This is a genomic window from Lentzea albidocapillata subsp. violacea (genome assembly GCF_900100275.1).
In the GTDB taxonomy this organism is placed as follows: domain Bacteria; phylum Actinomycetota; class Actinomycetes; order Mycobacteriales; family Pseudonocardiaceae; genus Lentzea; species Lentzea violacea.
On sequence record NZ_FNET01000012.1, the window covers coordinates 167,005 to 224,444 of the forward strand.

General features: G+C 69.1%; 53 protein-coding genes and 1 pseudogene (2 of these 54 only partly in view). 15 read left to right on the forward strand and 39 right to left on the reverse strand.

Annotated elements, in window-relative coordinates:
* Positions 1 to 237, reverse strand: partial view of a hypothetical protein gene (locus BLR21_RS25885; protein ID WP_090009149.1) — the 5' end (the start) only. Its footprint begins 264 nt before the window's first position; the window shows 237 of its 501 coding nt (coding positions 1–237); the start codon lies at positions 235 to 237; the stop codon falls past the left edge of the window.
* On the reverse strand, positions 234 to 686 hold the full coding sequence (locus BLR21_RS25890) for an anthrone oxygenase family protein (protein ID WP_256334933.1): 453 nt from the start codon (positions 684 to 686) through the stop codon (positions 234 to 236). Before BLR21_RS25890 ends, BLR21_RS25885 begins: the two co-directional genes overlap by 4 nt.
* A gap of 173 nt (positions 687 to 859) precedes the next feature.
* Between BLR21_RS25890 and BLR21_RS25895 the strand changes: the two genes are divergently transcribed.
* Entirely contained in the window at positions 860 to 2,404 is a 1,545-nt protein-coding gene (locus BLR21_RS25895) for an FAD-dependent monooxygenase (protein WP_090009153.1), read from the forward strand.
* Positions 2,405 to 2,459: 55 nt separating this feature from the next.
* Here BLR21_RS25895 and BLR21_RS25900 read toward each other — a convergent pair whose 3' ends face one another.
* The 3 genes from BLR21_RS25900 to BLR21_RS25910 all read right to left on the reverse strand — a co-directional run bounded on the left by BLR21_RS25900 (position 2,460) and on the right by BLR21_RS25910 (position 6,000).
* Positions 2,460 to 4,031, reverse strand: a complete 1,572-nt coding sequence (locus tag BLR21_RS25900) for an FAD-dependent monooxygenase (RefSeq protein ID WP_090009155.1) — start codon at positions 4,029 to 4,031, stop codon at positions 2,460 to 2,462.
* Positions 4,031 to 5,059 (reverse strand): methyltransferase, encoded by a 1,029-nt coding sequence (locus BLR21_RS25905; RefSeq protein ID WP_090009158.1) that lies wholly within the window; start codon positions 5,057 to 5,059, stop codon positions 4,031 to 4,033. The genes BLR21_RS25900 and BLR21_RS25905 overlap by 1 nt, the downstream gene beginning before the upstream one ends.
* A gap of 80 nt (positions 5,060 to 5,139) precedes the next feature.
* Positions 5,140 to 6,000: a DUF8083 family protein gene (locus tag BLR21_RS25910; RefSeq protein ID WP_090009160.1), complete on the reverse strand. Its 861-nt coding sequence runs from the start codon at positions 5,998 to 6,000 to the stop codon at positions 5,140 to 5,142.
* Positions 6,001 to 6,173: 173 nt separating this feature from the next.
* Between BLR21_RS25910 and BLR21_RS25915 the strand changes: the two genes are divergently transcribed.
* Complete coding sequence (locus BLR21_RS25915; protein WP_090009162.1) at positions 6,174 to 6,362, forward strand: DUF3073 domain-containing protein; 189 nt, start codon at positions 6,174 to 6,176, stop codon at positions 6,360 to 6,362.
* 73 nt (positions 6,363 to 6,435) lie between these two features.
* On the opposite strand, the gene BLR21_RS25920 is transcribed toward BLR21_RS25915, so the two are convergent.
* The 11 genes from BLR21_RS25920 to BLR21_RS25970 form a co-directional block, all read right to left on the reverse strand.
* Positions 6,436 to 7,431, reverse strand: a complete 996-nt coding sequence (locus tag BLR21_RS25920) for an NADH:flavin oxidoreductase/NADH oxidase (protein WP_090009164.1) — start codon at positions 7,429 to 7,431, stop codon at positions 6,436 to 6,438.
* A gap of 82 nt (positions 7,432 to 7,513) precedes the next feature.
* Positions 7,514 to 8,308 carry a pentapeptide repeat-containing protein gene (locus BLR21_RS25925; RefSeq protein WP_090009166.1) on the reverse strand — a complete coding sequence of 265 codons (795 nt, stop codon included), beginning with the start codon at positions 8,306 to 8,308 and terminating at the stop codon, positions 7,514 to 7,516.
* Between the two features lie 51 nt (positions 8,309 to 8,359).
* Positions 8,360 to 10,213 carry a 3D-(3,5/4)-trihydroxycyclohexane-1,2-dione acylhydrolase (decyclizing) gene (gene iolD, locus BLR21_RS25930; protein WP_090009168.1) on the reverse strand — a complete coding sequence of 618 codons (1,854 nt, stop codon included), beginning with the start codon at positions 10,211 to 10,213 and terminating at the stop codon, positions 8,360 to 8,362.
* Complete coding sequence (gene iolB / locus BLR21_RS25935; RefSeq protein WP_090009170.1) at positions 10,210 to 11,097, reverse strand: 5-deoxy-glucuronate isomerase; 888 nt, start codon at positions 11,095 to 11,097, stop codon at positions 10,210 to 10,212. Before iolB ends, iolD begins: the two co-directional genes overlap by 4 nt.
* Positions 11,094 to 11,999, reverse strand: coding sequence for a Cgl0159 family (beta/alpha)8-fold protein (locus tag BLR21_RS25940; protein ID WP_090009172.1), 906 nt, complete (start codon positions 11,997 to 11,999; stop codon positions 11,094 to 11,096). Before BLR21_RS25940 ends, iolB begins: the two co-directional genes overlap by 4 nt.
* Positions 11,996 to 12,928, reverse strand: a complete 933-nt coding sequence (iolC, locus tag BLR21_RS25945; protein ID WP_090009175.1) for a 5-dehydro-2-deoxygluconokinase — start codon at positions 12,926 to 12,928, stop codon at positions 11,996 to 11,998. Before iolC ends, BLR21_RS25940 begins: the two co-directional genes overlap by 4 nt.
* Positions 12,925 to 13,695 carry an ATP-binding cassette domain-containing protein gene (locus BLR21_RS25950; protein WP_090009177.1) on the reverse strand — a complete coding sequence of 257 codons (771 nt, stop codon included), beginning with the start codon at positions 13,693 to 13,695 and terminating at the stop codon, positions 12,925 to 12,927. Before BLR21_RS25950 ends, iolC begins: the two co-directional genes overlap by 4 nt.
* A complete protein-coding gene (locus BLR21_RS25955; RefSeq protein ID WP_090009179.1) occupies positions 13,692 to 14,741 on the reverse strand; it encodes an ABC transporter permease in 1,050 nt (349 codons plus the stop codon). Before BLR21_RS25955 ends, BLR21_RS25950 begins: the two co-directional genes overlap by 4 nt.
* A gap of 15 nt (positions 14,742 to 14,756) precedes the next feature.
* Positions 14,757 to 15,740 carry a sugar ABC transporter substrate-binding protein gene (locus tag BLR21_RS25960; RefSeq protein WP_090009181.1) on the reverse strand — a complete coding sequence of 328 codons (984 nt, stop codon included), beginning with the start codon at positions 15,738 to 15,740 and terminating at the stop codon, positions 14,757 to 14,759.
* 14 nt (positions 15,741 to 15,754) lie between these two features.
* Positions 15,755 to 16,615 (reverse strand): TIM barrel protein, encoded by an 861-nt coding sequence (locus BLR21_RS25965; RefSeq protein ID WP_090009183.1) that lies wholly within the window; start codon positions 16,613 to 16,615, stop codon positions 15,755 to 15,757.
* A gap of 2 nt (positions 16,616 to 16,617) precedes the next feature.
* Complete coding sequence (locus BLR21_RS25970) at positions 16,618 to 17,613, reverse strand: Gfo/Idh/MocA family protein (RefSeq protein ID WP_090009186.1); 996 nt, start codon at positions 17,611 to 17,613, stop codon at positions 16,618 to 16,620.
* A gap of 110 nt (positions 17,614 to 17,723) precedes the next feature.
* On the opposite strand from BLR21_RS25970, the gene BLR21_RS25975 reads away from it, so the two are divergent.
* The 3 genes from BLR21_RS25975 to BLR21_RS25985 all read left to right on the forward strand — a co-directional run bounded on the left by BLR21_RS25975 (position 17,724) and on the right by BLR21_RS25985 (position 20,824).
* Positions 17,724 to 18,725, forward strand: coding sequence for a LacI family DNA-binding transcriptional regulator (locus BLR21_RS25975; protein ID WP_090009188.1), 1,002 nt, complete (start codon positions 17,724 to 17,726; stop codon positions 18,723 to 18,725).
* Positions 18,722 to 20,215, forward strand: a complete 1,494-nt coding sequence (locus BLR21_RS25980; RefSeq protein WP_090009190.1) for a CoA-acylating methylmalonate-semialdehyde dehydrogenase — start codon at positions 18,722 to 18,724, stop codon at positions 20,213 to 20,215. Before BLR21_RS25975 ends, BLR21_RS25980 begins: the two co-directional genes overlap by 4 nt.
* 66 nt (positions 20,216 to 20,281) lie before the next feature.
* Positions 20,282 to 20,824: a hypothetical protein gene (locus BLR21_RS25985; protein ID WP_090009192.1), complete on the forward strand. Its 543-nt coding sequence runs from the start codon at positions 20,282 to 20,284 to the stop codon at positions 20,822 to 20,824.
* Between the two features lie 42 nt (positions 20,825 to 20,866).
* On the opposite strand, the gene BLR21_RS25990 is transcribed toward BLR21_RS25985, so the two are convergent.
* The 5 genes from BLR21_RS25990 to BLR21_RS26010 all read right to left on the reverse strand — a co-directional run bounded on the left by BLR21_RS25990 (position 20,867) and on the right by BLR21_RS26010 (position 28,013).
* Positions 20,867 to 23,923 carry an RNA polymerase sigma factor gene (locus tag BLR21_RS25990; protein WP_176929787.1) on the reverse strand — a complete coding sequence of 1,019 codons (3,057 nt, stop codon included), beginning with the start codon at positions 23,921 to 23,923 and terminating at the stop codon, positions 20,867 to 20,869.
* A gap of 74 nt (positions 23,924 to 23,997) precedes the next feature.
* Positions 23,998 to 24,930, reverse strand: a complete 933-nt coding sequence (locus BLR21_RS25995; protein WP_090009198.1) for a hypothetical protein — start codon at positions 24,928 to 24,930, stop codon at positions 23,998 to 24,000.
* Between the two features lie 87 nt (positions 24,931 to 25,017).
* Complete coding sequence (locus tag BLR21_RS26000; protein WP_090009201.1) at positions 25,018 to 26,529, reverse strand: tripartite tricarboxylate transporter permease; 1,512 nt, start codon at positions 26,527 to 26,529, stop codon at positions 25,018 to 25,020.
* Positions 26,530 to 27,048, reverse strand: a complete 519-nt coding sequence (locus tag BLR21_RS26005; protein WP_090009204.1) for a tripartite tricarboxylate transporter TctB family protein — start codon at positions 27,046 to 27,048, stop codon at positions 26,530 to 26,532. It lies immediately after the preceding gene.
* Positions 27,045 to 28,013 (reverse strand): Bug family tripartite tricarboxylate transporter substrate binding protein, encoded by a 969-nt coding sequence (locus tag BLR21_RS26010; RefSeq protein ID WP_256334945.1) that lies wholly within the window; start codon positions 28,011 to 28,013, stop codon positions 27,045 to 27,047. Before BLR21_RS26010 ends, BLR21_RS26005 begins: the two co-directional genes overlap by 4 nt.
* Before the next feature lie 130 nt (positions 28,014 to 28,143).
* Between BLR21_RS26010 and BLR21_RS26015 the strand changes: the two genes are divergently transcribed.
* Positions 28,144 to 29,682 (forward strand): ATP-binding protein, encoded by a 1,539-nt coding sequence (locus tag BLR21_RS26015; protein WP_090009210.1) that lies wholly within the window; start codon positions 28,144 to 28,146, stop codon positions 29,680 to 29,682.
* Positions 29,679 to 30,350 (forward strand): response regulator, encoded by a 672-nt coding sequence (locus BLR21_RS26020; protein WP_090009411.1) that lies wholly within the window; start codon positions 29,679 to 29,681, stop codon positions 30,348 to 30,350. Before BLR21_RS26015 ends, BLR21_RS26020 begins: the two co-directional genes overlap by 4 nt.
* Here the strand turns inward: BLR21_RS26020 and arfB are convergent.
* The 8 genes from arfB to BLR21_RS26060 form a co-directional block, all read right to left on the reverse strand.
* Positions 30,333 to 30,761: an alternative ribosome rescue aminoacyl-tRNA hydrolase ArfB gene (arfB, locus tag BLR21_RS26025; RefSeq protein ID WP_090009213.1), complete on the reverse strand. Its 429-nt coding sequence runs from the start codon at positions 30,759 to 30,761 to the stop codon at positions 30,333 to 30,335. The two genes, BLR21_RS26020 and arfB, sit on opposite strands and share 18 nt — an antisense overlap.
* Positions 30,762 to 30,770: 9 nt before the next feature.
* Positions 30,771 to 31,904, reverse strand: coding sequence for a SigE family RNA polymerase sigma factor (locus BLR21_RS26030; RefSeq protein WP_090009216.1), 1,134 nt, complete (start codon positions 31,902 to 31,904; stop codon positions 30,771 to 30,773).
* A gap of 54 nt (positions 31,905 to 31,958) precedes the next feature.
* The gene (gene purM, locus BLR21_RS26035) at positions 31,959 to 33,020 is read right to left on the reverse strand and encodes a phosphoribosylformylglycinamidine cyclo-ligase (RefSeq protein WP_090009220.1); all 1,062 of its coding nucleotides are present in this window, start codon (positions 33,018 to 33,020) and stop codon (positions 31,959 to 31,961) included.
* A 47-nt stretch (positions 33,021 to 33,067) separates the two neighbouring features.
* Entirely contained in the window at positions 33,068 to 34,573 is a 1,506-nt protein-coding gene (gene purF, locus BLR21_RS26040; protein ID WP_090009223.1) for an amidophosphoribosyltransferase, read from the reverse strand.
* Positions 34,574 to 34,671: 98 nt separating this feature from the next.
* On the reverse strand, positions 34,672 to 35,034 hold the full coding sequence (locus BLR21_RS26045) for a hypothetical protein (RefSeq protein ID WP_090009226.1): 363 nt from the start codon (positions 35,032 to 35,034) through the stop codon (positions 34,672 to 34,674).
* A complete protein-coding gene (locus tag BLR21_RS26050) occupies positions 35,034 to 35,336 on the reverse strand; it encodes a hypothetical protein (RefSeq protein ID WP_090009229.1) in 303 nt (100 codons plus the stop codon). The genes BLR21_RS26045 and BLR21_RS26050 overlap by 1 nt, the downstream gene beginning before the upstream one ends.
* Entirely contained in the window at positions 35,336 to 35,653 is a 318-nt protein-coding gene (locus tag BLR21_RS26055; RefSeq protein WP_143027876.1) for a hypothetical protein, read from the reverse strand. The genes BLR21_RS26050 and BLR21_RS26055 overlap by 1 nt, the downstream gene beginning before the upstream one ends.
* Positions 35,653 to 36,399 carry a maleylpyruvate isomerase N-terminal domain-containing protein gene (locus BLR21_RS26060; protein WP_256334934.1) on the reverse strand — a complete coding sequence of 249 codons (747 nt, stop codon included), beginning with the start codon at positions 36,397 to 36,399 and terminating at the stop codon, positions 35,653 to 35,655. The genes BLR21_RS26055 and BLR21_RS26060 overlap by 1 nt, the downstream gene beginning before the upstream one ends.
* A 94-nt stretch (positions 36,400 to 36,493) precedes the next feature.
* Here BLR21_RS26060 and BLR21_RS26065 point away from each other — a divergent pair, with 94 nt between their 5' ends.
* Both BLR21_RS26065 and BLR21_RS26070 read left to right on the forward strand, forming a co-directional pair.
* Entirely contained in the window at positions 36,494 to 36,817 is a 324-nt protein-coding gene (locus tag BLR21_RS26065) for a type VII secretion target (protein ID WP_090009417.1), read from the forward strand.
* Complete coding sequence (locus tag BLR21_RS26070) at positions 36,814 to 38,784, forward strand: alpha/beta hydrolase (protein WP_090009234.1); 1,971 nt, start codon at positions 36,814 to 36,816, stop codon at positions 38,782 to 38,784. The genes BLR21_RS26065 and BLR21_RS26070 overlap by 4 nt, the downstream gene beginning before the upstream one ends.
* Here the strand turns inward: BLR21_RS26070 and BLR21_RS26075 are convergent.
* A complete protein-coding gene (locus tag BLR21_RS26075; RefSeq protein ID WP_090009420.1) occupies positions 38,781 to 39,158 on the reverse strand; it encodes a sterol carrier family protein in 378 nt (125 codons plus the stop codon). The genes BLR21_RS26070 and BLR21_RS26075 overlap by 4 nt on opposite strands.
* 60 nt (positions 39,159 to 39,218) lie before the next feature.
* Here BLR21_RS26075 and BLR21_RS26080 point away from each other — a divergent pair, with 60 nt between their 5' ends.
* Together BLR21_RS26080 and BLR21_RS26085 are read left to right on the forward strand one after the other, a co-directional pair.
* Complete coding sequence (locus tag BLR21_RS26080; protein ID WP_090009237.1) at positions 39,219 to 40,715, forward strand: type VII secretion protein EccC; 1,497 nt, start codon at positions 39,219 to 39,221, stop codon at positions 40,713 to 40,715.
* Positions 40,712 to 42,412, forward strand: coding sequence for an FtsK/SpoIIIE domain-containing protein (locus BLR21_RS26085; protein ID WP_090009240.1), 1,701 nt, complete (start codon positions 40,712 to 40,714; stop codon positions 42,410 to 42,412). Before BLR21_RS26080 ends, BLR21_RS26085 begins: the two co-directional genes overlap by 4 nt.
* 320 nt (positions 42,413 to 42,732) lie before the next feature.
* On the opposite strand, the gene BLR21_RS26090 is transcribed toward BLR21_RS26085, so the two are convergent.
* The 5 genes from BLR21_RS26090 to BLR21_RS26110 all read right to left on the reverse strand — a co-directional run bounded on the left by BLR21_RS26090 (position 42,733) and on the right by BLR21_RS26110 (position 47,614).
* On the reverse strand, positions 42,733 to 44,391 hold the full coding sequence (locus tag BLR21_RS26090) for a glycosyl hydrolase family 28-related protein (RefSeq protein WP_090009243.1): 1,659 nt from the start codon (positions 44,389 to 44,391) through the stop codon (positions 42,733 to 42,735).
* 56 nt (positions 44,392 to 44,447) lie between these two features.
* Entirely contained in the window at positions 44,448 to 45,254 is an 807-nt protein-coding gene (locus BLR21_RS26095; RefSeq protein ID WP_090009246.1) for an ESX secretion-associated protein EspG, read from the reverse strand.
* On the reverse strand, positions 45,251 to 46,510 hold the full coding sequence (locus BLR21_RS26100; protein WP_143027877.1) for a PPE domain-containing protein: 1,260 nt from the start codon (positions 46,508 to 46,510) through the stop codon (positions 45,251 to 45,253). Before BLR21_RS26100 ends, BLR21_RS26095 begins: the two co-directional genes overlap by 4 nt.
* Before the next feature lie 15 nt (positions 46,511 to 46,525).
* Positions 46,526 to 46,894, reverse strand: a complete 369-nt coding sequence (locus BLR21_RS26105) for a hypothetical protein (RefSeq protein ID WP_090009252.1) — start codon at positions 46,892 to 46,894, stop codon at positions 46,526 to 46,528.
* A gap of 123 nt (positions 46,895 to 47,017) precedes the next feature.
* Positions 47,018 to 47,614 (reverse strand): DUF3558 domain-containing protein, encoded by a 597-nt coding sequence (locus BLR21_RS26110; RefSeq protein ID WP_090009255.1) that lies wholly within the window; start codon positions 47,612 to 47,614, stop codon positions 47,018 to 47,020.
* A gap of 151 nt (positions 47,615 to 47,765) precedes the next feature.
* Between BLR21_RS26110 and BLR21_RS26115 the strand changes: the two genes are divergently transcribed.
* Positions 47,766 to 50,405, forward strand: coding sequence for a glycoside hydrolase family 2 protein (locus BLR21_RS26115; protein WP_090009259.1), 2,640 nt, complete (start codon positions 47,766 to 47,768; stop codon positions 50,403 to 50,405).
* Between the two features lie 56 nt (positions 50,406 to 50,461).
* On the opposite strand, the gene BLR21_RS26120 is transcribed toward BLR21_RS26115, so the two are convergent.
* Positions 50,462 to 52,627 carry a putative bifunctional diguanylate cyclase/phosphodiesterase gene (locus BLR21_RS26120; protein WP_176929788.1) on the reverse strand — a complete coding sequence of 722 codons (2,166 nt, stop codon included), beginning with the start codon at positions 52,625 to 52,627 and terminating at the stop codon, positions 50,462 to 50,464.
* Positions 52,628 to 52,687: 60 nt separating this feature from the next.
* On the reverse strand, positions 52,688 to 53,500 hold the full coding sequence (locus BLR21_RS26125; RefSeq protein WP_090009262.1) for an SAM-dependent methyltransferase: 813 nt from the start codon (positions 53,498 to 53,500) through the stop codon (positions 52,688 to 52,690).
* A 71-nt stretch (positions 53,501 to 53,571) separates the two neighbouring features.
* Between BLR21_RS26125 and BLR21_RS26130 the strand changes: the two genes are divergently transcribed.
* The gene (locus BLR21_RS26130) at positions 53,572 to 54,438 is read left to right on the forward strand and encodes a pentapeptide repeat-containing protein (protein WP_090009266.1); all 867 of its coding nucleotides are present in this window, start codon (positions 53,572 to 53,574) and stop codon (positions 54,436 to 54,438) included.
* Between the two features lie 94 nt (positions 54,439 to 54,532).
* Here the strand turns inward: BLR21_RS26130 and BLR21_RS41820 are convergent, their stop codons facing one another.
* A complete protein-coding gene (locus BLR21_RS41820; RefSeq protein ID WP_143027878.1) occupies positions 54,533 to 55,306 on the reverse strand; it encodes a hypothetical protein in 774 nt (257 codons plus the stop codon).
* A gap of 559 nt (positions 55,307 to 55,865) precedes the next feature.
* On the opposite strand from BLR21_RS41820, the pseudogene BLR21_RS44435 reads away from it, so the two are divergent.
* Positions 55,866 to 55,991 (forward strand): annotated as a pseudogene (locus BLR21_RS44435) (pentapeptide repeat-containing protein); the annotation flags it as partial.
* Positions 55,992 to 56,108: 117 nt separating this feature from the next.
* Here BLR21_RS44435 and BLR21_RS44440 read toward each other — a convergent pair.
* Positions 56,109 to 57,008, reverse strand: coding sequence for a LysR family transcriptional regulator (locus tag BLR21_RS44440; protein ID WP_090009269.1), 900 nt, complete (start codon positions 57,006 to 57,008; stop codon positions 56,109 to 56,111).
* 78 nt (positions 57,009 to 57,086) lie between these two features.
* Here BLR21_RS44440 and BLR21_RS26140 point away from each other — a divergent pair, with 78 nt between their 5' ends.
* On the forward strand, positions 57,087 to 57,440 hold the start of the coding sequence (locus BLR21_RS26140; protein ID WP_090009425.1) for an aldo/keto reductase. Its footprint extends 486 nt past the window's final position; the window shows 354 of its 840 coding nt (coding positions 1–354); the start codon lies at positions 57,087 to 57,089; the stop codon falls past the right edge of the window.

Here is a 57,440-nt window from a genome sequence, read left to right on the forward strand (position 1 = left end):
CAGTGCACCCGTGAAGTTGTGCCGCCACCGGGCGCTGGTCGCGACCACGAGCCGATCACCGATCTCGTGCACGCCCGCAGGCACGACGTAGTGACGGCCGCTGCGCCGGCCGGTGAAGTGCAGCAACGCGAGATGCGTCCGGGCCAGGACCGGATCGCCGACCGCGAGCATCATCCGCATCCGGTCGTTGACCGCGCGCTGGTCCGGTGCGGGTGGCCGCTTCCCGATCACGGTCATGGCGTCACCACACCGGTCGCCGTCACGGCCAAGGCGCACAACGCGAACCCGGTGCGCAGGCGGTGCCAGTGCCGCCACGCTCCGCGCGGATCGTCCCAGTCGTCCGGGACGTCACCGGCCGGCAACGCCTTGACCCTGCGGTTGATCGGCACGTTGCCCGTCTGCGAGACGACAGCGACCCCGAGCATCAGCACGGCGCCCGCGATGAACCACGCACGCCGCCAGGTCGTGCCGGAATCCAATACCAGCAACAACTCCGCGACCGCGGAGCCCACCACGACGAACGGCATGACCCGGTCGTAGTGGCGCCCCAGCAACTTGTGCGTCTGGACGTAGACCTCCGGCGTCATGCGCAGCAACGCCGGCACGACGCTGATGGCGACCGCGAACATGACACCAGCGACAACTCCCGTTCCCACCAGGGCGAAAACGCTCAGCGCTTCCCTCACCACGTCCCCTTCTCACCGGGATTGCTCGATGACTCGAAGCTCCCAGCGACACCTGGTGTCCTCCTGAAACGAAGCTGAACTCGGGCTGTCGCCTGCCCGTGCCTTCACCGGTTTTCGAGGTCGGTGGGCAAATCTGCGGGAACAGACTCGGCGAGCACGAGCGGAGAGCACAGGTGTCTGACGAAGAGTTCCCGGTTCTCATCACCGGCGGGTGCATGGCTGGACTGTCGATGGCGTTGTTCCTGGCACAGCAGGGAGTTCGCTCGCTGCTGGTGGAACGGCACCCGTCGATCTCGCCTCACCCGAGGGCGCAGGCGGCCAGTCCCAGGACGATGGAGCTGCTCCGCCCGCTCGGGTTGGAGGATGAGGTGCGCGCCGCGGAGACGCCGAACGCGCGCTACGGCAACATCCTGCAGGTCTCGTCGCTCGCGGGTGACGAGCTCGGCGACTTCGACGGCCCGTTCCGGCACGAGACCAACGGCGCCAGCGCGACCGGGTGGACGCTCATCGGCCAGGACAGGCTCGAACCGATCCTGGCCGCGCGGGCCGCCGAGCTGGGCGCCGACCTCCGGTTCGGCACCGAGCTCGTGCGCCACCGGCAGGACGACGACGGCGTGACCGCGGTCATCAGGGACGCTTCCGGCGAACGCACGGTCAGGGCCGGCTACCTGATTGCGGCGGACGGCAACCGCAGCTCGATTCGGGACGGTCTCGGCATCACGACCAGCGGCAGGGGTGTCCTCGGCCGCCAGATGATCATCCTGTTCCAGGCGGCGCTGCAGGACCACGTGCGAGGCAGGGAGTTCTTCCTCTGCTTCGTCAGCAACCCGCAGGTGCACGGCGTGCTCGGCCAGCTCGACGCCGACGCCGCGGGGCGATGGGTGCTGGCGCCCAGCCTGCAGCCGGGGCAGACCCACGAGGATTTCACCGACGCGGACTGCGTGGAGCTGGTGCGCGCGGCGGCAGGGGATCCCGGACTGGAGGTGGAGATCGAGAACGTCGACAGCTGGGAGATCGCGGAACGCGTCGCGGACGGCTTCCGCTCCGGCAGGGTGTTCCTGGTCGGGGACTCCGCTCACCTGATGCCTCCCACCGGCGGCTTCGGCGGGAACCTGGGCGTCCAGGACGCGCACAACCTCGCCTGGAAACTCGCGCTCGTACTGCGCGGGGCAGCCGCCGCCGCCCTGCTGGACAGCTATGAGGCGGAGCGGCTGCCGATCGCGATCGCCGTCGCCGAGCAGGCCGTCATCCGGTACCTCCAGCGCAGCGGTCTCGACCAGGAGATCGCCGCGCGGCACCGTCCAGAATCGACAGTCCTCTTCGGACACGTCTACGGCGCGGAGCCCGGCGCCGGCCTGGACGACCTGATCGAGGACCCGCTCCTGCAACGCGGCCTGCCCGGCACCCGCGCACCACACCTGGAGTCCTGCGGGGTGCACGACCTGATGCGGGGGAACTTCGTGCTCCTGACCGCGAACGGCGAGCGGTGGCGGTCCGCGGTGTCCACCGCCACCGCGGCTACCGGGATCGCGATCGACGCGCACTCGGTGGAGACCGACGAGTTCACCACCCGGTACGAGATCGGCGAGACGGGCGCGGTGCTGGTGCGGCCGGACGGGTTCGTCGCCTGGCGGTGGACCGAGCGGCCGGACGAGGCCGCGGCCGAGCTGACCGGAAGGCTCAGGCACGCCTGCGGGTTCGCCACCGCTCGCGTCTGATCTGGACATCGAAAATGCCGCCCCAGCGTCCGGGGCGGCATTTTCGGTGTCCAGATCAGTCTCGCGCGAGCACCTGCCGCAGAGCCGAACCCACCGCCGCCGCGGAGAACACTCCCCTCCAGGCGACGAACCCGTCCGGCCGCACCAGCACCGCGTCACCCGCCCGCACCTGGTACTTTCCGGCGAACTCGCCGTGCGGATCCTCCAGGTCCGCCCCCACCCTCAGCGCGTCCAGCTCGACCCCGACCCGCGCCGCCTCGTCCCGTGCGCCCGCGACGTCGGTCTCGTAGCCGAACAGCACGAACCGCCGGCCGAACAGGTCCACCGTGGACGTTTCACCGGCGGCCGAACGCACCACGGCGTGCGGTGCCCGCGCGCCCGGCTGTGCCGACGGTCGCAACGGATCCTCGAGCACCGCCGCGTCGAAGCCGTCGCCCGGCACGAAAGCACCCGCCGGATACCGGTACCCGTAGGTCATCACTGCCTCGGAGACGAGCGCGCCCTCGACGTCCGCGAGCTCCTTGCCCTCGCGCACGGCGAACCGCAGCATCGCCTGGCGAACCGTCTCCTCCGCGACCGGCGCCCGCTCGTCGTGGTAGCTGCGCAGCAGATCAGGGCCCGCGGCGCCGCTGAGCACATGCGCGAGCTTCCAGGCCAGGTTGAACGCGTCCTGGATGCCGGTGCTCGCACCGAACGCGCCGGTCGGCGGCATCACGTGCGCCGCGTCGCCCGCGACGAAGACCCTGCCCAGGCTGAACCGGTCCGCGACCCTGGCCGCGATGTCCCACGGGGCCAGGTCGTTGGACTCGATCTCCACCTGCAGGTCCTCGTCGCCCACCGCGGCGCGGACCAGTTCGGTGCAGCGCTGCTCGTCGAAGTCCTCCGCGGACTGGCCCCGCTCGGGAAAGAACGAGATGTTGAGGACCCAGCGCTTCTCGTTGTCGATGGGGATGAGCGTTCCGCGCATCCGCTCGTTGTTGACGTAGGCGGCGATGACCTTCCGGCCGCGCAGCGCGTCCCGCAGGTCCGCGGTGAAGAAGACGCTGACGAGGCTGGTCATCGTGCCCGTGCCGTGGTGGGGGATGCCGAGCATGCCGCGGACCGGGCTGCGGCTGCCGTCCGCCGCGATCACGTACCGCGCACGCACCCGCCGGACGGCACCGGTGGCGAGGTCGGTCACCGTGGCGACGACGCCGTCCCCGGCCTCCTCGACCGCGTCCACCCGGTGGTGGAAGCGGACGTCGGCGCCCGCCTCGACGGCCCGCCGCCGGAGCACCGGCTCCAGCTGGTTCTGGTCGATCAGCGTCCACTGGGTGGGGCTGATCTTCCTGATGTCCTCCGGTGACGCGCTCGGCATCCGCACCCGTTCCTCGCCCGCGAGGGTGTGGACGTGCACGAGGTCGGTGTTGCCGGAGATCGGCGACCGCGCGGCCCGCACGCGATCCTCGATGCCGGCCGCGCGGAACAGTTCCATCGTGCGCGGGTTGATGGCCCGCGCCTTCGGATGCGCCGACGTGTCCTGATGGCGTTCGACGAGCAGGACCGGGACGTCGTACCAGGCGAGGAACATCGCGGCGGCGAGGCCGGTCGGTCCGCCGCCGATGACGAGCACCTCCACGTCGTCCATCACCTGGCTCCGATCACGAGCGTGTGGGTGTCGAGCATCGGTTCCTCGGTGGTCGAGGTGAAGCCCGCCGCACGCAGCCACGAGCGGCAGTCACCGACGCGGTACTCCGAACCGTGCGCGCTGACGAGCTTCATGTGCAGGCTGCTCATCAGGCGCTCCGGATCGCTGCGATCGTCGTCGATCATCCGGTCGTAGATCAGGACACGTCCTCCCGGACGCACCGCGTCGAACACCCGCGTCAGCAGCGCCACTCGTTGCCCGTCGTCGAAGCCGTGCAGGATGTGGCCGAGCACGACCACGTCCGCGACGGGCAGCGGGTCGGTGAGGAAGTCGCCGCCGGCGAAGCCGATCCGGCCGGTCAGGCCGAGCCTGCCGATGTGCTCGTCGAACAGTTCGCTGGTCCGCGGCAGGTCGAAGCACGTCGCATCGAGGTGCGGATGGGCACGGACGAGCACCGCGGCGAGGTTGCCCCGGGCACCACCCAGGTCGACGAAGGACGAGTACCCGCTCCAGTCGATCCGTCCGGCGAGCTCGGCGCCCATCCGGTCGGAGTAGGCGTCGAGACCGGAGAGGAACCGCTTCATCCGCTCCGGGTCGGAGTGCTCCTCGCCCACGAAGCCGCCCTTGTCAGGGTCCAGCCGCTGCGGGTCACCGGTGCGCAGGGCGTCGGTCAGCCTGCTCCAGGTCTGGTAGAAGGTCTGGTCGGTGAGCTCGACGAAGCCGCCGAGGTATCCGTCCCTGTCCCTGACCAGGTATGCGTCCGCCAATGGGCCGTTGCGGTAGCGGTCACCGTCGCGGTGCAGCAGTCCGAGGCCTGCGAGGGCGTCGAGGAAGTCCTCCGCGAGTCGCTCGTGCACGCCGACACCGGCCGCGATGGCCCCTGAGTCGGCGGCGCCGTCCGCGAGGAAGGTGAACACGCCGAGTTGCACGGCGCTCTGGAGCACCCGCGCGGAGCAGTCGGCGATCGTCATCTTGATCAGCGGCCCCGGACTGATGCCCGGCACGGCCACGTCGTTCGTCGTTGTCACGTTTCTTCCGCCCTCCGTTCATCTCAACGGGGACGCTAGATGTCACGCCTGGTAGTGGCCTCGAAACGGTCTGAAACCGGTCAGCCGTGGCGTTCCCTGCGGGCCAGCTCGCCCCAGAACTCACGCAGCGTCTCGTAACGCAGCGCGACCTCCTCGGCGTCGTCCGCTTCGAGGGCGTCGACGATGGCGTTCACGTCGGCCGCCGAGGTGTCCTCCAGCAGGTCCTTGTCGCCCAGCAGCTGCACCAGGCCGCCGTAGTCGAGCTCGACGGCCGAGTGCGGGTGGAAGTGCTCCAGCCAGCGGCCCGTGTCGGCGAGGACCTTGGCCGGCCCGTCGTCGCCCAGCGAACGCTTCACGACCTTGAGCGCCCGCGCGATCCGCCGCCTGGCGTCGGCCATGGCCACCCGCCACGACACCTGGCGCTCCGGGTCGTCCTGGGCGCTGGCCAGCACCACGCGGCGCTGGGCGGGGTCGACGAGGACGAACCACGGCAGCGGGATCGTCCAGGTCGTGGAGATCACGTGGACCGCGCCCGCGGAGAGTTCGGCCATCACGGCGGACGCGCGCGCTCGGACCGTTTCCGACGAGAGGCTGAGGGCCTCGTCCTGCAGGATCGCCGGCGCGGAGGCCAGGAAGCCCACCAGAGCGGCGGCGGAACGGGCCCGGAGGTCGAGCGGACAGACGAGTGGGCCGGGACCGACACGGGCGGCTTCGGAGGTCGGAACCTCGGCCGGACTGATCGTCATCACGTCGGACGACTCGCCCGGGAGGAGCTTTTGTCCCAACTGTGATCGCAACCACAGCTCTCGTTCCCGGTCTCCTACCTCCGACCGGGGGACAGGGCCCGCTTCCAGGGCTTTTTCGACCTTGGAAGCTAGCGTTGCGTCCAACACCGATAACGGTTCGTACACCCGTAGGTAGGCGACGAACGGTCTTGGCACGTGTGCATCCTTCCACGCGAGGGGGGCCGCGAGATTTGGCGGTACGTGTCACGCCTACCGCGTCGCGAGGAACCCCATCGGCACGGTACGGTAGTTACCAGGAATCAGTTGTCGAGACGAGTGGGGCCGCCGTTCCCCCGGCCGCCCCCGTCCCTGTGCGAGGGGGTCGAGCCATGGGGCGCGGCCGAGCTAAGGCCAAGCAGACGAAGGTCGCCAGGGAGCTCAAATACAGCTCTCATGAGACCGACTTCGCTGCGTTGCAGCGCGAGCTGTCAACTGACGAAGGGTCGCCGAACGGGAGTGGTGGTGGCGATGAGCCACACGACGACCCGTACGACGACTACGACGATTACCGTCGCTGAATTCAGCCTTCGGAGTTCAAGGGTTGGGCGGCCGGTCACCCCGGCGCCCAGCCCTTGAACTCTGAGGGCTCTTTCAGAACGCCCTGGCGTACTGCTTCGGCGCGTGGATCTCCACACCCAGCTGCTGTGCCGCGTGCAGCGGCCAGTACGGGTCGCGGAGCAGTTCGCGCGCGAGCAGGACCAGGTCGGCGGAACCGTCCGTCAGAATCTGTTCGGCCTGAGTCGCCTCGGTGATCAGGCCGACCGCACCCGTGGGCACGTCTGCCTTGCGTCGCACAGCTTCGGCGAGCGGCACCTGGTAGCCGGGCCCGATCGGGATGTCCGCCTGCGCGGTGTTGCCACCGCTGGACACGTCGATCAGGTCCGCACCCGCGGCCTTGAGCGCCTGTGCCAGCACAACGCTGTCGTCGGCAGTCCAGCCGTTGTCGACCCAGTCGGTGCCGCTGATCCTCACGATCACGGGCACCTCCGGGCCGACCGCTGCCCTCACGGCGGCGGTGACCTCGACGGGCAGGGCGATGCGTTCCTCGATGCTGCCCTCGTTCGTGAGCGGCGAGTAGAACTCGTGCAGCAGGTAGCCGTGGGCCGCGTGGACCTCCAGGACCTCGAAGCCGGCCTCGATCGCCCGCAGCGCGCCGTCGACGAACGCCTTGACGATCTGCGTGGTGTTCGTCAGCTTCTCCGGCTGGTTGCCGCCGGGGAAGGGCTCGGTCGTGGGCGCCACCGGCACCCAGTCACCGATCGCCTTGCGCCCGGCGTGCGCGAGCTGGATCGCGGGCACCGAGCCGTGCTCCTTGATGAACCTCGTGATCGGCTTCCAGGCCTCGACCTGCTCGTCGTTCCAGATGCCGGTGTCCTGCGGCGAGATCCGGCCGCGCGGCTCGACCGCCGTCGCCTCGGCCATGACGAGGCCGGCGCCGCCGACAGCGCGGGAGCCGAGGTGGACGAGGTGCCATTCGGTCGGCACGCCGTCTTCCTTCGTCACCGAGTACTGGCACATCGGGCTGACCGCGATGCGGTTGGGCAGCGTGACCGAGCGCAGGGTCAGCGGGGAGAACAACAGGCTCACGAAAAGCTCCCTCGAACGTTCGTTGGGCTACGAATCGTTCAAGGAGCCGGGGTCGGTGTGTTGTTCCCGGATGTGAGGCATCTCAGTCACTGAACAGCGACGCAGAGACACGGGCTGGTGTGAAGTCCGGAGGCCACAGCGTCCCGCGGTTGACGCGAGCCCCGGTCAGGACGGCCTTGTCCAGGTTGACGGCGCGCATGTCGGCGCCACGCAGGTCCGCGTCCGTGAGGTCGGCGGCGCGGAGGTCGGCACCTTCGAGGCAGGCGACCCGCAGGGAGGCGTTGCGCAGGGAGGCTCCCCGCAGGTCCGCGGCGCGGAGGTCCGTGCCATCGAGGACGCAGTCGTCGAGGCAGGTGCCGAGCAGCCGCGCGCCGGCGAGGTTGGCCCGGCGGATCACCGCTCCCGCGAGCTCCTGCTTTCCCAGGTCCGCGCCGCGCAGATCGACGTGGGACAGGTCGATCGCCGCACCAGGTCGCCGGATGAGGATCGCCAGGGCTGTCTCGACGTCCGGCCCCGGGCTCCTGACGACCGGGCCCGGCGCGTCCGTCCAGGGAGATCGTTCGCGCAGGAAGTCCCCGATGGTGTCGTCGACGAGCTGCCGGCTCCTCGCCGAGTCCTTCACGATCTGTGCCAGCGCGTGCAGCCCGCCGAGCCTTACCTCGGCCTGGTCACTGCCGAGGTGTTCCACGGCACGGCGGTACCGGTCGATGACCTGGCCGTCCCTGACCTGGTACCAGCCCAGCGCACCACCAGCGAGGACCAGCACCCCGCCCACCAGCAGCAGCGACGTCGATCGTGGAGCGGTCTGCGGCACCAGCAGGGCGACACCGAGCACTACCAGGGCGACCGCGCCGAGCCTGAACATCCGCTTGCTCACGGAGAGTCATCCTCGTGATGGCGGCCGTCCGGCGGTATCCGCTGTTGGAGTTCAGCTCAGGTAACGCACCTGCCTGGCCTTGCCTTCCAGCACTTCCTCGCGGGCCTGGGCGATCTGGGACCGGTGTGAGACCTCCGGCACACCGACCTCCCACCAGGCCCCGGCCTCGGTCCACGACGACGGGTGCGTGCGGATCACGACGACGGCAGGGCGTTTCTCGGCGACCGCGACCTCCCGAGCCTTGCAGTAGGCGCCTTCGAGGCCGGCCAATGAGTCGACGGGGAAGACCGCGCAGCCCATCGCCGAGGCGTGGGCGGCGAAGTCGGTGCGCGGGGGTTCGGGGTGGCCGGTCGTGCAGTCGGCGTAGAGGTTGTTGAAGCCCGCGCCGCCCTGGCCCGTCTGCAGGCGGTGGATCACGGCGTAGCCGTCGTTGTCGCAGACGACGGCCACGAAGCCGTGGCCCGCGAAGGCCGCCGAGAAGAGTTCGGAGTTCAGCATCAGGTACGAGCCGTCGCCGAGCAGCGTGGTGACGACGCCCTGGGTGTGCGCGATCGCGGCTCCCCAGGCGCCGGCCAGTTCGTAGCCCATGCAGGAGAAGCCGTACTCGACGTCCATTGTGGACTCGCCGGTGGCTCGCCAGCCGCCGATCAGCTCGCCGGGGAGGCCGCCGGACGCCGTCATGACGTAGTCGGTGGGTTCGCTGACGTCGTTCACGACGCCGACCACCTGGGCGTACGTCGGGAGATCAGTGGACGGCGTGCGCAGCGAGGTGATGTGGGCGTCCCACTTCGCGCGTTCGGTCTGGGCACGCCCGGCCCAGTCCGCCGGGGCCTGCCAGGAGGCCAGGACGTCGGTGAGTTCGCGCAGACCCTCGTCGGCGTCGGCGACCAGGGCGAACGAGCCGTGCTTCACGGCGTCGAAGCGAGCCGCGTTCAGGGAGAGCAGGCGCGCGTCCGGGGAGAAGACGGTCCAGGACGCGGTGGTGAAGTCCTGCAGGCGGGTGCCCACGGCGATGACCAGGTCCGCCTCGCCGGCCAGGACGTTCGCCGACGTCGAGCCGGTGACGCCCAGCGGGCCGGCGTGCAGCGGGTGGTCGTGCGGGATCAGCGTCCGGCCCGCCGTGGTCTCGACGACCGGGATGTTGTGCTGTTCGGCGAAGCGCAGGGCCCGGCCTGCCGCGCCCGAGTAACGGACGCCGCCGCCCAGGACGAGCAGCGGACGGGAAGCGTTGCGGATCGCCGCCGCGGCTTCGGCCAGGGCGAGCAGGTCGGGACGCTGGCGCAGCGGGCGGTGGATCACGGGGGCGAACAGCGCGTCGGGGAAGTCGTAGGACTCCGCCTGGACGTCCTGCGGCAGCGCCAGTGTCACCGGGCCGCAGTCGGCGGGGTCGGTCAGGACGCGCGCCACCTGCGGCAGCGTCGAGAGCAGCTGTTCGGGGCGGGTGATGCGGTCGAAGTAGCGGCTGACCGCGCGGAACGCGTCGTTGACCGTCGCGGTCGGGTCGTGGAAGTGCTCGACCTGCTGGAGAACGGGGTCCGGTGCGCGGCCGGTGAAGGTGTCTCCCGGCAGGAGCAGCAGGGGCAGGCGGTTGGCGTGGGCGACGCCGGCCGCGGTGACCATGTTCAGGGCGCCGGGGCCGATCGACGACGTGGCGACGCCGACCTGGCGGCGGTGGGTGGCCTTGCCGATGCCGACGGCGGCCAGCGCCATGCCCTGCTCGTTGTGGCCGCGCCACACCGGGATCCGGTCGCGGACCTCCTCCAGGGCGTTGCCGAGACCGAGCACGTTGCCGTGGCCGAAGATCGCGAACACGCCGGGGAACAGCGGCGCGACGGTGCCGTCGAAGAGTTCGGTGCGCTGGGCCAGCATCCAGCGGACCAGCGCCTGCGCGGTCGTGAGCTTCACTTGACCCGTCCCTCAGCAGTCGTTACCGGGCAACGGGGATCGAGCTCCTGCGTCGCCCAGCTGTCGCGGATCCAGGTGTGGGCCGGGTCGTCGCAGAACGCCATCGAGCGCTCGGAACCCGGACCCGCCAGGACGTTCAGGTAGTACATGGGATATCCCGGCGCCGCGACGCACGGGCCGTGGTAGCCGCGCGGGATCAGGAAGACGTCGCCGTCCCGCACGGTCACGTCCTCGTCGATCGTGCCGTCGTCGGTGTACGTGCGGTGGAAACCGAAACCGGTGCGGGACGGGGTGACCTGGTCCCGGTCGGCGATGCGGAAGTAGTAGATCTCCTCGTTGTTCACCTCGCACGGCTCGGACTCGTCGTGCTTGTGCGGCGGGTACGAGGACCAGTTGCCATCCGGGGTGATCAGCTCGCAGGCGTTGAGCTTGTCTGCGTGGTCCCACACGCCCGGGACGCCGAAGTTCGTGACCTGGCGGGTCGCGTTGCCGGAGCCGCGCACCTCGACGGGCACGCCGTCGGCCGGGCCGTACTTCGGCGCCAGCTTCTTCTCGCAACGCGCCATCGGCAGAGCGACCTCACAGCCCTCTGCTGAGACGAGACGGACCGTCTCGTCTCGCGGGACGTAGGCGAAGTCCGTGACGCGGGTGAAGACGGAGTCGCGGCCCTGCAGTTCGAACCTGGAGTCGCCCACCTCGACCGACAGGGATCCGGCCAGTGGCAACACGAACGCCTCGAACTCGCCGGTCTCGACGGTCCGCGACCCGCCGGCCTCGATCCGCAGCACGCGCAGGCCGGTGTAGGCCCAGCCCGCGTCCTCCGGGGTCAGCGCGATCACGTCGGAGCCGGTCGAGAGAGTCCCGTGTGGACGGTGCCAGGTCATTCCGTGGCCCCCTTCGCGGTACGGAGGATTTCGGCGGCAGCGGCGACGGCGGCGGCGACATCACCGTCCGGCGGGTAGAGCAACGCCCGGCCGACGACCAGGCCGCGCACGGTCGGGTGGCCCAGCGATCGGCCCCACGACGCGAGGTCGTCCTGGGGGTTCGCGGACGGCACACCGCCGAGCACCAGGGCGGGCAACGCGGTGGTGTCCAGCACGATCTCCGGTTCCTCCGGCGCGGGCAGCTTCAGCCAGGTGTACGCGGAGGTCGACCCCAGGCCGGCAGCCACGGCCGAGGCGCGGGAGAGAGCCGCGGAATCCTTCTGCAGCACCAGTTTGTCGTTGTGATCACGCTTGTACGGCAACGGTTCGACCATCGCCATCAGGCCGTGCTCGGCGAGTTCCGTGACGGCTCGCGCGCAGCCTTCCAGCGTCGGGATCGTGCCGGGGTCCGAGTCGACCAGGCGCAGCAGCATCTTGCCGCCGTCGAGCCCGAACGTCGCGATGGACGAGGCGTCGTAGGCGGTGAACCTGTCGTCGATCTCCCAGTCCGCACCGGCCAGGCCGCCGCGGTTCATCGAGCCGATGACCACGCGCTCGTTCAGGCCGTCCAGCAGAAGGAGGTCCTCGATCACGTCCGGCGTGCCGAGCACACCGTCGACGTCGGGATTCGCCAGTGCCGTCAGCAACCGGGCCAGCAGCGAGCGCCGGTCCGCCATCGCCATCGGGTCGCCGCCGACGCCGAGCGCACCACGCGCCGGGTGGTCCGCCGCGACGAGGAACAACGTGGACTTGCCGTTCAGCAACGAGTTCCGCCGCTTGCGCGACTGGTAGGCCCGTCGGATCGCGCCAGGATCCTCGGCCCGCCGCCACAACAGTTCGCGCCACTGGCCGTCGGTGATCACAGCAGTTCCTCGATCTCTTTCTGGTCGGGCATCGCGTCGGCGCACGCCAGCCGGGACGCCACGATCGCGCCCGCCGCGTTGGCGTAGCGGGCGATCTTCACCGGGTCCCAGCCGGACAGCAGGCCGTGCACCAGGGACCCACCGAACGCGTCACCGGCGCCGAGCCCGCAGACCACCTCGACCGGGTTCGGTTCGACGGTCCACCGGCCCTCGGGCGTGGCCACAAGAACGCCCTCGGCACCCTTTTTGACCAGTGCCAACGAGATTCCGCGCGCCAGCAGCCGATCAGCGGCCTCGTCCGGGTCGGACGTGCCGACCGCGATCTCGCACTCGGTCCGGTTGCCCACGGCGACCGTCACGTGGTCGAGCATCCAGCTGATCTCGGTGCGCGCGGTCTCGACGTCCGGCCAGAACATCGGCCGGTAGTCCAGATCCAGCACGGTGTGCCCGCCGCGGGCCCGGTTCGCCAGCATCATCCGCTGCGAACCGCGGGCGGGCTCGGCGGAAACTCCCGTGCCCGTCACCCACAACAGCGGGACCTCGCGCACGAGCGACCACGGCACGTCGTCCTCGCCGATCGTCAGGTCCGGCGCGATCGGCAGCCGGTAGAACAGCAGCGGCGGGTCCGCGGGCGGGTTGAGCTCGCAGAAGACCACCGGCGTCAGCAGGTCCGGCGAGGTGCCGACGTACTTCGTCGACACCCCGAACCCTTCCAGCGCCTCACGAACGTACGTGCCGAAGCCGTCCGGGCCGACCTTCGTCAGCACGCCGGCGCGACGGCCGAGCCGCGCGGCGGCGACCGCGACGTTGGTCGCGGTCCCGCCGAGCGACTTGGCGAAGGTGCTGACCTGGGCCAGCGGCACCCCGGACTGCTCCGGGTAGAGGTCGACCCCGACCCGGCCGACGGTCAGCACTTCCAGCGACGTCACGCCTCGACACCCCGCAGCTCGTGCTCCAGCGCTTCCAGCTCGGCGCCACCGGCCATCTGCCGGGTCAGCTCGCCGATGTCGATCTCGGACTTCTCGTAGCTGCCCAGCGCACGGCCACGCTTGAGCAGCAGGAACCGGTTGCCGACCGGGTAGGCGTGATGCGGGTTGTGGGTGATCAGCACGACGCCGAGGCCGCGATCACGCGCCTGGGCCACGTACTTCAGCACCACTCCGGCCTGCTTCACGCCCAGCGCGGCCGTCGGCTCGTCCAGGATCAGCACCTTGGCGCCGAAGTGCACCGCGCGGGCGATGGCGACGCACTGCCGTTCGCCACCGGACAGCGTGCCGACCGGCTGCTCGACGTCCCGCAGGTCGATGCCCATGTCGGACAACGCCTTCTTGGTGACTTCCTTGCCCTTCTTGCGGTCCAGGAAGCCGAACTTCGTCGTCGGCTCCGAGCCGAGGAAGAAGTTGCGCCACACCGACATCAGCGGCACCACCGCGAGGTCCTGGTACACGGTCGCGATGCCGTGATCCAGGGCCTCGCGGGGCGACGAGAACTTGATCTCCTCGCCCTCGACCCTGAACGAGCCCTGGTCGTGCTGATGGACACCGGCCAGGATCTTGATCAGGGTCGACTTCCCGGCGCCGTTGTCGCCGAGCACGCAGGTGACCTCACCCGCGTTGACCACAGTGGACACATCGCTCAACGCGATGACGCTGCCGTAGGTCTTGCCGATGTTCTCGGTCTCGATGAGTGACGTCATCGCCGGACCCTTTCCGCTCGGCGGCGCAGCATGTTGTTCACCAGCACGGCGGCCAGCAGCATCACGCCGAGGAACAGCTGGAACCAGTCGCTGTTCCAGCCCGCGTAGACGATGCCCTGCCGGGCCATGCCGAAGATCAGCGCGCCGATCGCCGCACCCACCGCGGAACCGAAGCCACCGGTGAGCAGGCAGCCACCGATCACCGCCGCGATGATGTACTGGAACTCGAGGCCGATGCCCTGGTTCGCCTGCACGCTCGCGTACCGCAGGATGTTGATCGAGCCCACGAGCCACGCGGCGAACGCCGTCGTCATGAACAGCAGGATCTTCGACCGCACGACCGGCACACCGACCGCGCGCGAACTCTGCGCGGCACCACCGATCGCGAAGATCCAGTTGCCGAACCTGGTGCGCATCAACACGGTCGACGCGATCACGGTGAACAGGACCCACCAGATGATCGACACGTAGAAGCTCGTGCCGCCGATCTGGAACGTCGAGGCGAACAGGAATCCGGCCGACTCGTACCCGGCGGCCTCGCGCATGCCCGACACCTGCACGCTGCCCGTCACCAGGCGCGTGACGCCGAGGTTGAGGCCCTGCAACGCGAGGAAGCTGCCCAGCGTCACGATGAAGCTCGGCAGGCCCGTGCGCATCACGAGCCAGCCGTTCAGCGCGCCCACCGCCAGTGCGAAGGCGAGCGACACCAGCAACGCCAGCCAGACGTTGAGTCCCAGCTGGGTGGCGAGGAGAGCCGTGACGAGCGCGGTGGACGCGGTCATGACACCGGCGGACAGGTCGAACTCGCCACCGATCATGAGCATCGCCACCGCGACCGCCATGATGCCGAGCATGGAGGCGTCGTCCAGCCAGGTGGCGGCACCACCCACGCTGAGGAACTGCTCGGTGACCACGGAGAAGAACAGGAACACCAGCAGTGCGCCGAGCATGGCGCCGATCTCCGGGCGTTTGATCAGCTGATCCATCGCCCTGGGCTTGCCCAGCCGTTCGTCGGCAGCCGATGGAGCTGTGGCCGTCACGGTCATCTCCCCGACTCCTCCCTACCTCTTGCCGTTCTTGGCGTACTCCGCGACCTTGTCCACATTGGACTTGTCGACGAAGCCGGGACCGGTGAGGACGGGCTTGCCGCCACCGAGGGTGTTGGCGTTGTCCTTGAACAGCTTCAGCATCACGATCGGCAGGTAGCCCTGCTGGTACTGCTGCTGGTCCACGGCGAAGAGCACCTCGCCGGACTTGATCGAGCCGACCACGTCGGCGTTCAGGTCGAACGTCGCGACCTGGGCCTTGGAACCCGCGCCCTTGATCGCGGAGGCCGCGTTCACGGCGACCTGCGGGTTCAGCGCCAGCACGCCGTCGACGGCCGTGTCGGACTGCAGCTTGGCCTTGATGCGGGCCTCGATGTCGGTCGGGTTGGAGATGTCGACCTGGAGGTTCTCCACCGCGCCGCCGAAACCGGTGCGGGCACCGTCGCAACGCTGGTTGAGGCCCGAGTTGCCGGCCTCGTGGATCACGCAGAGGAGCTTGGTCTTGCCGGCGGCCTTGAGCTTCTTGCCGGCTTCCTCACCGGCGATCGACTCCTCCTGGCCGACGTGCGCCATGGCACCGAACTCCGCGCTCTTCGCGCTGCCGGAGTTGATCGTGATGACCGGGATGCCGGCCTTCACGGCGTTGTCGATGGACGTCTTGAGCGCGTCCGGGTTCGCCATCGACACCACGATGCCGCCGACCTTCTGCGACACGGCGTTGTCGATCAGCTTGGCCTGGGCGCCGGGGTCGCCGTCGGAGTTGTAGGTGACGCCGACGCCGAGCTGCTTGCCCGCGTCCTCGGCACCGACCTTCACGACGCTCCAGAACGCGTCGCCCGCGGTGCCGTGCGTGATGACGGCGACCTTCAGGTCTCCGGTGGCCGGTGCGCTGTTGTTCTGCGTGTTCTGGGTGTTGGTTCCCGTGGGACCGCTACAGGCGGCGAGTAGAGCAACACCGGCGAGGGCAACGCCCGCACGGATGACCAGACGAGACTTCATCGTCTCCAGTCCCTTCAGAGGATCTTGCTGAGGTGCGCAAGGCTGCGCGCGGTGTCCCTTAGTGGCGTGTCCACCGGACTTCCGTCCTTGAGCCGGGTGTCCTGCTCAAGCACGAACCAACCGGTGTAGCCCGCCTCTTGAACGAGCTTCACCAGTGCTTCCACGTCCACGTCGCCGTCCCCGAGCGGCACGTAGATGCCCTGTTCCACGGCATCGGTGTAACTGAGTTCGCCGCTGCGCACCTTCGCCGCGATCTCGTCACGCACGTCCTTGAGGTGCACGTGACCGATCCGGTCCGGGTAGCGGCGCGCCAGCTCGACCGGGTCCGTGCCACCGATGAGGAGGTGGCCGGTGTCCAGGCAGAGCTGGAGATCGGAGTCCGCGAGGAACCTGTCGACCTCCGCCTCCCGCTCGACGTGGGTGCCCACGTGCGGGTGCAGCACGGTGTCGAGGCCGTGCTTTGCGGCGATCTCACGGATCTTCGCGCAGGTGGCGACGAGCGTGTTCCACTCGTCGTCGGTGAGCTTCGGTGTCTCGTCGTAGCCGTCGAGACCGGTCGCGGCGGCGAGTACGAGCACCTCGGCGCCGCCGGCCTTGAGGATCGCGGCCACCCGGTCGGCTTCGTCCAGAGTGGACTGGACGTCGGTGTGCAGGGTGACCGCGAGGAAGCCGCCGACCAGGGTGAGGTCGTGGCTGTTCAGGAGAGTCTTGAGCTGTTCGGGGTCGGCCGGGAGGTAGTCGGGCGGGCCGAGTTCCGTGGCGGCGAGGCCCAGGGAGTGCATCTCGGCGAGAACCGTGTCCGAGGGCAGGACGTTGCCCCAGCCCGGCACCTCGCACACGCCCCAGGAGATCGGTGCCCCAGCGATCTTCGCCATGCCTAGTTCCCCTCGATCCGCACCGGTGCGCCACTGCGGCGCGACTGCTCACACGCTTCAGCCAGACGGAGGCTGATCAAACTCTCTCGCGCCGGCGACGGGTTCGCGACCTCGCCCTTGATGACCTGCGTGAACAGGTTCATCTCGTTGACGTACGCGCGGTGGAAGCGCTCCGGGAAGCCTGGGTAGGCGTCCGGTCCGGCGACGTGGCCGCCCGGCTCCAGCGAGTTCAGCGGGGTGCGTGGGTCGACGCCCGCGACCAGCGAGTCCTTGCTGCCGAGCACCTCGATGCGGTGGTCGTAGCCGACCGGGTCGTGCCGTCCGCCGGCCAGTGTGGCGTGCGCGCCGCCCGCGAACTTCAGCATCACGACGGCGTTGTCCACGTCGTCGGCGTCCGCGAACGCCTGGTGCACCAGCACGGAACCGCTCGCGTAGACCTCGACGACCGGCTCGCCGACGAGCCACGGCACGCAGTCGAGGTCGTGGATCAGCAGGTCGCGGAAGATGCCACCGGAGGCGGGCAGGTAGGAGAAGTCCGGCGGGTTCGCGTCGTTGCCGACCGCCCTGACCAGGTAGACGTCGCCGACCTCGCCCGCGCGGATGCGGCGGTTGAGCTCGTAGATGGCCGGGTCGAACCGGCGCTGGAAGCCCACGAGCACCTCGACGCCGGACTTCTCGACGTCCGCGATCAGCGCGGCCATCTCGGCGACGTCGCTCGCGATCGGCTTCTCGCACAACGTGGGGACGCCCTTCGCGATGGCCGCGCGGAGCATCTCGGGGTGTGTGTTCGTCGGGGTGGCGAGCAGCACGCCGTCGACGTTGTCCAGCAGCGTGCCGAGGTCGTCGACCGCCTTGGTCCCGGCGAGTTCCGCCGACGCCTGCGCTGCCCTGCCAGGCACCGGGTCGAAGAGGAGCACCTCGTCGACTCGATCCAGTGCGGCGAGGTTGGTCGCATGCATGGTGCCGATCCTGCCGACACCCGCTACTCCGATCCGCATCGCAGGTTTCCCCTGTTCTTGACCGAGATGTGTTAGAGCGCTCTATTGGTTGGAGCGCTCTAACCCTGTAACTTCTGCCACAAGGTGTCAAGAGGGGAGGTGGTTGCGAAGTGGTCAGGCCGACGATGGAGGACGTCGCTCTGCGTGCGGGCGTGTCCCGTGCACTGGTGTCCCTGGTGATGCGGGGTTCACCCAAGGTGAGCGAGATGCGACGCAGCGCAGTATTGAAAGCCGCGGAGGAGCTGGGGTACTCGCCGCACGCCATGGCGCGATCGCTGGCCTCGCGCACGTCGACCGTTCTCGGCGTGATGGTGTCCGACCTGCACAACGCGTTCTTCGCGGAGGTCGTGGACGGCATCGACGAGGTGGCGCGCGAGCAGGGGTTCGACATCATCATCAACACCGGCGGCCGCTCTCCCGCCCGTGAGCGCCGGGCCCTGGAGTCGCTGCTGTCCTTCCGCCCCGCCGGACTGATCCTGCTGTCGCCCGTCGTGCCGGCGACCGCCATCGGCAAAGCCGCCGAACAGCTTCCGGTCGTGCTCGTGGCCCGGTCGTCGCGGGTGTCCACTGTGGATACCGTGAACGACGACGGGGAGACGGGGGCACGACTTGCGGTCGATCACCTCGTTTCGTTGGGGCACAAGCGCATTGCGCATTTAGACGGCGGCGAAGGCACTCAGGCCGGGCCTCGGCGGCGTGGGTACGTCGCCGCGATGGAAGCCCACGGACTCGTGCCGCAGGTTGTGTCGTCCGAGTACACGGACGCGGCCGGCGCGCGGGCGATTCGCGCGCTGCTCACCGACGATGCACTGCCTACGGCCATCCTGTCCTGCAACGACTTCAACGCCGTCGGCGCGATCTCCGCTTTGGAGGACGCCGGGCTGCGCGTGCCGTCCGATGTGTCCGTTGTGGGGTACGACAACACCTCGCTGGCGGCTTTGCGCCACGTCTCGTTGACCACGATCGACCAGCCCCGTGCCGAGTTCGGCCGGTTGGCCGCCGACGCGCTTCTGCAGCGCGTCCGTGAAGAGCGCACCGAACCCGTGCGCCATCTCCTCAACCCCTCGCTCGTAGTCCGCAACACGACAGCTCCCCCAGGAGGACAGCGTTGAGCACCATCCCGCACTGGATCGACGGCGCCCGCACCACAGGGGTGTCGTCCCGCACGTCCGACGTCTTCAACCCCGCTACCGGCGAGGTTGCCGCGCAGGTCGTGCTGGCCGAGCAGGCCGATGTCGACCTCGCGGTCTCGTCCTCGCTGAAGGCGGCGCAGTCCTGGTCGGAGTCGTCGCTGTCGACGCGGTCGCGGATCCTCTTCGAGTACCGCCACCTGCTGCACACCCATCGCGACGAGCTCGCCGCGATCATCACGTCCGAGCACGGCAAGGTGCTTTCGGACGCGGCCGGTGAGGTGCAGCGCGGCCTTGAGGTCGTCGAGTTCGCGTGCGGCATCCCGCAACTGCTCAAGGGCGAGCACTCCGAGCAGGTCTCGCGCGGTGTCGACGCGTACTCGCTACGGCAGCCCCTCGGCGTCGTCGCGGGCATCACGCCGTTCAACTTCCCCGTGATGGTGCCGATGTGGATGTTCCCCATCGCCATCGCGGCCGGGAACACCTTCGTGCTCAAGCCTTCCGAGCGCGACCCGTCGGCGTCCATCAGGCTGGCCGAGCTGTTCGGACAGGCCGGGCTGCCCGACGGCGTGCTGAACGTGCTGCAGGGCGACGCCTTCGCGGTCAACGCGCTGCTGGACCACCCGGACGTCTCCGCCGCGTCGTTCGTCGGCTCGACCCCGATCGCGCGGCACGTCTACTCGCGCGGCACGGCGGCCGGTAAGCGCGTGCAGGCCCTGGGCGGCGCCAAGAACCACATGGTCGTGCTGCCCGACGCCGACCTCGACGTGGCCGCCGACGCCGCCGTCTCCGCAGGCTACGGCTCCGCCGGCGAGCGCTGCATGGCCATCTCGGTGGTGGTGGCCGTGGGCTCGGCGGGCGACGAGCTGGTCGCCAAGATCGCTTCGCGCACCCGCGACCTGCACCCGTCCGTGCTGCCGGGTACTGATCCTTCAGCCCAGATGGGGCCGCTGGTCACCGGTGTGCACCGGGACCGCGTCCGGTCCTATGTGGACGCGGGCGAGGCCGCCGGCGCGTCGCTGGTCGTGGACGGCCGCGGGTACGCGCCGGAGGGTGCGGAGAACGGCTTCTGGCTGGCGCCGACGCTGTTCGACCACGTCACCCGCGACATGACCATCTACACCGACGAGATCTTCGGCCCGGTGCTGACGGTCGTGCGCGCCGACACGTTCGAGGACGCCCTGGAACTGGTGAACGCCAACCCGTACGGCAACGGCACGGCGATCTACACGGGTGACGGCCTCGCCGCCCGCGAGTACCAGCGGCGCGTGCACGTCGGCATGGTCGGTATCAACGTGCCGATCCCCGTGCCGATGGCCTACTACTCGTTCGGCGGCTGGAAGGACTCGCTGTTCGGCGACACGCACGTGCACGGCGCCGAGGGCGTGAAGTTCTACACGCGGGCCAAGGCCGTCACGGCCCGGTGGCCGCAGCAGCACGGCGTGAACCTGGGCTTCCCGACGCACGGCTGAAAATCGGGGAGATCTCGTCCCGTCGCACCACCTACCCGGTGTACCACGACGGAAAGGGGTATCCCCATGATCAACCGACGACAGGCCATCGGCGCGGCGGCCACGCTCGCCGTGGCCACCGCCGCCACCCAGCTCGTCACACCGGGCACCGCGCTCGCGGCGCAGACGGGCTGGGCCTCCTGCCCGAAGTGCCAGTCGCTGTGGTGGCCGAACACGCCGTACGCGATCCCGTGCCGGGCCGGAGGCCACCACACGAAGGACGGCAGCTTCAGCTACCAGGTGAAGGTGCAGTCCGACGGCGGCGCCGGGCAGAACGACTGGCGGTCGTGCGCGGCCTGCCAGTGCCTGTGGTGGTCCGGCGGCACGGCCGGGCGCTGCGCCGGCGACCCCAACGGGCACCGGATCTCCAGCTACGCCATCGGCAAGTCCTGGTACTACCTGGTGGAGTTCGAGCCGCAGTTCCCGAGCGAGCGGCACCAACGCGGCTGGCGTTCGTGTGCGAACTGCAGCGTGCTCTTCTTCACCCCCGTCGGCGGCCCGAACGGCCGGTGCGCGAGCGGCGGCCGGCACGAGCCGGTCGGATCGTGGAAGTACCTGCTGAGGTACTGAGATCGACGAGGCCGCGGGCATCCAGCCCGCGGCCTCCCGGCGTCACGGCCTGCGGACGTAGGCGACACCGAAGTCCGAGTCCGCCGGGAGTCCCGCCTGGTCGAAGCAGCGAACGGTCAGCCAGACGTTGCGGGCGGGCACCCCGTAAGAGTTCAACCCGATCGCCGTGCACGTCCGTGCCGAACCGAGCGTCGTCACCTGCACGGCGTCCGCCGGCCAGACGACGGGATGGCCCAGCGTCCGGTACTTCACCTGGTAACGGCCGGCCGACGTGCGGACGATCTCGGGCACCTCGCCGAACGCGCGGACGACCTCCCCGCCGCCGGTGGCCGTCAGGTACGCGGCGGGTGCGGTGGTGTCCTGGTGCAGGCCGGTTCCCTGGACGTGGCTGAGCCGCCAGCGGGTGTCGCGGTCGCAGATCACCCGGAAACGCACCTGTCCACCGGTCGCGACACCGCCGTCGTGGCCGCACCGCGCAGGACCGTCGCCGAGCGGCGTCACCTTCGCGAAACCCGCCTCAGCGGCCGGAATCATCACCTCGTACGCGCCGATGCCGGTCCTCGTCGCCTGCTCCGACGTCACCGAGCCCGACTTCGGCACGCCCAGGAACAGGTGGAACGGCACGTCCTTCGGTAGCGCGGTGCTGCCGTAGCAGTTCACGCCGACCAGGCCGTCGATCCCATCGGCGCGGTGGCCGCGGACGACACAGCCGTCGGCGCTCAGCGAGTACGCGGTGACGTGCGGAACCGCCTGCGGGGAACCGATTCCCGGCATCCGGACCAGGTAACGGCCGGTGCCTTCCCTCGTCACGGTCACCTTCCTGGACCACCACGAGTCGTTCTCGCCGAGCCTGCCCGCCCAAGTCGACCACTGCCAGTAGGGGTGCATCTGCGTAGGCACTCCCACCGGCGTGGACGGCCACTGCATCTGCACGTAGCCCCACTGGTCACCAGGGCCGTGCACACCAGGGTCCTTGGGGTGCAACGGTCCCACCTGTTCACCGGGCGCCGGCGGAGGACGCATCGCGGTCACGCCGAACGGCAGGTCGGCGACCCTCCCCGCGTCGTCGACGCACTGGACGGTCACCCACACGTCGTTGATCGGCGCTGGAAACGACGACCAGTTCATGGCGTGGCAGTAGCCGGTCTCGGTGGCACTGGCCTGCACCGTGCCGCCCTGCATCCCGATGCCCTTCATCAGCACGACGTACCGGCCAGGACCCCAGCGCTGCAACGTCATCGCGCCGCCCGTGCTGTTGTGCGACCTGGTCTGGTCGACGCGCAGATCCGTGGAAGTGCCGGTGGTCTGGGCGTAGGCGCCGGTCGACCCCGCCAGCGGTCCGTTCTCCGTGTAGGTCAGGGCGAACCGGCTTTCGCCCGTGCAGCGCACTGCGATCGTCACACCGGTCGCGGTGCTCCTGACGCCGCCTGGCTGGCAGCGGACGTTGCCAGGCGAGTACGGGGTGACCTGCGCGTAGCCGTTGCCCCGCAACGATCCTGCGAGGTCGACCTCATAGCGGCCAGGCCCGAGCACGCGGACCGGGTCGCCGGGACGGACGACGGACCGGCCGCCCGGTTCGGCGAGCAGGACCGTGAAGCGCAGGTCCTGTGCGGCAGCGCGTTCGTGGCACGCCACCAGCACGACCTGGTCCGCGCCCTCGGACCGGTTGTCCCGCACCACGCAGCCGACGGGGTTCGGCAACTGGTAGTACGTGACGGTGACGTGCGCGATCGCGGACGGCGAGGCCGCGCCGGGCATGCGCACCCGGTACACGCCGGTGCTCTCGCGGACCACGGTCGCACCGCTCGTCGTGCCCCATTGCCACGCGAGCGGGACAGGGGTCTCCTGGCCGATCGGCGCGGTGTTCTGGTCGATCCGGGCGAACGCCCACCTGGCCGGTGGCGCAGGTGGCGGCGTCGAGGTCGTGGAAGTGGTGGTGGTGGGCCGGACCGGGACTGCGGCCGGCTCCGCCGCGGTGGTGCGAGTGGACGTCGGCGCCCTGGTCACCACGGCGACGAGCGGTGCACCCCGCGGTGGTGTCGTCGTCGCGGTGGTCGCGACGGGCTGCCCCGTGGTGGTGGAAGTCGTTGTGCCGGAGGAGGTTCCGGTCGGATCGGGCAGGGCGACGTCACCGCGCGGACTGTCGTCGTTCGCCGCGAGCAGCGCGATCACGGCCGCCGCCACCAGCCCGGTGCCGGCGGCCAGCGCCCTGGCCACGACCGGGTTCTCCTGCACCAGCCGCACGACCGTGTCCACGCCGGGCACGGTTGCCACGCGGGTCGTGATGCTGCCCAGCACGCTCGTCCGCCCCACGGCGAAATCGCCGCCACGGCTGAAGAAGGCGATGATCGTGCGCTTGCTCTCCTCGTCGTCGACCAGCCCTGCCAGGCCGGGGCCGAGCGCCCAGCGGCTGTAGTCACGGGCTTCCCGGAGATGCGACTCGCAGGCCGCGCAGCCCGTCGCGTGCTTGATCACGGCGGCGGACGTCTTCGGGTCGAACGGCCCGGCGGCCAGCGCGTCGAGTGCCGTGCAGTGCCTGCGGCCGACGCGGGTCAGCACGTACGAGGCGATGGCTTCGTACGTCGCCTGGCGAGCCCGCTGCAACTGCCGGTCGGCCTGACTCTTCGGGATGTCCAGCGCGACAGCCAGTTCACCGCCGACCACCAGGTGGTCCCTTTGCAACGTCAGCCGCAGGTGCGTCGTCATCACGTTGCGTAGCGCGGGTTTCAGTCCGTCGAGCGCCGCGGTCAGCACGGACAGCAACTCGGCACGGCCCATCAGCTCGGCGATGTCCACGTCGTCGGCGAGGTCGTCCGGCACGTCGCGGTCGTCGCGCTGATCGAGTTCGGTGTAGCGATCCTTGAGCAGATTCCACGCGATCCCGGTCAGCCACGCGTCGAGCACCTGTGGCTGCTGTCCGTTGCGGATTCCTTCCAGCGCACGGACGACGACCTCGCTCACCAGGTCGTCGACGTCGTCGTGACCGCGCAGGCGCCTGCGGAAGTACGGGCGCAGTTTGGCCTGACACCGCACGAACAACTCGTGCCGGGCAGCGCCCTCACCTGCCCGGAGCCGGTCGACCATATCCTCGTCGGCCATCAACGACACCATCTCCTCCTATGGCGGCGGCATTACGCGTCCTGGGCCGGGTGACCCAGGACGCAACGCTCTGATCAGGCCGGATAGATCGCGAAATCATCCATTTGGACCCATGAGTCCGAGCCGGGAGCCCAGTAGCCGAGGAAGACCGTCACCGCGCCGTTCGCGCCGGTGGTGAAGTCGATGGTGTGCTCCTGGTAGCCGTTCACGACTCCGTACGGCCGTTCCACCAGGCCGGTGGAGGCGCCGCGCACGCCGAGGTAGCCCGCGCCGAACACCGGCGAGGTGCGGAGGAAGACGCGCATCCGGTAGGAGGCGTGCGGGCGCAGCGGAACGTACTGCGTGACGGCGTTCCAGTTGCGCGAACCGGTGCGGATGAACGCGTTGTTACCACCGGAGTTGGCATAGCCGAGACGAATGTCGACGCCCTTGTGGTCCGGCCCCTCGGCGTGCCACGGTGCGGAGACCCCGCGGTTCGGCTGCCGTTCGAAACCGCCGTCCTGCACGAGGTTGCGATAGACCCGCATGGTGACGGTGAAGCCGCCGGTGTTGTCGGACAGGTTCTCGTCGTTGATGCCGAGGTCGATGCGGTCGTTGCCACCGGAGTGGTACCCGGCCGGATCCATGCAGCCCGTGTTGGCGGCGAGGAACTTGACGCCGTTGCCGGCGAAGCGCCCGTAGAGCGAGTACGCCCGGCCGCCCTGATGCGGCCAGTTGCCACCCCAGGTGATGGTGTTCGAACCGGCTGGGCCGTGGCTGCCGGACCAGCCGCCGGTGTTGATCGTGCCGGTGGCGCTGAGGTGGATGACGTCACCCGCCTGCAACGCGAGGGGTGCGGCCGTCAGGTACGTCGACCCGTGCACCCACTTGGTCGCGGTGTAGGTGGCGGGTTGACCGTTCTGGCACCGCGACCACGGCGTCATCGGTGCGGGAGCGGCAGCGGGTGCGCTCTGCACACCCGCTGCCAGGCCGATCATGGTCAGGACCAGGAGGAGAAGGTTCCTCATCGTGCACTTCCTTCCCGAAGGCGGTGGGCCTTGCGAGAGGTACGTGCACGGGCCGGAGCAGTTCTCCCCGAAAACTTCGAAGATCTTTTAGGCGTCGACCTTCTCGCGTTCCGGTTCCGCCGCGGCGGGAGGCTTCGGCAGGAAGCGCTTGATCAGCGGGAAGAACAGGATCAGGACGATGACCACGTAGACGATGATCGCCATCGGGCTGTTGACCAGACCGGTCAGCGAGCCGTCCGAGAGCTGCAACGAGCGGCGCATCTGCTGTTCCGCGGCCGGGCCGAGGATCACGCCGATGATCGCGGGCAGCACCGGCAGGCCGTAGCGGCGCATGCCGAAGCCCAGCAGGCCGATCACGAACATCAGCAGCAGGTCGAAGATGTCCGCGTTGACCGCGTAGGCACCGACCGAGGCGAAGAACAGGATGCCCGCGTAGAGGTACGGCCGCGGGATGCGCAGCAGCTTCGCCCACAGCGGCGCCAGCGGCAGGTTCAGCACCAGCAGCAGTGTCAGGCCGATGAACAGCGACGCGATCAGCGCCCACACCAGGCCGGACTCGCGCTGGAACAGCAACGGGCCGGGCTGGATGCCGTACTGCTGGAACGCCGCGAGCATGACGGCCGCGACCGCCGTGGTCGGCAGGCCCAGCGTCAGCATCGTGACCAGGGTGCCCGCCGCGGAGGCGGAGGCCGTGGACTCCGGGCCCGCCACGCCTTCGATGGCGCCCTTGCCGAACTCGTCCTTGTGCTTGGAGAGCCGCTTCTCCGTCACGTACGACAGGAACGTCGGGATCTCCGCGCCGCCGGCCGGGATCGCGCCGAACGGGAACCCGATCACCGGGCCGCGCAGCCACGGCTTCCAGGTGCGCTTCAGGTCGGCGCGAGACAGCCACGGACGGCCGACCGGGATCGGTTCGAACGGCTTGCGGCGCAGGTGGGCGGCGACCCACAGGGCCTCGCCGACCGCGAACAGCGCCACCGCGACCACGACGATGTCGATGCCGTCGGCGAGGTGCAGCGAGCCGAACGTGAGGCGCTGCTGGCCGGTCATCTCGTCGAGGCCGACCAGGCCGATCGTCAGGCCGATGAGCAGCGAGGCGAAGCCGCGGATGCGGGACGCGCCGAGCACCGAGGTGACGGCGATGAACGCCAGCACCATCACGGCGAACAGGTCGGGCGCACCGATGTCGACGGCGTGCTTGGCGACGAACGGTGCCAGCAGGACGATCAGGATCGTGCCGATGATGCCGCCGGTGAAGTGACCGATGGCAGCGGCGGCAAGCGCTTGCGCACCACGTCCCTTGCGGGCCATGGGATTGCCTTCGAAGGCGGCCACGACCGCGGCGCTCTCACCCGGCGTGTTCAGCAGGATCGACGTGGTCGAACCGCCGAACATGCCGCCGTAGTAGATGCCCGCGAACATGATGAACGCGCCGGTCGGCTCCATGCCGTAGGTGACGGGCAGCAGCAGGGCCACCGCCATGGCCGGGCCGATGCCCGGCAGGACACCGATCGCGGTGCCCAGGAGCACGCCGATCGCGGCGAGCAGCAGGTGTGTCGGCGTCAGCGCGGTCGCGAAGCCGTCGAGCAGTTGTTCCACCTAGAACACCTCCATCAACGGGCCACCGGGCAGGGGGACGCCGAGCAGGTTGTTGAACACCACGAAGGTGAAGATCGACAGACCGGCCGCGAGCAACGGGTCGCGCACCGGGTTGCGGCTGCCCAGGGCGTAGGCCGCGCCCCAGAACAGGATCGCGCCGGAGATCGGGAACCCGACCACGCCGATCAGCACGGCGTTCGCGAGGAAAGCCCCGCACAGCAGCAGAACCGTGCGCCAGTCGGCGGGTGCGGACAGGTCGACGTCCTCGCCTGCCTCCGCCTCGCCCCTGCCGCCGCGCAGCACGTCGCGGGCCAGCAGCGCGGCGACGAGCAGCAGCAGCGAGCCGACCAGGATCGGCACGGCCTTGGGGCCGACCGGGCCGCGCTGGGCGAAGTCGGTGGGGATGCGCAGCGCGTCGGTGAGCACCAGCACGCCGAGCACGACCAGCAGGGCGCAGATGCCCAGCTCGGAGTGGTCGCGGAGCCAGCTCCTGCGCTCCGGTTTCGTCACGGTCGTCATGCCAGCCCCAAGTCCTTGAGCACCGTTGCCACCCGCTTGTTCTCGTTTTCCAGGAAGGTCCTGAACTCGTCTCCCGGTGCGAAGGCGTCCGTCCAGCCGTTGCGCTGCAGGGCTTCCTTCCACTGCGGCGTCTTCTGGAGGTTCTGGAACACCTCGACCAGCTTCGCCTCGTCGGTCGGCGAGATGCCGGGAGGAGCGACGATGCCGCGCCAGTTGGTGAACTCGACGTCCACACCGGACTGCCGCAACGTCGGCGCGTCGATGCCCTCGATGCGGTTCTTGCTCGTCACCGCGAGCACCCGCAGCGTGCCGGCCTGGATCTGGTCGCGGTACTCGCCGACGCCGGAGACGCCGAACGCGACCTTGCCGCCGAGCACCGACGCCAGCAGCTCGCCACCGCCGTCGAACGGGATGTAGTTGACGGTCTTGGGCGGCAGGCCCACGGCCTTGGCGATCAGCATCGGCGCCAGGTGGTCGGGACCGCCGGGAGCCGAGCCGCCGCCGACGGTCACGGTGCCGGGGTTGGCCTTCCAGGCGTCGACGAGTTGTTGCATCGACGTGTACGGCGAGTCCTTCGCGACCACGACGATGTCCGGTTCCTCGATCAGCTTCGCGATCGGGGTGGTGTCGAGCAGCGAGTTCGGCGACTTGTTCGTGTACACCGCGCCCACGACGCCCAGGCCCATCGACATGATCAGCTTGCCGTTGCCGCGCTCACCGACCGTGCGGCCGAGTCCGACCGTGCCGCCGGCGCCGGGGAGGTTGAACACCTCGGCGTTGCGCAGCAGGTCAGCGTCCTCCATGGCCTTCGCCGCCGTGCGCGCCGTGATGTCGTAACCGCCGCCCGGCGCGTTCGGCACCAGCACCCGCAGCGCCCGCACCTGACTGCCATCGCCGCTGTCCGCACCCGGCGTCAGCAGCGGTGGCACGAGCAGGACGGCGAGCAACGCCGCCGCCACCGCCACCCACACCTTCACCGACACTGTGATCCCCGCCTCTCGTCCGCGTGGTTGGACATGTTGCTCTGGTGTAAACCTTGATGTCGCTCTTGCGCTTCTAAGGTTTCTTTCGGTCTTTCTGGTCACGGGAGGTCTCATGCGTCGCCGCCGTTCCCTGGCCAGTCAGCTCCTCGCATGGCAACTCGTAGTCGTCACGCTGCTACTGGGCGCGGTGGGCGCGCTGACAGTCGTCCAGACGGGCAACAACTTTCGCTCCAACGAGGAACGCCGGATGCTGTCCGTCGCCGAGACGGTCGCGGCGAACTCGCTGGTCCAGGAGCAGATGGGCAACTGGCGCCTGCTGTCCGCGCCCGCCGAGACCGCGCGCAGCCTGTCCGGCGCCTCCTACGTGCTGATCCTCAACGAGAAGCGGCTCGTGATCGCGTCGCCGGACCCGGCCCAGATCGGGACCACTTTGGACACCCGCAGCACCGCGCTGGAGGGCAGGTCCTGGACCGGGACGGCCGGCGACTCCATCGAGGCGCACGTGCCGGTGTTCGACCCGACGAGCCGCCAGGTCAACGGCATGGTGATCGCCGGCGCGGAGGATCCCGGCATCTTCGCCGGTGCGCTGGAACAGCCCGTCGACGTGCTGCGCTACCTCGCGATCGCGCTGATCATCGGTGTCACCGGGTCGTTGCTGCTGGCCCGCCGGGTGAAGAACCAGACGCTCGGGCTGGAGCCGCACGAGATCACCGCGCTGGTCGAGAACCGCGAGGCGTTGCTGCACGGCATCCGCGAGGGCGTCGTCGGCCTCGACGGGCAGCACCGGATCACGCTGGTCAACGACCACGCGAGCGACCTGCTGGTGTTGCCGGAGGACGCGGTCGGGCGTTCGGTCGAGGAGCTGGAGCTGAACGACCGGCTGCGCGACGTGCTGACCGGCCGGGCGACCGGCGTCGACCAGCTGGTGCTGCGGCAGGGTGTCGTGCTGACGTTGAACCGCATGCCGATCGAGGGCGGCGACGGCGCCGTCGTGACGTTGCGAGATCGCACGGAACTCCTTGCGCTGCAACACGAACTCGACGCCTCACAGCACGCGACGGACACGCTGCGGGCGCAGGCGCACGAGTTCGCGAACCGGCTGCACACCATCGCCGGGCTGATCGCTCTGAAGGAGTACGACGAGGTCACCAACTACATTCACCAGATCAGCTCGGCGCAGGACCAGTGGCGGGCCGAGGTCGGCTCGTCGATCGGCGACCCCGCCGTGGCCGCGCTGCTGATCGCGAAGGCGTCGCTCGCGGCCGAACGCGGCACGGCGCTGCGGATGGGCCCGGACAGCGTGCTGGGCAGGGTCGACGAGGCGCTGTCGGCGGACCTGGTGATGGTGCTGGGAAATCTCGTCGACAACGCGTTGGACGCGCTGGGTTCGCTGGACACGAACGGCGCGGGAAAGTGGATCGAGGTAGGTGTGACGCAGTTGGACGAAGAGGTCCAGGTCGTGGTGCGCGACTCCGGTCCCGGCGTGGCGCCGGAACTCGCGGACGAGGTGTTCCGGCACGGGTTCACGACGAAGGCGGCATCGCACGGCGAACGCGGCATCGGGCTCGCGCTGATCAGGCGGGCGTGCCTGCGGCGCGGCGGTTCGGTGAGCGTGTCCGGTTCGGTCTTCACGGCAAGGCTGCCCTGGTGATCCGGGTGCTGGTCGTCGACGACGACTTCATGGTGGCCAAGGTGCACAGCGGCTACGTCGCGCGCACCGGCGGGTTCGAGGTCGTCGGGGTCGCGCACACCGGCGGGGACGCGCTGCGGTTGGTGCGGGAGTTGAAGCCCGATCTCGTGCTGCTCGACGTCTACCTGCCGGACGTGAACGGTCTGGAGGTGCTGAAGTCGTTGCGCGCCAACGAGGACGTGGACGTCATCGTGATCACGGCGGCAACCGACGTCGAGACCGTGCGCAGCGCGATGCGCGGTGGCGTGCTGCACTACCTGATCAAGCCGTTCGACTACTCGGCCCTGCGCGACCAGCTCGCGCACTTCGCGTCGTTGCGGGAGAAGCTGCACCGGCTCGACTCGGCCGGGCAGGCGGACGTCGACCAGGTGTTCGGCGCACGGCCGACCTCGAAACCGTTGCTGCCCAAGGGGTTGACGCCGGAGACCGCGCGGCTCGTGGAGAACGCGCTGCGCTCACACCCGGAAGGGCTGTCGGCGTCGGAGTGCGCCTCGTCCACGGGCGTCGCGAGGGTCAGCGCGCGCCGGTACCTGGAGCACTTCGTGTCGATGGGACGGGCCGAGGTCCGGTTGCGGTACGGCGGCACCGGCCGGCCCGAACGGATCTACGCGCTAGTCCCAGGAGCCTGACCGGCCGCGGCCGCGTTTCGTGTCCGCGCGGCGCTTCTTCGAGGCGATGCGGCGTTCCTGCGAACCCCTGGTGGGCTTGGTCGCCCTGCGCACCGGAGGCGGTGGCGCGGCGGCCGCGCGCAGGATCGCCGCGAGGCGTTCGCGGGCGGCGGCACGGTTCTGCAACTGCGCGCGGTGCTCGGACGCGGCGATCGTCAGCACGCCGTCGACCAGCCTGCCCGCCAGCCGGTCGAGCATCCTGGCCTTGAGGTGATCCGGGATCGACGGCGAGGCAGCCAGGTCGAACGAGAGCTCCACACGGCTGTCCGCCGTGTTCACTCCCTGCCCGCCCGGCCCACCTGACCTGGAAAAACGTTCGCGCAGCTCGGACGCCGGCAGCACCAGCGTCCTCGTCACGGTCACGTCGTTCATGCCTCCAGGTTAGAAGGTCAGGCCGGGCAGTGTCGCGATCTTTATCAGCGCGTCCCGCCCGAGGACCGGTTCCGGCCGCGCGACCGGTGCGCTGGTGTCGGGCCGGTAGGGGTCGCCGCGGAAGACACCGAACGGGTCGCTCTGGATGAGAACGGCCGTGCCGTCGGGCCGGGTCGCCGACGCCACCCAGGCCGTGGCACCGTCGCTCTGGCTGCGGTCGAAGTAGGTCAGCACCCTGATGCCGTTCACGTACTCGACCCGGCAGTCGTTGCCCTGCACCTGGTCGCAGGAGTGCTCCTGGCCGGCCGCACGGGAGAGGACGATCGTGAGCCCGCCCGAGCCGAGTGCGTCGGTCAGCCTCGCCACGGCGTACCGGGTGCCGTCCTTCGAGTAGAAGGTCAGCGCCTTTGCCTCGCCGACGTCCTCGGCGGTCACGCCCTCCGGGAGGATGTTCGCGTTGCGCAGGATCTGGGTGAGCCGGGTGTTCTGGTCGAGAACAGGGGCGGCCTCGCTCACCTGGTTGCCGGTGGCCTTCTGCGGCGACGCCAGGTAGGCGGTCGTGCCGAACCCCGCCAGCACCACGATCGCCATGGCTCCCGCGATCGCCGAACGCCTGCGCACCAGCCTGGTCCTGCCCTTGCGGATCACCTCCGAGGCGTGGATCCGCGACACCGGCTCGTTCTCCAGCAGGTCGCGCAACGCGGCGAGGCCCTTGGCGGCCTGACTCTTCACCGTGCCCTCCGTCCTGCCGAGGATGCGGGCGGTCTCGGTGATGCTCAGGTCCTCCCAGTACCGCAGCACGACGACGGCGCGTTGCCCCGGCGGCAACGCGCCGAGCGCCCTGCGCAGGTCGAGGTCTGAGGTCGCGTCCGTGACGGCGCTCTCCGGCACGGCGTCGACGATGCGTTCGCGCTGGAAGAACCCGCGCCGGGTCTCGTCGATGGCGGTGCGCACGAGCACCTTGCGGGCGTAGGCGTCGACGCTGTCCTTGCGCACGCGCGACCAGGCCACGTACATCTTGATCAGCGCGGTCTGGACGATGTCCTCCGCGCGGTGCCAGTCGCCGCACAGCAGATAGGCCGTGCGGCGCATGACCAGCGCACGGGCGTCGACGAACTCCCCGAACTCGCGGTCGCGGTCCAAGTGCCCCCTCCTCGGTCGCCGCTTAGTACGCGGCGACCGGTTCAGGAGGTTGCCTCAGAACCGCGGGTGGTCGCCGACGAGCACGGCGCCGCCCTGCTCGGACTTGGTGATCTCGCCGAGCACCCACGCCGGCACGTGGCGGGCGGTGAGCACGGCCAGCGCGCGGTCGACGTCCTCGGGCGCGACGACGGCGACCATGCCGACGCCCATGTTGAACGCCTTCTCCATCTCCTCGCGCTCCACGCGGCCGCGCTGGGCGATGAGCTGGAACACCGGCGCGGGCGTCCAGGTGCCTCGGTCGAGCGTCGCGTGCAGGCCTTCCGGCAGCACGCGGGCCAGGTTCGCGGCCAGGCCGCCACCGGTGACGTGGGAGAACCCGCGGACCTCGGTCTCGGCGATCAGCGCCAGGCAGTCCTTGGCGTAGATCTTGGTCGGCTCCAGCATCTCCTCACCGAGGGTGCGGCCGAACTCCTCGACGTGGCCCTCCAGCGGCATCCGCGCGATCTCCAGCAGCACGTGCCGGGCGAGCGAGTAGCCGTTGGAGTGCAGGCCGGACGAGCCCATCGCGATCACGACGTCGCCGTCGCGGACGCGGTCGGGGCCGAGCAGCTTGGAGTGCTCGACCACGCCGACGCCGGTGCCGGAGATGTCGTAGTCGTCGTCGCCCATCAGGCCGGGGTGCTCCGCGGTCTCGCCGCCGAGCAGCGCGCAACCGGCCTGGACACAGCCTTCGGCGATGCCCTTGACCAGCGCCGCGATCCTGTCCGGGACGACCTTGCCGACCGCGATGTAGTCCTGCACGAACAACGGCTCGGCGCCGCACACGACCAGGTCGTCCACGATCATGGCGACCAGGTCGATGCCGACGGTGTCGTGCTTGTCGAGCGCCTGCGCGATCGCGATCTTGGTGCCGACGCCGTCCGTGGAGGACGCGAGGATCGGCTCCTTCCAGCGGTCGAGCTTCAGCTGGAACAGGCCGGCGAAGCCACCGATGCCACCGAGCACCTCGGGCCGGTGCGCCTTGGCCGCCCACGGCTTGAGCTTCTCCACCGCCTCGTCACCTGCGGCGATACTGACTCCGGCGGCGGCGTAGGTGGCCTTGGCGCTGTCGGTCACGTCAACTTCTTCCACTTGGATCTGGGTCGCAGGGGACGTACCCAAAATTACGGTCGGCGGAGTGCGTCTTCGGCACCATAGCCGCTCGCCAGAACGGGAGCGGCCGAGCCCGACACGCCCTTGAGCCCCTCGAGCAGGTGCTTGCCGATGAGCGCGTCCTGCGGCAGTTCGATCGGGTACTCGCCGTCGAAGCACGCCGAGCACAGCCGCGACTTGGGCTGTTCCGTTGCCGCGACGAGCTGCTCCAGCGACACGTAGCCGAGCGAGTCGGCGCCGACCGAGCGGCGGATGCCGTCGTCGTCCAGGCCGTTCGCGATGAGCTCCGCCCGCGAGGCGAAGTCGATGCCGTAGAAGCACGGCCACTTGACGGGCGGCGACGCGATCCGCACGTGCACCTCGAGCGCACCGGCCTCACGCAGCATGCGCACGAGCGCGCGCTGGGTGTTGCCCCGCACGATCGAGTCGTCCACGACGACCAGGCGCTTGCCGCGGATGACGTCGCGCAGCGGGTTCAGCTTCAGCCGGATGCCGAGCTGGCGGATCGTCTGCGACGGCTGGATGAACGTCCGGCCGACGTAGGCGTTCTTGACCAGGCCCGACCCGTACGGGATGCCGCTGGCCTGCGCGTAGCCGATGGCGGCGGGCGTGCCGGACTCCGGTACCGGGATCACCAGGTCGGCCTCGACCGGGTGCTCCTTGGCGAGGCGGCGGCCGATCTCGACGCGCGTCGCGTGGACGCCGCGCCCGGAGATCGTCGTGTCCGGCCGCGCCAGGTAGACGTACTCGAAGATGCAGCCCTTGGGCTCGGGGGTCGCGAAGCGGGTGGACCGCAGCCCGTCGCCGTCGATCGCGATCAGCTCACCGGGCTCGACCTCGCGCACGAAGCTCGCGCCGACGATGTCGAGCGCCGCGGTCTCGCTCGCCACGACCCAGCCGCGTTCCAACCGGCCCAGGACCAGCGGACGGACACCGTGCGGGTCACGCGCCGCGTAGAGGGTGGACTCGTCGGAGAACGTGAGGCAGTACGCGCCCTTGACCGTCGGCAGCAGCTCCAGCGCCGCCTGCTCGATGCCCTTGTCGGCCGCCGCGTGGGCGAGCAGGCCGCAGAGGATGTCCGAGTCGGTGGTGGCGCCGTTGCGCTCGACGATGCCGAGGCTCTTGGCCTTCTCCAGCAGCTCGGCGGTGTTCACCAGGTTGCCGTTGTGACCGAGGCTCAGCCCCGAACCGGCGGCGGTGGTGCGGAACGTGGGCTGCGCGTTCTCCCAGGTCGTGGACCCGGTGGTGGAGTAACGGCAGTGCCCGACGGCCACGTGGCCCTTGAGGCTCTGCAGGACCTGCTCGTCGAACACCTGGCTGACGAGCCCGAGGTCCTTGAAGACGACGACCTGCGCCCCGTCTCCGACCGAGATGCCCGCGGCCTCCTGGCCGCGGTGCTGCAGGGCGTAGAGCCCGTAGTAGGTCATCTTGGAGACGTCTTCACCCGGAGCCCAGACGCCGAAGACGCCGCACTCCTCACGGGGGTCCTGTTCGGACTGGGAATGGTCGTCGACCACCGAATTGGCTCCCTCACGAATGGGGCTGGCTGCAACCCGAGTGTATGTGGAGCAGGGGGCCAACTACCCCCTCCAGACCCCTGGTGAGGTGATGAAACTCATGCCATCCGGCACTTCGAGAGCTGCAGCGGGATGCCGTTGAGGTACTCGAAGCCCTCGGACTGTTCCTGGCCCACGCAGACGATCTCGTCGCCCACCGCCACCTCGTCGCGCACCTTCGACCCGTCCGCGAAGTCGTCCGGCTCCGCGAAGGCACCCTTGAAGGAGCTCTTGCCGGGTGCGCCGCCGGGCAGGTCGCCCACCAGGTCGAGGTAGACGCGGGTGGCGCAGATTACGTCGCTGTAGCCGTCGTAGCAGGTGTTGATGCTGGTGACCTTGAAGCGGATCTCGCCTTCCCAGCGGCCGAGGCCGCAGCCGGACAGCACTAGGCAGGCGGCGATCGCCGCGATGATCTTGCGCATCAGGCCTTCTTGCAGTTCGAGGCCGTCCTGCGGGTCGCGATGCCCTTCTCCTGGACCCGTTGCTGCACGATGTGGCAGATCACCTCGTCGCCGACCGAGACGGGCTCGACGAAGTCATTGACGTTGACACGTCCCGAGTACCAGTCGCTGACCATGTCGACGGGCTGCTCCTGCGCCAGGACGAGTTCATAGCCCAAGGAGTCGGCCTCGGTGACCTTGAACCTGACGTCGCCCTCGAACCTGCCGTCGCCACAAGCCGTCAACGCGAGACAACCGGAAAACACCACGATGGTCTTGCGCATCATGCCTTCCTGCAGCCGGTCAGGTGTGTCACGACGTTCGAGTTCCCGAACGCGTTGCCCTTCTCCTGCTCGACCTTGCAGAGAACCTCTTCGCCGACTTCAGCACCTTCGATCAGGGACGTCTGCATGAGTTGGCGCTTCAACTTGCCGGGTTCCAACGAACCCTTGGGCGCGTCGCCCACCAGCTCGAGATCGAAGTACTCGGTCAAGGTTTCGGCGACCACCGAGAGGATCTTGTATCGAAGCTCCTGTTGCCAGTTCGCCGCACATCCAGTGAGCAACAGGCAACCGAGTAGCACTGCGGCAAGCTTGCGCATCAGTGCCCCCGTCCGACCTGGAGAACGTCCAGCACTCGGCGATCGCCGGTCATCTCCTTGAGGTTCATGCGGTTCCAGAGCCAGAAGTAGACGACCTCGGCCTCACCGGTCACCTGTGCGTCACCCTCTTCACCTGGTGCCGCAGCGCGGAGTTCGGGCACTTCACCCGCCGTCAGCGAGATCAGCCACGACTCCGGTACGTCGGTCGGCCGCACCAAAGCCGCGCCGGACACCTCGCTCGGCACGTCGCCATCGAGATTGGCCGCGACGATCGTGCTCAGCACCTCGTCGATGCCATCGGCGCAGAGGTCGGCGTCCGTGGCCACGACCTGGCGGACGACCGTCTGCGCGTCGAACCGGCGCAGCACCGTCTCATGCGCGATCCGGCGGTGCCACACCCACGCCAGGTCGGGCGCGGCCGGTGAGAACGTCCACACCGGGCGGTTTCCCGGCACGGCCGTCAGGATCTCCGTGGCGGCGGACAGCTGCAGGTCGAGGTACTGAAGCGGCGACAGCCCGGCAGGCGGGGGCGACGGCCGCATCGCGGTGCGGCTGCCGGTGCGCAGGTACTCGGTGGAGGTCTCCAGGAAGCGCGCGAGGTGGATCACCAGGTCCTGGACGGTCCAGCCGGGGCGCGTCGGCACCTCGGCGGCCGGGTCCGCGTCTGCCACTGCCTTGCGGAACATCTCGGCCTGCTCGATGAACACAGCGGTCCATCGCTGGGCCGTCCACCCTGTCTGCACCATGAACGACATCATGGCCGAAACCGTCCACCGGCGAGTGGGGAACCGGCCATCATGTATCTGCGTCGCAGTGATCGGTGACCAACAGGGGGTGGCGATGTTCGGCGTTGAGCCAGAGGTGCTGCGCACCGCGTCCAAGGAGTTCGGCAACGGCTCCGACGCGGTGCGCGAGGCAGCGGAGATGATCTCGATGCTCCAGCTCGACGCGGGCGCGTTCGGGGAGGTCGACGCCGCCGCGGAGTTCGCGGAGGCGCTGTCGAAGTTCGTCGGCACGCACTCCCAGGACCTGCGGCGCGGTTCCTCCTGGTTCACCGACGCGGCAGAGGGTCTCGTGTCGAACGCCGAGGCCTACCAGCGCACCGATGACGATCATGCGACGGCGTTGAAGAAGCTCCTGCAGGGATTTGGGGGAGGCAAGTGAGCTACCCGGATCCCGAGAGCCTGTACGGCAGGCTCGCATCAGGCGATGTCGGCCGGATCGCCGCCGCCGCCGATCCGATCACCGGTGCGATCAGCGCGGTCGGTCGCGCTGGAGAGTCCGTCGCCAACGGTGGCAAGACCGCCGTCAGCAACTGGACCGGTGACGCGGCCACGAAGTTCACCGCCCGCGCCCAGCTGTCCGCCACCGCCGCCAAGGCCGCTGCCGAACGGCTCGGCGCGGGTGTCGACATCGTGCAGGCCGCCTCGCGTGCCTACGGCCAGATGCGCGGTGCCGCGGACCAGGCGATCGGCGTGTGGCGCGGCCGTCCGCCCGGCATGGACGAGGAGCAGACCCGGACGCTCGCCAGCCAGGTCAACGAGCACCTGAACAAGGTGAAGTCGGGCTACAACGACGTCTTGCGCTCATACGCGAGCGCGCTCACCAAGATTCCGCCGGGCTTCGAGGAGTCCGCACGCACGGACTGCGGCTGGGACCGCGCGGCCCAGCGCGGTGGCGCGGGCGGTGCCCTGCCGCCGGTGCCGCCGCCGGGCTCCGACCCTAAGGCCGTCGCCGACTGGTGGAAGTCGCTCAGCAAGGAGCAGCAGGAAGCGCTCAAGAACACCAAGTATCAGGAGCTCGGTCAGCTCCGCGGGCTTCCCGCCGACGTGCTGGACGCCGCGAACCGCAAGCGGATCCCAGAGGACGTGGCCCGGTTCAACGCGGAGAAGGACCAGCTCAAGCAGCAACTCGCCGACCGTGCTCGCGAACTCGGCGTCGATCCGAACTCGTCCGAGGGTCAGCGCGCTCTGCGCAACGACGCCCAAGGCTCGCAGCTGATGTCGCAGTACGACGAAGCGGCACGACGCGCGAAGAACTCGGAGGATGCGAACGGCTCGCTGCGGGAGGCCGACAAACTGGCTCAGGAGACCGGCAAACCGGCGTACATCCTGGCCTGGAGCCCTGACGGTGCCGGCGCCAAGGAAGGTGCGATCGCCGTCGCGTTCGGCAACCCGGACACCGCGAAGAACGTCGCGGTGTGCGTGCCCGGCACCACGTCCACCCTCAGCAGCTTCGGCCTGGACCAGGCCTCGAACCTCAGCGCGAAGATGGGCCCGGACGGCGCGGCGATCCAGTGGCTCGGCTACGACGCGCCGGAATTCCTGCCCGGTCAGGTGAACGACCCCGCGCAGGCGATCGAGGGCGGTCAGATCCTGGCGAAGGACGTCGAGGGCTACCGCACCACCAACCCGAACGCCCACGTCACGGTGATCGGCCACAGTTACGGCAGCACGGTCGTCGGCTATTCCGCCATGGACAACGGACTGAAAGCGGACGACATCGTGTTCGTCGGCTCGCCAGGCGTCGGCGCGTCCAATGTGGACCAGCTGTCGGCTGGTGGCGGGCACGTCTACGTCGGTGGCACAGAACACGATCCGGTCATCCAGGCGACGAGTGGTGACTGGTTCACCAAGGACGGGTCGTCGACCGGTCCTTACGACTCCTCGTTCGGCGCAAAGACGTTCGGCACGTCCGGCGAGTCGTGGATCGGGCACGCACACTCGTCCTACTACGACAAGGACTCCGAGTCGCTCAACAATCTCGCCAAGATCGCGAACGGCGACGGCGGGAGCGTCACCGAGCAGCGCTGGCAGGACGCTCCCACGCCGCGTGAGGTGCCCGGTTCGGACCTGCCCGGGGTCGGGCCGGTCATCGACTGGGGGGTCAACACCGGCAAGGAGGTCGTCGACATGGGCGAGGACGTCTGGCGCGGTGGTGGTCAGGTCGTGGACGACATCTCGAACGGGCGCTGGGGTGACGCGGCCGGGCACGCGGTGGACACCGTCGGCGAGGTCGCGAGCGATGCCGGCGACGTCGTGGTCGACACGGTGGGCAACGCGGTGGAGCTCGGGCGGGACGTTGTCGACGGTGTCGGTGGCGCGGTGAAGACGATCGGGTCGTGGTTCTAGAAACGCACGATCGGCAGCAGGGGTGAGAGGTCGGCCCGGGTCCCCGACGCGGTGACTCGGGCGCCGTCCAGCGCGTCGGTCCAGGCGAGCGTGCCGGTGGCCAGTTCGAGCCATGTGCGCGGGTCGGTCTCGACGACGTTCGGGGGCGTGCCGCGGGTGTGGCGCGGGCCTTCGACGCACTGCACGGCCGCGAACGGGGGAACGCGCACCTCGACGCTGCGGCCGGGCGCGATCTGTTCGAGGGTGCGCAGGCTCAGCCGGACGGCGGCGGCGAGCGCGGGACGTTCTGGCTGGTCAGCCTCACCTCGCAGCCACGGGAGCACGGCCTGCACGGCGGCTCGCAGCTCGGCTGGGTCGACGGCTTTGGCTGGCACGCCGCCCACATTAGCGAAGGGGCAGCGGCGCTCCCGGGGGTGTTGGTATACCTGTGGGCTGTGATCAGGAACTTCGCCGTCGTCGGTCCCGGGCAGGCGACCAGGGAGCGGCTGACGGCGGCGCTGGCGGCGGCACCGAACATCTCGACCTACCGGATCGGGCGGGGCGCGGACCCGTTGCCCGTCTCGGCCACCTTCGACCCCTCCGACCAGCCGGGCTGCCGGACCCTGCTGGACTGGTTCGAGCGCGGTGCGCCGTCGGGTGCGGTGCTGCTGGTGGACGACTGGTCGCTGTGCGCCGGGTACGACCCGGAACTGGTCGGCACCGTCGAGTGGATCGCCGCCTTCGGACCTGCCAGAGGAGTGCAGGTCGTCCTGACGGCGCGGAACTGGGCGGACGTGCCGGACCGGCTGCGGCGGCACCTGCACGGGGAGGCCACGGACTTCCTCGGCCTGCACGAGATCGAGGCCGACCTGAGCAACAAGCACCAGCGCCACGACCTCAGGGCCGCCGTCGGCGGGGACGCCCGCGGCTGGCCGGTGTACCTGGACATCGGTGCCGACGGGCCGAACGGCACCTACCTCGGCCCTGCGGCTGTTCGCGAGCAGAGGCTCCTCGCCGCGTTGCTGGGCCTCATGATCACGCACTCGTCGAAGGACCTGAACCTCGGCTTGTTCGACATGAAGAACATCGGCGTCTTCGACGGTCTGGACACGGCGCCCCATGTGTCGTTCGCACTCAGCGGCGAAGGCGACGACGAGTTGTTCGAGCGGTTCCAGGCGGGGCTCGCCGGGGAGCTCGACCGGCGGCGGCAGCTCATGGGCCACGAACCGTTGCCGGCACTGCTGATCTGTGTGGACAGCGCCGAGGTGCTGATCGAGCGGTACCCCGGCTTCCAGGGCGTCCTGGAGTCGCTCACCCGAGCAGGCCGCGGTCTGGGCGTCCACCTGCTCTACTCCGGTGACGCGTTCCCGGCCTCGTTGCCGTTCCAGCTCCCCGAATGGCCCTCCGCGGTGCCGCCGCACGACCTGGAGGAGTGGGCGGAACTGCTGCCGCCCATGCTGATCGGCTCCGCGCCGCCCGCCCATGCCCTCGCGCTACCGCCACTGCACAGCAGCCACGCGGACCTCACGCTGGGAATGCTTCCGCCCGGCGCCATCGGCCTGGTGGACAAGCCGTTCGAACAACGGCGTGACGTGCTGGTGCCGACGTTCACCGAGGAACTCCGCCACGGCGCCATCGTCGGCAAACCGGGCACCGGCAAGAGCACCACGCTGCGCACCCTCGCCGGCGTGCTCGGTGATCCGGGCCGCTACCAACTCCTCGACGGTCCCGGCGAGCCGCTCGATCCGCAGCGTCACATCGTGGTGACCGCCCGCACCTGGGACCAGGTGCCGCCGTTCATCAGGAACAGCCTGGCGTTCGCCGTCGAGTTCCGCCTGGACGACCCGGCCACGTCGCTCGTCGATCCCGGCCAGGCCGCCCGCGTGCCGGACCGGCCCGGCTTCGGCCTCTCCCTGCCCCACCGCCTCCACGCACAGATCGCGCTCCCGTGAACCACCTCGCCCTCATCGGGCCGCCCGACCTCGTCACGCGCCGAATCGCCGCCATACAAGGGATCTACCGCATCGGACGAGGCGAGGCGGCCGGGGTCGCGCGGAGTTTCGAGCCCGGTGACGAACGGCGGCGGCAGAACCTGCTGGCGTGGTTCGAGCGAGGAGCAGAGCCCGGCGCGACGCTGCTGGTCGACGACTGGAAGTACTGCAGTGACAGCGATCCGGGGCTCGCCGACTCCGTCCGGTGGATCGCGGCGGCGGCGTGGAACGTGCGGGTGATCATCACCGCGCGGGCCGTGGACGAGCTGCCGGAGCGGCTGCCGTTGCGGGTCGAGGTGCTGGACTTCCTCTCGCTGCACGGGTTGGGGCGGTTCACCAAGGCGCTCGCGTGGAAGGGACGGTGGTGGAAGGTCCCGGTCGGTGTCAGCGAGAGCGGCAGGCCGGTGGTCGCGGAGCTCACGCACTTCGCCGACGGGAAGTGGCGGACGGGATCGCACCTGAGTATCACCGCGCCGGAGGCGTTCCGGAGTCTGGTGCTGGGGTTGATGACCACGCACTCACCCAAGCTGTTCCAGGCGGTCTTCATCGACGCGCACGACACGGACGTGTTCGCCGGGCTTGACCAGGCGCCGCACGTGCTGGCGCATCACCGTGACGCGGCAGGGGATCCCGCGCGGATCGCCGAGGAACTCCTGGCCGAGTCGGACCGCCGGCTCGAGGTCGTCGGCAACACCTGGACGGTCTTCGACCACCGCGGTTTCGACCAGGTGCTGCCGCAACTCCTGGTCTGCGTCAACGGTTTCGCCGAACTCGAACCGACCGAGCTCGGTGCGGCGCTGCTGAGGATCGCGCAGGACGTCGGGAAGTCCGGCGTGCAGCTGTTGCTCGACAGCCCGCACGAGGTGGCGGACCTGCGGATCGACGACTGCGAGGCGCCCGCGAACCTCGGCGAGGTGGCGAAGTCGTTGCCACGCTTGATGCTCCGGGAAGAGCCGGTGCCGGACTTCTTCACCCTGCACGAGATGCCGAACAAGCACGTGTGGAAGCCACGGCCGGTCAAGCTGCAGTACCGGGTCGCGGTCGGCGTGGACGAGTACGGGCAGCCGGTCGAGATCGACCTGAAGTCCAAGCACCTGCAGGACGGGATGGGACCGCACGGCGACGTGGTCGCGCCGGAGGGCCGGCGGGCGGAAGGCATCCGTGCGCTGGTCCTCGGCCAGCTGCTGCGGCACTCACCGGACGAACTCCAGGTCGTCCTCATCGACTTCCACGGCAACGGTGTGTTCGCTGGTCTGGACGGCGCACCACACGTGCGGCACGGCATCGTGGACCTGCTCGAAGACCACGAACTGCGCACCAGAACGCTGGCGGAAAGTCGGCACCGGACCATCTGGGACTACCGCGCGGCCGGACTTGCGCTACCAGAACTGTTGATCTGCATCGACGGTGTGCACGGGCTCGTGGAGGAACGGCCGGAGTTCGGGGAGGTCCTGCAGACCTTGGCGACGGCGGGGCGCACCTATGGTCAGCACCTGTTGCTGTCCGACGCGACACCGAGCGAGCACTCGTCGTACCGGCTGGAGCTCACCGAACAGGGCTGGGCGCGGCGGATCGGGAGATCGGTGGAGAGGTTCGTGCTCCCCACCGACCTCAACGACGTGGCGTGGTCGTTGCCGGTCCAGATGGCTAGCTCTTGACATCTCTCCCAGCTGAAGCAGGGAGATTCTTCCCTCGCGGGTCGAGTTTCTGCTTCACAGCCCGTTGCCGCCTGGGTTACCAGCAAGGGACGGTGTACCGCCCACGGTCCTACACAAGCTCCACAGACCTGACATCCCACCAGCCCGGCGGTAGACCCGCCGACTTGGCTATCGCCGAACGGGCGCGACAACCGTACCAGCCGCTCCGCCAGCCACCACACCTGCGGGTCAGAGCACGGCCTTTCGCTCTAGGGGCGAAGCCCCGCCCTTGCCCTGCTCCGCAGGGGTCCGTTTCCTCCCCGGCCTGAAGGCCGGGGTATCTACAGAGGAAATCCCGATGAACGACGCAACTTCCGTTGTGCGTCATAGAGGTTGCGCGGGGTCACATCGGTCGTGCCGTAGAGCTCCAGGCGGGAGTTCAGCTCGCCGGTGAAGTCCGGCTTGTCGACCTGACCGAAGTCGCGGACCTCGGAGATCGCCACGGTGGCGCTGCAGGGCGCGACCTGGTCGATGCGGACGTTGCCGGCGCGCTGGTTGGTGACGGTGACGTTCCAGTGCGTGAAACGGGCGCCGTACAACGGGCCCGCGTTCGCGCTGCCGCCGTGCGCGCCGACGTTGTTGATGGTGATCTCGGTGCGGACGTTTGCGAACGGCAGGCCGCGGTGGGTGTCGAAGACGTCGTGGTCCATGCGGCCGCGGGTCCAGACGTTGCCGCAGGACAGGCCTTCGACGTTCAGGCCGTGGTTGCCTGCGCCCGCCTGCGAGGGTTCGGACGGCGCCTCGATCACGAAGCCGTCGGTCAGATTGTCGTGCGACTGCTCGCGCACCGCGTACGCGTGGTGGTGGCCGCGGCCGGACACGCGGGTGTTCAGCAGTGAGATTCCCTTGGAGGACACCAGGAGGAAGCCGTTGTCGACGTCCTGGACGTGCACGTCGTCGGCCCAGCAGTCCCACGCGCACTGGAACGCGAGACCGTTGTAACCCTTGTCCTGCAGGTGCTTCGGGGTCGGCACCTGGAACATCTCGATCTTGATGCCTTCGACTCCGGCACCGGTGACGACGGGCGCCATCGTGGTCAGGCGGGCCTTCCACTCCGGGCGGATCTCCAGCGGCAACGGCTGCGCGAGCTTCACCCTGTTGCCGCGCACCCACTCCACCCGCACCGGCCACAGGAACGGGAAGTACGACAGGAGCTTGCTCTTGTCGTCCCACCGGTAGGTCGCCGTGCCGGGAACGTCACCGCACATGTGCTTGGGCAGCGAGTACTCGGAGTCGTCCAGCCTCAGCAACACGCGTTGGCCGGCGCGCAGCTTCCGTCCATTCTCGACGGTCACCACGAACGAGCCGCGCGCCGCGGCACCGGTGACGGCGGTGAGCGTCTCACCGGCTTCCAGCTCGTTGCCGGTCCAGCCCTCGAACGGCCAGTCGCGAGCCTTGATCGCGTCGACGAGCGGCTGGTAGCGGTCGCGGTGGCAGACCCACACCAGGCCGCCGGACCAGCTCCACGCCGAGTTCTCCGAGCCGTAGCGGCTGCGGTTGATGCCGACGATCTCCTCCAGCGACCGGGCCGCGTAGAAGGTCGTCTTCCTGCTGCCCGCCCCGCGCAGCACCACGTTGTCGTAGCCGATGCGGATGATGTCGTCGATCCGGTAGCGGCCCGGCGGCACGTACACGGTGCCGCCACCCAGCCTGCCGACGAACTCGATGGCCTTGTTGATGGCGGCGGAAGCGTCGGCCGAGCCGTCGCGCCTGGCGCCGAAGAAGAGGACGTTCGCACGCACGGGGCGGCGGGCGGGCTTCTCGCCCGTGCGGTAGCCGGCGTAGGCGATGTTGGGGATCTGCGGGTGGTTGTACGGGTTGGCAACGAACTCCTGCCACAACGAGGCGGAGGACTGCGCGGTGGCAGTCCCCGTCATCGTCGGCGTCCCGACCAGCGCAGCCCCTGTAGCCAGCAGGAACAGCCTTCTGTCGATGCTCATTTCGCCGTCTCCAAGGGGTCTTGGCCACGGCGGCGGTGGTCAGATCAAACCAGAGATCAGACTCCCGCGGAACGGACCGCCTCGGTGATCAGCTCGTCGACCTGGTGCATCATCCGGCGCGCGTCGGTCGGCGTGAACGTGCTCCACGGCGGCTGACCGTTCGACGCACGGCGTTGCTGCAGGTAGCGGCCCTCTTCGGTGTCGAAGAACGCCACCACGCGCTCGGGACGCCAGCGCTTGCCGTACTTGTCGCGGGCGGCCGCGCCGAAGTTCCCGGTGTGCACGAGCCCGGTGAACATCTTCACCAGCGCCTTCGCGTCGGCCTCGCGCAGCCCGATGGCGCGGAACTCGGCCTCCATCGACTTCGGCGAGCCGTCGGTCCGTCCGATCGCCTTCTCGATGTCCTCGCTCGGCAGCGTCACCGACAGACCCGTACCGGCGGGGTGCGCGGGCAGCACCGACAGCACCGCCGAGGCGAGCCCGGAGCCCGCCCACGGCTGGAACGTCAGCTGGTCGTCCCGCAACGTCGCCAGCGCGCCCCAGTCGCCGTTCGCCACGGCGAGGACGCGCAGGCTGTGCCCGAGCCAGAGGCGGCCGTCCGCCTCCCGCTCGGGCTTCACGAACATGCGCAGGAGCCCGTCCAGTTCGGACGAGAGGCCGCGCGAGTTGCCCAGGCGCCGGTGGTCCAACTGCTGGTAGACGCGGTTCTCGAGCTGGATGCGCTCGTCGCGCGTCTTACCAGGCGTGGGAACTTTCAGAATGAGCGGCATGGGGCCGACGTTCATGCGTTCCCACAGCACGTCGAACTCCTCGGCGGAGAGAGTGATCGGTTCCCTCTCCGCCGGAGCGCCGAACAGACTCACTCTGGCAGGCCACCGATGACCGGTGGCGCGACCATGCGGTCGTCACCGAACACGTCGTCGGTCTCGACCAGGTAGTCGGCCGCCTTGTGCTCGATGTCGTCCTCGCCCTCGCCCCGCTGGCCGGGCGCGCCGCCACCGGCAGCGGCACCGGCCGCACCGGCCTTGCCCGCACCGGCGCCAGTGCCCGCGGCACCGCCACGCAGCGCGTCGGGACCGGAGCCCACGCCGGACATGCCACCGGGCATCCCGCCGGGCTTCATCGCGCCGCTCTGCTGGCCGGACGAGCCGAGCGAGCCGGACATCGGCCCGAACGGCTTGCCGGAGCCGGAACCGGGCTGACCACCGCGACCGCCACCAGGGGTGCCGGGGCCACCGGGACCGCCCGTGCCGGGCCGGGTGAACACGGGGCCGCCGGGGATCGGCGTCGGCGTGGGGGTCGGCGTCGGCTGCGGCAGGCTCGTGGGAGGCGGGGTGTAGGTGGGAGGCGGCGTCGTCGTCGGAGGCTGCGTCCACGACGTGTGCGTGGTGTCGGTGGGCGGCGGCGTCCAGCCGGTCGAGACCTGCGGCTGCGGGGTCGGCGTCGGCGTGCCGGTCCACGACGGGGTGGTCGTGTTGTGACCGGTCGGCGCGCCAGAGCCGGTCGACGTGTAGCCGACGCGCGTGCTGCCGGTGCCCGTGTCGCCGGGAGGCGGCGTGTCGATCACGACCTGCGGCGGCGTCGGGAACTCACCGAGCGTCGAGGAGTTCCAGCGGCTGTCCGACTGGTAGTCCTCCATGACCTTGACGGCCTGGGCGGCGGCGTTGTCCGCCGCGGCTTCCTGCCGCTCGTGGTCCTGCTGCTGGCCGATGACGTGCGCCATGCCGAGCGGACCGGTCAGCGCCCCACCGGCGTAGTCCAGGAAGCCGGGCTTCTCGGTCGTGACCGGGACGACCTCGGGCATCTTCTTGCGCGCGTCGGCGATGTACTCGCCCTGCAGCCGCGCGGAGCTCTCCATGGTCGTCGCGCCGGACTCGGCGAAACCGGCCCACTGGGCCAGCGGCGACAGCGCGCCCTGGGCGGCGTCGGCGGCGTCGGACTCCCAGTCCGCACCCATCTTGGTCAGACCGGTGTGCAGGTCGGCGTCGATCTGGGCCAGCGTCGCGGCGATCTGCTTCCAGCCCTGTTCGACCGGGATGGAGGCGGAGACGCCGGGGCCGGAGTTGATCATCTTGTACAGCTCGGGGTGTGCATACCCCTGGAAGCGGTGGTCAGTCATCGGTCAGTCCCCCTCTCAGTCCTGGTCCCGCAGGTGCTTGCCCCACATGGCCGCGTTGTCGCCCTCGGTCATGCGGTACTGCTCTTCGATCATCTTGAGCTGGTCGATGACGCCGATGAGCTGCTTCTTGTAGAAGGTCAGCGCGGCGAGCGCCTTCTCGGACGTCTGGTCGTTGAACGCCTTCGACGTCTCGCTGGAGATCGGGTCCTCGGCCCACGGCCTGGTGGGCAGGTCGCGAACGGAGTGCTCGATCTTCTCCTCGAACTCCGCCAGCGCTTGCTCGAAGGCCTTCCTCGCCTGCGGAATGGCTGATGGATCCACCTTCAGCTTGCGCTGCCCGAACTCCGGGGGCGACGAGGCGCCTCCACCATCCGCGAGAAACACGGCACACCCTCCTCAGTACGGCCCTCTTGGAACGAGCCATGTGTGCATTTGGGACGACTTTAGCTCTGATGCATTACGCGAGTGACCGGTTCCCGGTACAAGGTGCGTACTTCTACTCAACTGTCATTTGGCGGCCAACGTGGCGGCGGCAGCGCCCGCGACCGCCTTGGCACGTTCACACGCACCGTCCTGGGTCGCGCTCGTCTCGCCGAGCCCTCCGAAGGCGTCCACCAGCAACAACTGGCCTTCGTTGGCGTCGATGTAGACCTCGCAACCGCCGACAGAACCCGGAGACTCCCTCTGCGTGAGGTACGCGGGATAGCCCGCTACCCGCAGGGAGGTGAGCTTGGACTCACCGACCGTCCTCTTCAGCCGTTCCACGCCGCCGTTGAGCAGGGTGTGCATGGCGCCGAGATAGGTGCGGACGTCGAAACTCACGTTGCACGCCTTGCTTCCCTCCCCGTAATCGGGGAGCGGAGTACCCGCGTTGGCGCTCTTCAGACCCAACGCGGTCTTCTGCTCCGGCGTGATCAGCGAGCACGGATCGAGCGTCTGGAGATCGACGGCTTTCGGCCTGTTCACCGGGGCGGCGGTACCGGTGGAAGTTCCGGTCGTCGGAGCGGAGCCCGTCTGATCACTCGCGGAGGGCTTGCCCGGCTCGGTCGTTGAACACCCGGCCAGGACCACTGCCAGCAAGAACGGGATGGCAAGTCGACGCATGGCGGCCAACGTATCGGATCACCGGGCACGCAGGGTGGCGAACGAGGTGTCCCACGTCACCCGTTGGGCGCATTGCCGGTCACCCCAGCCAAAAGGAAACCTTCTTTACGATACCCCGAAGCGCCGCCGCCCCGATGCGTCGAGGAGCGACATGCTGCGCAACCGACCACTACCGGCCCTGGTCGTGGCGGCGGTGGGTCTGGCCCTGCTCGTGCCAGGCACCTCAGCCAACGCGGGGCCCGTGCCCGGCACCGGAACGGCGCTCACCGTGGCCGCCGCCCCCGGACAGACCTCCACCATCCCCGACTGGCGCATGCAGACCAGTGCCACCGCCACGCAGGCCGGCAGCGTCATCTCCGGGACCGGCTACTCGGACGCCGGGTGGCTGACCGTGCCCGCGCGGTCGACGGTGATGGCCGGCCTGATCGCGAACGGCAGGTACGGGGACGTCAACTACTCGGACAACCTGAAGAGGGCCAACCCCGCCGACTTCAAGGTGCCGTGGTGGTACCGCAAGGTCTTCCAGGCCGACCCGCGGCCGGGCGTGCACACGTTCCTCAAGCTCAACGGCGGCGTGATCTCCCGCGGCGAGGTGTGGCTGAACGGTACGAAGGTCGCCGGCACGGACACGGTCATCGGCGCCTACCCGACGTTCGAGTTCAACGTCACCAGCCTGCTGCGTAAGGGCGACAACGCGCTCGCCATCAAGGCGTCGCCGTCCGACCCCGCCAAGGACCTGGTGATCCACTTCATCGACTGGGCGCAGCTCCCGCCCGATCGCAACCAGGGCCTGTTCCGCGACGTCGACATCGCGCAGAGCGGCGCGGTCTCGGTGCGCGGCCTGCACGTCCTGTCCGACCTGCCGCTGCCGAACCTGAACACCGCCACGGTCACGGTGAAGGTCGACGCGCGCAACAACACCGGCAGCGCGGTCACCACGACGGTCGCCGGCAGCGCCGCGGGCCAGAACTACAGCCAGATCGTCAGCCTGGCCGCGAACGAGACCAGGACCGTCACGTTCACGCTCAACGTCACCGACCCGCAGGTCTGGTGGCCGTACCAGATGGGCGCGCAGCCGCTGTACGACGCGACGGCCACGGCGACCGTGGGCGGCGCCAGGTCGGACGAGCAGAAGACGACGTTCGGCATCCGCGAGGTCACCTCGAAGATGATCAGCGGCAACCTCCAGTACCAGATCAACGGCAAGCCGATCCTGATCCGCGGTGGCGGCTGGGCGTCGGACCTCTTCCTGCGCACCGACGTGCGGAAGATCGCCGACGAGCTGATGCTGACGAAGTCCATGGGCCTGAACACGATCCGTCTCGAGGGCAAGCCCGAGAACGACGAGATCTACGACATGGCCGACCGCATGGGCATCCTGCTGATGACCGGCTGGGAGTGCTGCTCGAAGTGGCAGAACACCGGCGGGTTCACCGCGGAGGACAAGAGGGTCGCCGGTGCGTCCGCCGAGGGCGAGGCCAAGCGGATCCGCAACCACCCCAGCGTGTTCACGTTCCTGATCGGCTCGGACGAGGCGCCGGTCGCCGACGTGGAGAAGATCTACCTGGACGCCCTGAAGCGTGCCGGCTGGCAGACGCCGATCGTCACCGCGGCCGCGCGCCGCAGCTCTCCGCAGCTCGGTGACTCGGGCATGAAGATGGACGGCCCGTACTGGTGGGAGCCGCCGGTCTACTGGTACAACAACCAGAAGGGCGGCAGCGCGGGCTTCGCGTCGGAGATCGGCCCCGGCCTCGCGATCCCGGAGATGGACGAGCTCAGGAAGTTCATGAGCCAGGCGGAGATCAACAAGCTGACGAACTACAACGCGCCGCAGTACCACCTGTCGCCGTCGGCCAACTTCAGCAAGATCGGCTTCTGGGGCACGGCGCTCGACAACCGCTACGGCAAGCCGTCCACAGTGGACGACTTCGTCAAGAAGGCGCAGCTACAGCAGTACGAGACGAACCGCGCGCAGTTCGAGGCGTTCGGCCGCGACTTCTCCGACACCGGCGCGAACCAGGCGCAGGGCCTCATCTACTGGATGCAGAACGACCCGTGGCCCAAGCTCTACTGGCACCTCTACAACTACAACCTCGCGACCGCGGGCTCGTACTTCGGTGCCAAGACGGCCAACAAGGCGTTGCACGCGCAGTACTCCTACGACGACAAGTCGCTCGCCGTGGTGAACATGGGGCTGGAAGCCAAGCAGGGCATGAGCCTGCAGGTGACGGTCTTCAACTCCGACGGAACGCAGAAGGCGAACCAGACGCGTCCGGTTCCGGCCAGGGCCAACGGTTCCGTGCGGGTCGGCACCCTGCCGCAGCCGTCCGGCCTGACGCCCGCGTACTTCGTGCGGCTGCTGCTGAAGGACTCCACGGGCAAGGAGATCGACCGCAACGTCTACTGGCTGTCCACCAAGGCGGACACGCTGAACTACAACGCCGGTGACTGGTGGTACACGCCGCAGGCCCAGTACGCGAACCTGAAGTCGTTGAGCTCGTTGAGGGCCGGCCATGTGTCGGTGACCTCCACGACGACGCCAAGCACGAACGGCAGGCAGTCCACGAGCGTGACCATCAAGAACACCGGGACCTCCGTGGCGTTCTTCATGCGGGCGTCGCTGCGCAAGGGTCAGGGCGGCGCCGAGGTGCTGCCGGTCGACTGGAGCGACAACTACATCACGCTGTTCCCCGGTGAGAGCCAGACGATCCGGGGCGAGTACCGGACGTCCGACCTCGGCGGCGCTCAGCCGGTCGTCCAGCTATCCGGGCACAACGTGAGCAGGCGCTAGCAGCGGTTCGCGACGACGGCGGGTCGTTCCACGGGACGGCCCGCGTCGAGCGACCGCTAGAGATCGCCACGCAGCAGGCTGTCGATGTTCTCCGGCGGGCCCGGCCGCGCGAAGAACCACCCCTGCCCCGTGTCACATCCCAGCCGCAGCAACCGGGCGGCCTGGGCCGGTGTCTCCACACCCTCCGCCGTGACGCCCAACGACAACGCGTGCGCCAGTTGCACCAGCGTTGCGACGATCTGCGCGTCGACCGGGTCTTCCTCGTTCTCGGCCCGCAGCCCCTCCATGAACGAGCCGGCGATCTTCAGCTCGTGCACGGGCAGGTGCTTGAGGTAGGCCAGGTTCGAGTAGCCGGTGCCGAAGTCGTCGATCGCGATGCGCACACCCATGTCGCACAACGCCCGCAGCGCTTCCAGGGGCTCGTCGGCGGTGCCCATGATCGCCGACTCGGTGAGCTCCAGCTGCAGGTGGTGCGGCGGCAGCGCGCACTCGTCCAGGATCTGCTTGACGTCGCGCACCAGTTCGGGGTCGCGGGACTGCCGCACGGCCAGGTTCACCGACACGAACGGCGCCGCGTCACCGAACTCCACCAGCCAGCGCCGCGCTTCCTGGCAGGCCTTGCGCAGCACCCACCGTCCCAAGGGGACGATCAGGCCGGTCTCCTCGGCCAGTTCGATGAACCGGTCCGGCGCGAGCCGCCCGAACTCCGGGTGCTGCCAGCGCACCAGCGCCTCGACGCCGGTGACCGTCGAGTCCTCCAGGCGCACCAGCGGCTGGTACTCGACGTAGAACTCGCCGCGTTCCAACGCGCGCGGCATCGTCGCGGACAGCGTGAACCGGGCGACCTCGCGGGCGTTGCGCTCCGGGTCGTACAACGCCCAGCGCGCCTTGCCATCGGCTTTGGCCCAGTACAGCGTGATGTCCGCGTCGCGCATCAGGTCCGCGGACGTGGTGCCGGACAGCTGCCGTTCGACGATGCCGATCGACGCCGACACGGACAGCTCGTGACCCGCGATGCGGATCGGCGCCTCCAGCTCGGTCAGCACCCGGTCCGCGACGTCCACGATGTCCTGCTCGCCGGACGAGCCCTCGACCAGGATCACGAACTCGTCGCCGCCCATGCGCGCGACCAGCTTGCCCTCGCCGGACACCGAGTGGTCGAGCCGGCGGCCGACCTCGACCAGCAGCTGGTCGCCCGTGTCGTGGCCCAGCGAGTCGTTGATGACCTTGAAGCCGTCCAGGTCCAGGTAGCAGAGGCCGGCCCGCACGTGCTTGGCCCGGTTGTTGAACACGCGCCCGAGGCGTTCGAGGAACAGCGCGCGGTTCGGCAGCCCGGTGAGCGGGTCGTGCAACGCCTGGTAGCGCAGCCGGTTCTGCAGCAGGTGCCGGTCGGTGACGTCCTCGATCATCGCGACCTGGTACTGCGGCTCGCCGTGGTCGTCGCGGACCAGCGACAACGTCAGGTGCGTCCACACCTGCTCGCCGTCGGCCCGGTGGAACCGCTTCTCGGCCCGGTAGTGGTCGCACTCGCCCGCGATGAGCTGGTCGTAGAGCCGCCACACGCTGCCCGCGTCCTCGGGGTGCATGAGGTCGCGCACGTTGTACTGGCGCATCTCCTCGACGCTGAACCCGAGCATGTCCTGCAGGGCCTGGTTGACGTCCAGGATCCGGCCGTCGATCGCCGCGATGCCGATGCCGATCGCGGCCTCGGTGAACATCGCGCGGAACCTCGCCTCCGAGGCCCGCAGCATCGACTCGGCCTGGTCGCGGGCGTCCAGCACGGCCGCCCTGATCGCCTCCTGCTCGGCGAGCGTGCGTTCGCGCAGCGCGCGGGCGTACCCGGCGGCCAGCGCGCCCTGCAGGGCGGACAGGCGGGACGTCAGCCTGGCGTCGCCGGGGAAGCCGAGCTCGGCCGGCAGGTCGTCGCCGAGCAGCTGGATCGTGCGGCCGAGCGTGTCGGTGCCGGTGAAGTGCGCGTCGACCAGCCGTGAGCCGATCTCGTAGCCGGGTGCCGTGCGGAACGGGGTCGCGAACAGCGCCTCGACCAGCGTCTCGGTGAGGTCCTGGAGGTGCTGGGCGACCTCGGCCCTGGTCATCGGCACGTAACTCGACCCGATGACGGCCGTGGCCCAGCTGCGGGCGAACGCCTCGGCACCGGCCAGTACGGCCGGGCTCAAAGGAGAGCGATCCTCACGCACCCGCTGGTCAACCCGATCGGTCATCTTCTCGGCCCTAACGCCACGAACGCGCAGCATACGGCTGGTCGCCGTCCGGAGTCATCTCTACGCCTTCCGGCCTATCGCGCCGAACCCGGGAAAACGCTTCCCGGACTCCTCCACGTCGGCCGGCGACTCGGGGCGCCAGGCCGGCACCCGGACGACACCCGGCTCGACCAGCGCGAACCCGTCGAAGAGGCGGCTGATCTCGGCCGGGTCGCGAAACCTCATCCGCGTGACGTCGCGGTCGTAGATCTTGCGGGCCTGCCGGGACGCCTCCGTCTCCTCGTCCGCCTCGTAGCCGGCGTGCGAGATCGCGAGGAAACCGCCGGGCGACAGGCGGTCGCGATAGCCGCCGACGATGCCCCACGGGTCTTCCTCGTCCGGCACGAAGTGCAACAGCGCGATCATCAGCACGGCGACCGGCTCGTCGAAGTCGAGCTGCTTGTCCACCTCGTCCGAGGCCAGCACACCCGCCCAGTCGCGGATGTCGGCGTGCAGCACGCTCACCTGACCGTTGCCGGCCAGCAACGACCGGCTGTGCGCGACGGCGACCGGGTCGATGTCCACGTAGACGACCCGAGCCTGCGGGTCGGCGGCCTGCGCGATCTCGTGCACGTTGCCGACGGTCGGGATGCCGGAGCCGAGGTCGAGGAACTGCCGGACGCCGTGGCCGAGCAGGTAGCGGACGGCCCTGCGCAGGAACGCGCGGTGGTTGAGGACCACTCCGCGCAACTCGGGCATGGTCTCCAGGGTCTGCTGGGCGACTGCCCTGTCCGCGGCGAAGTTGTGCGCGCCGCCGAGCCAGTAGTCGTACACCCTCGCGACGCTGGGCCGCTCCAGGTCGATGTCCCCCGGCGCCCAGTTCGGCCGCTCCACTCGCTCACCCCACCCGCGTTCGGACCGTTCCAGCCCATCATGCCCCCGGTCCTTGGCAGAATGCCGACCTCGTGAGGAAAAGTTTGCTGCTGTCGACCATTCTCGCGTCCATCGGCGTGTTTCTGCTGGTCGGCGGCACGTTGCTGCTCGTGGACCCCCGCGCGCCCAAGCACGAGGCGATCAAGACCGGCGGTCTCGCGGGCGGTGCGATCATCGCCCTCTACGCGTTGTGGCTGAACGACCGGCGCCGCAAGGTCGAGGAGGCGCGCCAGGAGATCGAGAGCCAGCGCATCGACCACGACAGGTCCCGCGTGGCCGACGAACGGTTCGCGCGCGCCGTCGAGCTGCTGGGCCACGAGACCGCACAGGTGCGGGTGGGCGCGATGCACGCGCTGGCCGGCCTCGCGAAGTCCAGGACCGAGTACACCCAGACCGTGCTCGACATCCTCTGCGCGTACCTGCGCCAGCCGTACCGGAAGACGAAGAACGATCCCGAGGAGATTGAACTGGAGGTCCGGCTCACCTCGCAGCGGCTGATCGAGGACCTCCTGCCGCGCCTGGAGGAGGAGAGCCCGCCGATCTACGACCTCAACCTCACCAAGGCGCACCTGGAGTTCATGGACCTGTCGTACCGGCAGGTCGGCGACCTCTACCTGCGGGTCGCCCACTTCGAGGACTCGAACTCCTTCCACCACATGAAGATCCACGGCCACTTCTACGTGACCGAGGCCGTGATGACCGGGCGGCTGCACATGCACCACACGGAGATCGTGGGCAGGGCGTGGTTCAGCCGGTTCAAGGCGCGCGGGCTCGCGATCTTCACGGAGACGAAGTTCGGCGGGGAGACCAAGTTCGCGGACTCGGAGTGGACCGACGTGAAGGCGGACGGCTGTACGTTCGCGGTGGAAGCCGATCTTCCCGAAGCGTGGAGGAACTGACTAGATTCGCAACCCTCGGTCGGGGCAGGCATGACATCATCGGCCCGCCCCGATCAAGGTCAGCGACGTTGATTCAACTCAATATTCACACAATTCAACAGGCACGTTCGACTGACTGCAAACGGACAGACATCATTTTGTCATTCATGAAGTCCCCCACATACGAAACGTCATCCTTGTATTTGCGACAAGAGCCCGCAGTCATTGCTTCGGTGTATAACCTCGAATGCCAGCACGTGTTGTACACACGAAAGGAAGACGTCACAGCATCCCACTCCGTCGGCAAGGAATCAATACGCATTCCTTCTTGATCGCAATCTCGATAAGGAAACGGGATCTCGAGCGTCAGCGAGTCGCCACTGAAGTCCGCATCCTTGAAGAGCTTGATTGAATTCCACCACTGGCTCGTAACATCGCCACACGAGTAGCTTTTGAGCGCCAGTACCACTTCTCCTCCCACGGCACGCCCATCCGCGGGTTCATATTTGGCGACACATTCAACAGGCGCAGTCGACTGAGCCACAGCGGGCTTCGCCGACGCATTGACCGAACCTTCAATCATAAGCAGTACCACTGCGGCGACCGCAGCACCGAATCGACCAATCGACCAATCGACCATAATTCCCCCAAGATCTACAACTTGAGCACAAGCAATTCGTTCCCCGCCAAGCACCGTAGCAAAGAAGCAAAACTTCAACTCAAGCCAACAAAAACTATGACCTAGATCACATTCTGTTAATTGTTGACGCTGCCTGATGAGCCAGGAGCAACCATCTAGCGGTATGAAGCTACAAGACGCCGCCACAGGAGTCATGCGCTGGCTTACGGCCGCAATCGCCGCAATCATCCTGTCAGCAGCCTCCGGCATTTGGCTCTTTCTCTGGGATCCAAGTGCTTCAAAGGTCGAGATCCTGAAGACCGCGGGTGTCGTGGGCGGCGCGGTGATCGCGCTGTACGCGTTGTGGCTCAACGACCGCAAGCACTCCCTGGAGAGCGAGAAGGTCGCCGACGAACGGTTCGCGCGCTCGGTCGAGATGCTCGGCAACGAGGCCGACCAGGTGCGGGTGGGCGCGATGCATTCGCTGGTGTGGCTGGCGAACTCCACGCCGCGCTACACGCAGACCGTCCTCGACGTCCTGTGCGCGTACCTGCGCCGGCCGTTCCGCCACCTGTCCTGGGACGAGAACGGCGCCGACCCGGACACGGTCTTCGTCGAAGCGCAGCCAGAGGACCAGCGGGAGCAGCAGGTCCGGCGCACCGCGCAGCGGCTGATCCGCGACCTGCTCTCGTGGGGTGACAAGAAGAAGATCTACTACGACCTCGACCTGACCGGTGCCGCCCTGGAGTACTTCCAGCTGGACGGCAGGCGGGTCAACAGGTTCACCGCGCGCCGGGCCCAGTTCTACGGCATCACCACGTTGCCCCGCATGGACATCCGCAAGCCCACCCTCTTCTCCGGAGCCACCTTCCACGGGCGGCTGACCATCACGGAGACGAAGTTCGGCGGCGGCCTCGCGTTCACCGAGGCCACGTTCAAGGGCGAGGTCGACTTCCGCACCACGACGGTCGGCACGTTCCTCGCGCTCACCGACCCACCGCCGCCGAAGCAGACGGGCAAGCTGGAGGTGCTGCCCGGCACGGCGATGCGGACCACGCACGCGGGCTGGGCGCTATCCGGCGACCCGCAGCCGGCCCGCCCGCGCCTCGAAGACCATGTCCAGCAGCTCCCCGGCGGCCGCGCCGACGGTGTGCCCGGTGACGACGACCGTTTCCGCGAAGGGGACGTCTATGTCGCCGCGAAGCCCGAGGAAGCGGACAACGTCCGATTTTCCCGCGAAGGACTGGGGAACGAGCGCAACCCCGAGACCGAACCGGACGAAGTCAAGAAGTGAGTGCACGTCGTTGACCTCGACGGCGACGTGCCGCTCGATCCCGGCGGCGGCCAGCGTGCGGTCGACCTCGTCGCGCGTGCCCCAGTCGGCGTTGAAGTCGACGAACGACTGACCGGCCAGCTCAGCGAGCTCGACGGAATCCCTGGTGGCGAACGGACTTTCCGGCGCGCAGGCGAGCACGAGCGGTTCACTGGACAAAGTGGACACCCGCAGGTCGTCCGCCATCCTGTGCTGCCGGGTCACGAACGCGAGGTCGAGCCTGCCCGCGCGCACCTCCTCGACCAGCTCGGCGTTGCCGGACTGGCGCATCCTGATCTCCACGCCGGGGTGCAGCTCGTGGAACCGCGCCAGCACCGCGGGCAGGTGCACCACGTGCAGGCACTGCAGGCTGCCGACCGACAACGTGCCGCGCAGCAGCCCCTGGACGGCGGCGACCGCGTCCCTGGCGGAGGAGATGCTGCTCAACGCCCTGCGCGCCTCGGGCAGCAGCGCCCGTCCGGCCTGGGTCAGCTCGACCTGGCGGGTGGTGCGCAGGAACAGCGGCGCGCCCAGCTCGACCTCCAGCGCGCGGATCGACGCCGAGAGACCCGACTGGGCGATGTGCAGCCGGTGCGCGGCGCGCGTGAAGTGGCACTCCTCGGCGACCGCGAGGAAGTGTTCGAGCTGTCTGAGTTCCACGATTCATCACCCGCAGTGCTCAATGAGATCAGTTCTCTGCGTTGGACAGCTTAATCGTCAGGGGCCAGAGTGGAGTGCATGCAGAAGCGTCGTATCGGAGAAGTGGAAGTCAGCGCCATCGGCCTGGGCGGCATGCCCATCTCCGTGCAGGGGAGGCCGGAGCGCGCGCAGGCGATCGAGACCATCCACGCCGCACTGGACGCGGGCGTGACGTTCATCGACACCGCCGACGCCTACTCGCTCGACGACACCGACTTCGGGCACAACGAGTCGCTCATCGCCGAGGGACTGCGCGGCCGTTCCGAAGAGGTGTTCGTGGCGACCAAGGGCGGGCACACGCGCGTGCCGGGCGGCGGCTGGGAGCTCGACGGCCGGCCGGAGTACCTGCGTCGCGCGGTCGACGGGTCGTTGCAACGGCTCGGCGTGGACCAG

Bases quoted from the DNA above. Each gene is read 5' to 3' on its own strand.
- BLR21_RS25900 (WP_090009155.1), bottom strand. From the start codon at position 4,031: ATGGACGACGTGGAGGTGCTCGTCATCGGCGGCGGACCGACCGGCCTC.
- BLR21_RS25915 (WP_090009162.1), top strand. From the start codon at position 6,174: ATGGGGCGCGGCCGAGCTAAGGCCAAGCAGACGAAGGTCGCCAGGGAG.
- iolB (WP_090009170.1), bottom strand. From the start codon at position 11,097: ATGACCTGGCACCGTCCACACGGGACTCTCTCGACCGGCTCCGACGTG.
- BLR21_RS25950 (WP_090009177.1), bottom strand. From the start codon at position 13,695: ATGACGTCACTCATCGAGACCGAGAACATCGGCAAGACCTACGGCAGC.
- BLR21_RS25955 (WP_090009179.1), bottom strand. From the start codon at position 14,741: ATGACCGTGACGGCCACAGCTCCATCGGCTGCCGACGAACGGCTGGGC.
- BLR21_RS25960 (WP_090009181.1), bottom strand. From the start codon at position 15,740: ATGAAGTCTCGTCTGGTCATCCGTGCGGGCGTTGCCCTCGCCGGTGTT.
- BLR21_RS25965 (WP_090009183.1), bottom strand. From the start codon at position 16,615: ATGGCGAAGATCGCTGGGGCACCGATCTCCTGGGGCGTGTGCGAGGTG.
- BLR21_RS25970 (WP_090009186.1), bottom strand. From the start codon at position 17,613: ATGCGGATCGGAGTAGCGGGTGTCGGCAGGATCGGCACCATGCATGCG.
- BLR21_RS25985 (WP_090009192.1), top strand. From the start codon at position 20,282: ATGATCAACCGACGACAGGCCATCGGCGCGGCGGCCACGCTCGCCGTG.
- BLR21_RS25990 (WP_176929787.1), bottom strand. From the start codon at position 23,923: ATGGCCGACGAGGATATGGTCGACCGGCTCCGGGCAGGTGAGGGCGCT.
- BLR21_RS25995 (WP_090009198.1), bottom strand. From the start codon at position 24,930: ATGAGGAACCTTCTCCTCCTGGTCCTGACCATGATCGGCCTGGCAGCG.
- BLR21_RS26005 (WP_090009204.1), bottom strand. From the start codon at position 27,048: ATGACGACCGTGACGAAACCGGAGCGCAGGAGCTGGCTCCGCGACCAC.
- BLR21_RS26015 (WP_090009210.1), top strand. From the start codon at position 28,144: ATGCGTCGCCGCCGTTCCCTGGCCAGTCAGCTCCTCGCATGGCAACTC.
- arfB (WP_090009213.1), bottom strand. From the start codon at position 30,761: ATGAACGACGTGACCGTGACGAGGACGCTGGTGCTGCCGGCGTCCGAG.
- BLR21_RS26045 (WP_090009226.1), bottom strand. From the start codon at position 35,034: ATGCGCAAGATCATCGCGGCGATCGCCGCCTGCCTAGTGCTGTCCGGC.
- BLR21_RS26050 (WP_090009229.1), bottom strand. From the start codon at position 35,336: ATGCGCAAGACCATCGTGGTGTTTTCCGGTTGTCTCGCGTTGACGGCT.
- BLR21_RS26055 (WP_143027876.1), bottom strand. From the start codon at position 35,653: ATGCGCAAGCTTGCCGCAGTGCTACTCGGTTGCCTGTTGCTCACTGGA.
- BLR21_RS26060 (WP_256334934.1), bottom strand. From the start codon at position 36,399: ATGGTGCAGACAGGGTGGACGGCCCAGCGATGGACCGCTGTGTTCATC.
- BLR21_RS26065 (WP_090009417.1), top strand. From the start codon at position 36,494: ATGTTCGGCGTTGAGCCAGAGGTGCTGCGCACCGCGTCCAAGGAGTTC.
- BLR21_RS26090 (WP_090009243.1), bottom strand. From the start codon at position 44,391: ATGAGCATCGACAGAAGGCTGTTCCTGCTGGCTACAGGGGCTGCGCTG.
- BLR21_RS26100 (WP_143027877.1), bottom strand. From the start codon at position 46,510: ATGACTGACCACCGCTTCCAGGGGTATGCACACCCCGAGCTGTACAAG.
- BLR21_RS26110 (WP_090009255.1), bottom strand. From the start codon at position 47,614: ATGCGTCGACTTGCCATCCCGTTCTTGCTGGCAGTGGTCCTGGCCGGG.
- BLR21_RS26115 (WP_090009259.1), top strand. From the start codon at position 47,766: ATGCTGCGCAACCGACCACTACCGGCCCTGGTCGTGGCGGCGGTGGGT.
- BLR21_RS26120 (WP_176929788.1), bottom strand. From the start codon at position 52,627: ATGACCGATCGGGTTGACCAGCGGGTGCGTGAGGATCGCTCTCCTTTG.
- BLR21_RS41820 (WP_143027878.1), bottom strand. From the start codon at position 55,306: ATGCCGGAGGCTGCTGACAGGATGATTGCGGCGATTGCGGCCGTAAGC.